The 56846-nt window shown below is 62.5% G+C and carries 51 protein-coding genes and 2 pseudogenes (1 of these 53 running past the window's edge); 35 read left to right on the plus strand and 18 right to left on the minus strand.

Features of this window, described 5'->3' with window-relative positions; genetic code table 11:
• Nucleotides 1-417: 417 nt before the first annotated feature.
• From DCO48_RS03380 to DCO48_RS03395, 4 genes are all read right to left on the minus strand, one after another.
• The gene (locus DCO48_RS03380) at nucleotides 418-2622 is read right to left on the minus strand and encodes an OsmC domain/YcaO domain-containing protein (RefSeq protein WP_116549209.1); all 2205 of its coding nucleotides are present in this window, start codon (nucleotides 2620-2622) and stop codon (nucleotides 418-420) included.
• Between the two features lie 78 nt (nucleotides 2623-2700).
• Nucleotides 2701-4542 (minus strand): potassium transporter Kup, encoded by a 1842-nt coding sequence (locus DCO48_RS03385; protein WP_256583967.1) that lies wholly within the window; start codon nucleotides 4540-4542, stop codon nucleotides 2701-2703.
• Nucleotides 4543-4965: 423 nt separating this feature from the next.
• Nucleotides 4966-5898 carry a magnesium transporter CorA family protein gene (locus DCO48_RS03390; protein WP_116549211.1) on the minus strand — a complete coding sequence of 311 codons (933 nt, stop codon included), beginning with the start codon at nucleotides 5896-5898 and terminating at the stop codon, nucleotides 4966-4968.
• Nucleotides 5899-5909: 11 nt separating this feature from the next.
• Nucleotides 5910-7496, minus strand: a complete 1587-nt coding sequence (locus DCO48_RS03395) for a RimK family protein (RefSeq protein WP_116549212.1) — start codon at nucleotides 7494-7496, stop codon at nucleotides 5910-5912.
• Nucleotides 7497-7588: 92 nt separating this feature from the next.
• On the opposite strand from DCO48_RS03395, the gene DCO48_RS03400 reads away from it, so the two are divergent.
• Nucleotides 7589-8683: a GNAT family N-acetyltransferase/peptidase C39 family protein gene (locus tag DCO48_RS03400; RefSeq protein ID WP_116549213.1), complete on the plus strand. Its 1095-nt coding sequence runs from the start codon at nucleotides 7589-7591 to the stop codon at nucleotides 8681-8683.
• A 48-nt stretch (nucleotides 8684-8731) separates the two neighbouring features.
• A complete protein-coding gene (locus DCO48_RS03405; RefSeq protein WP_116549214.1) occupies nucleotides 8732-9256 on the plus strand; it encodes a GNAT family N-acetyltransferase in 525 nt (174 codons plus the stop codon).
• On the opposite strand, the gene DCO48_RS03410 is transcribed toward DCO48_RS03405, so the two are convergent.
• The 3 genes from DCO48_RS03410 to DCO48_RS03420 form a co-directional block, all read right to left on the minus strand.
• Complete coding sequence (locus tag DCO48_RS03410) at nucleotides 9234-10229, minus strand: DNA-binding protein (RefSeq protein ID WP_116549215.1); 996 nt, start codon at nucleotides 10227-10229, stop codon at nucleotides 9234-9236. The genes DCO48_RS03405 and DCO48_RS03410 overlap by 23 nt on opposite strands.
• Before the next feature lie 351 nt (nucleotides 10230-10580).
• The gene (locus tag DCO48_RS03415) at nucleotides 10581-11423 is read right to left on the minus strand and encodes a TIGR03915 family putative DNA repair protein (protein ID WP_116549216.1); all 843 of its coding nucleotides are present in this window, start codon (nucleotides 11421-11423) and stop codon (nucleotides 10581-10583) included.
• Nucleotides 11420-12640 carry a putative DNA modification/repair radical SAM protein gene (locus DCO48_RS03420; protein WP_116549217.1) on the minus strand — a complete coding sequence of 407 codons (1221 nt, stop codon included), beginning with the start codon at nucleotides 12638-12640 and terminating at the stop codon, nucleotides 11420-11422. Before DCO48_RS03420 ends, DCO48_RS03415 begins: the two co-directional genes overlap by 4 nt.
• A 173-nt stretch (nucleotides 12641-12813) precedes the next feature.
• Here DCO48_RS03420 and DCO48_RS03425 point away from each other — a divergent pair, with 173 nt between their 5' ends.
• Nucleotides 12814-13767, plus strand: a complete 954-nt coding sequence (locus DCO48_RS03425) for a site-specific integrase (protein WP_116549218.1) — start codon at nucleotides 12814-12816, stop codon at nucleotides 13765-13767.
• Here the strand turns inward: DCO48_RS03425 and DCO48_RS03430 are convergent.
• Nucleotides 13754-14788, minus strand: a complete 1035-nt coding sequence (locus tag DCO48_RS03430) for an RHS repeat-associated core domain-containing protein (protein ID WP_256583959.1) — start codon at nucleotides 14786-14788, stop codon at nucleotides 13754-13756. The two genes, DCO48_RS03425 and DCO48_RS03430, sit on opposite strands and share 14 nt — an antisense overlap.
• A gap of 654 nt (nucleotides 14789-15442) precedes the next feature.
• On the opposite strand from DCO48_RS03430, the gene DCO48_RS03435 reads away from it, so the two are divergent.
• The 12 genes and pseudogenes from DCO48_RS03435 to DCO48_RS03490 all read left to right on the plus strand — a co-directional run bounded on the left by DCO48_RS03435 (nucleotide 15443) and on the right by DCO48_RS03490 (nucleotide 28409).
• Nucleotides 15443-16543, plus strand: coding sequence for a 3-deoxy-7-phosphoheptulonate synthase (locus tag DCO48_RS03435; protein ID WP_116549219.1), 1101 nt, complete (start codon nucleotides 15443-15445; stop codon nucleotides 16541-16543).
• A gap of 33 nt (nucleotides 16544-16576) precedes the next feature.
• Nucleotides 16577-16858, plus strand: a complete 282-nt coding sequence (locus DCO48_RS03440) for a peptidylprolyl isomerase (RefSeq protein ID WP_116549220.1) — start codon at nucleotides 16577-16579, stop codon at nucleotides 16856-16858.
• 112 nt (nucleotides 16859-16970) lie between these two features.
• Nucleotides 16971-18785 carry an extracellular solute-binding protein gene (locus DCO48_RS03445; RefSeq protein WP_256583960.1) on the plus strand — a complete coding sequence of 605 codons (1815 nt, stop codon included), beginning with the start codon at nucleotides 16971-16973 and terminating at the stop codon, nucleotides 18783-18785.
• Nucleotides 18782-19840 carry a microcin C ABC transporter permease YejB gene (locus DCO48_RS03450; protein WP_116549222.1) on the plus strand — a complete coding sequence of 353 codons (1059 nt, stop codon included), beginning with the start codon at nucleotides 18782-18784 and terminating at the stop codon, nucleotides 19838-19840. Before DCO48_RS03445 ends, DCO48_RS03450 begins: the two co-directional genes overlap by 4 nt.
• Entirely contained in the window at nucleotides 19840-20862 is a 1023-nt protein-coding gene (locus tag DCO48_RS03455; RefSeq protein WP_116549223.1) for an ABC transporter permease, read from the plus strand. Before DCO48_RS03450 ends, DCO48_RS03455 begins: the two co-directional genes overlap by 1 nt.
• Nucleotides 20863-20902: 40 nt before the next feature.
• Complete coding sequence (locus DCO48_RS03460) at nucleotides 20903-22297, plus strand: sigma-54-dependent Fis family transcriptional regulator (protein WP_116549224.1); 1395 nt, start codon at nucleotides 20903-20905, stop codon at nucleotides 22295-22297.
• Between the two features lie 276 nt (nucleotides 22298-22573).
• Nucleotides 22574-23965, plus strand: a complete 1392-nt coding sequence (locus DCO48_RS03465; protein ID WP_116549225.1) for a GntP family permease — start codon at nucleotides 22574-22576, stop codon at nucleotides 23963-23965.
• Between the two features lie 10 nt (nucleotides 23966-23975).
• Nucleotides 23976-24746 (plus strand): 3-hydroxybutyrate dehydrogenase, encoded by a 771-nt coding sequence (gene hbdH / locus DCO48_RS03470; protein ID WP_116549226.1) that lies wholly within the window; start codon nucleotides 23976-23978, stop codon nucleotides 24744-24746.
• A 67-nt stretch (nucleotides 24747-24813) separates the two neighbouring features.
• Complete coding sequence (eco, locus tag DCO48_RS03475; protein ID WP_116549227.1) at nucleotides 24814-25293, plus strand: serine protease inhibitor ecotin; 480 nt, start codon at nucleotides 24814-24816, stop codon at nucleotides 25291-25293.
• Nucleotides 25294-25485 (plus strand): annotated as a pseudogene (locus DCO48_RS03480) (hypothetical protein); the annotation flags it as partial.
• 37 nt (nucleotides 25486-25522) lie between these two features.
• Entirely contained in the window at nucleotides 25523-25798 is a 276-nt protein-coding gene (locus tag DCO48_RS03485) for a peptidylprolyl isomerase (RefSeq protein ID WP_007932676.1), read from the plus strand.
• A 145-nt stretch (nucleotides 25799-25943) separates the two neighbouring features.
• Nucleotides 25944-28409, plus strand: a complete 2466-nt coding sequence (locus DCO48_RS03490) for an autotransporter outer membrane beta-barrel domain-containing protein (protein WP_256583961.1) — start codon at nucleotides 25944-25946, stop codon at nucleotides 28407-28409.
• Between the two features lie 140 nt (nucleotides 28410-28549).
• On the opposite strand, the gene DCO48_RS03495 is transcribed toward DCO48_RS03490, so the two are convergent.
• Nucleotides 28550-29227 (minus strand): metallophosphoesterase, encoded by a 678-nt coding sequence (locus DCO48_RS03495; protein WP_116549228.1) that lies wholly within the window; start codon nucleotides 29225-29227, stop codon nucleotides 28550-28552.
• Nucleotides 29228-29296: 69 nt separating this feature from the next.
• Between DCO48_RS03495 and DCO48_RS03500 the strand changes: the two genes are divergently transcribed.
• The 3 genes from DCO48_RS03500 (at nucleotide 29297) to DCO48_RS03510 (ending at nucleotide 30120) form a co-directional block, all read left to right on the plus strand.
• The gene (locus tag DCO48_RS03500) at nucleotides 29297-29569 is read left to right on the plus strand and encodes a hypothetical protein (protein WP_116549229.1); all 273 of its coding nucleotides are present in this window, start codon (nucleotides 29297-29299) and stop codon (nucleotides 29567-29569) included.
• Between the two features lie 33 nt (nucleotides 29570-29602).
• Nucleotides 29603-29830, plus strand: coding sequence for a hypothetical protein (locus tag DCO48_RS03505; protein ID WP_116549230.1), 228 nt, complete (start codon nucleotides 29603-29605; stop codon nucleotides 29828-29830).
• 65 nt (nucleotides 29831-29895) lie between these two features.
• Nucleotides 29896-30120 (plus strand): hypothetical protein, encoded by a 225-nt coding sequence (locus tag DCO48_RS03510; RefSeq protein WP_116549231.1) that lies wholly within the window; start codon nucleotides 29896-29898, stop codon nucleotides 30118-30120.
• A 41-nt stretch (nucleotides 30121-30161) separates the two neighbouring features.
• Here the strand turns inward: DCO48_RS03510 and DCO48_RS22685 are convergent, their stop codons facing one another.
• Nucleotides 30162-30338 (minus strand): hypothetical protein, encoded by a 177-nt coding sequence (locus DCO48_RS22685; RefSeq protein WP_165840722.1) that lies wholly within the window; start codon nucleotides 30336-30338, stop codon nucleotides 30162-30164.
• Between the two features lie 399 nt (nucleotides 30339-30737).
• Here DCO48_RS22685 and DCO48_RS03515 point away from each other — a divergent pair, with 399 nt between their 5' ends.
• The 6 genes and pseudogenes from DCO48_RS03515 to DCO48_RS03540 all read left to right on the plus strand — a co-directional run bounded on the left by DCO48_RS03515 (nucleotide 30738) and on the right by DCO48_RS03540 (nucleotide 37751).
• On the plus strand, nucleotides 30738-31823 hold the full coding sequence (locus DCO48_RS03515; RefSeq protein WP_165840723.1) for a glycosyltransferase: 1086 nt from the start codon (nucleotides 30738-30740) through the stop codon (nucleotides 31821-31823).
• A gap of 110 nt (nucleotides 31824-31933) precedes the next feature.
• Complete coding sequence (locus tag DCO48_RS03520; RefSeq protein ID WP_133247582.1) at nucleotides 31934-32611, plus strand: hypothetical protein; 678 nt, start codon at nucleotides 31934-31936, stop codon at nucleotides 32609-32611.
• Nucleotides 32608-34413 carry a hypothetical protein gene (locus DCO48_RS03525; RefSeq protein WP_116549234.1) on the plus strand — a complete coding sequence of 602 codons (1806 nt, stop codon included), beginning with the start codon at nucleotides 32608-32610 and terminating at the stop codon, nucleotides 34411-34413. Before DCO48_RS03520 ends, DCO48_RS03525 begins: the two co-directional genes overlap by 4 nt.
• Nucleotides 34414-34582: 169 nt before the next feature.
• A pseudogene (locus tag DCO48_RS22880) lies at nucleotides 34583-34790 on the plus strand (hypothetical protein); the annotation flags it as partial.
• Between the two features lie 20 nt (nucleotides 34791-34810).
• Nucleotides 34811-36397 (plus strand): ABC-F family ATPase, encoded by a 1587-nt coding sequence (locus DCO48_RS03535; protein WP_116549235.1) that lies wholly within the window; start codon nucleotides 34811-34813, stop codon nucleotides 36395-36397.
• 163 nt (nucleotides 36398-36560) lie between these two features.
• Nucleotides 36561-37751, plus strand: coding sequence for an MFS transporter (locus DCO48_RS03540; protein ID WP_116549236.1), 1191 nt, complete (start codon nucleotides 36561-36563; stop codon nucleotides 37749-37751).
• On the opposite strand, the gene DCO48_RS03545 is transcribed toward DCO48_RS03540, so the two are convergent.
• The gene (locus tag DCO48_RS03545; protein ID WP_116549237.1) at nucleotides 37745-38776 is read right to left on the minus strand and encodes a dienelactone hydrolase; all 1032 of its coding nucleotides are present in this window, start codon (nucleotides 38774-38776) and stop codon (nucleotides 37745-37747) included. The two genes, DCO48_RS03540 and DCO48_RS03545, sit on opposite strands and share 7 nt — an antisense overlap.
• A 142-nt stretch (nucleotides 38777-38918) precedes the next feature.
• Nucleotides 38919-39530, minus strand: coding sequence for an FMN-dependent NADH-azoreductase (locus DCO48_RS03550; protein WP_116549238.1), 612 nt, complete (start codon nucleotides 39528-39530; stop codon nucleotides 38919-38921).
• Between the two features lie 128 nt (nucleotides 39531-39658).
• Between DCO48_RS03550 and DCO48_RS03555 the strand changes: the two genes are divergently transcribed.
• Both DCO48_RS03555 and DCO48_RS03560 read left to right on the plus strand, forming a co-directional pair.
• Nucleotides 39659-40567, plus strand: a complete 909-nt coding sequence (locus DCO48_RS03555; protein WP_116549360.1) for a LysR substrate-binding domain-containing protein — start codon at nucleotides 39659-39661, stop codon at nucleotides 40565-40567.
• A complete protein-coding gene (locus DCO48_RS03560) occupies nucleotides 40560-40919 on the plus strand; it encodes an MmcQ/YjbR family DNA-binding protein (RefSeq protein ID WP_116549239.1) in 360 nt (119 codons plus the stop codon). Before DCO48_RS03555 ends, DCO48_RS03560 begins: the two co-directional genes overlap by 8 nt.
• A gap of 266 nt (nucleotides 40920-41185) precedes the next feature.
• Here the strand turns inward: DCO48_RS03560 and DCO48_RS03565 are convergent, their stop codons facing one another.
• Nucleotides 41186-42136 (minus strand): Dyp-type peroxidase, encoded by a 951-nt coding sequence (locus DCO48_RS03565; protein WP_116549240.1) that lies wholly within the window; start codon nucleotides 42134-42136, stop codon nucleotides 41186-41188.
• Here DCO48_RS03565 and DCO48_RS22535 point away from each other — a divergent pair.
• Both DCO48_RS22535 and DCO48_RS03570 read left to right on the plus strand, forming a co-directional pair.
• Complete coding sequence (locus DCO48_RS22535; RefSeq protein ID WP_133247583.1) at nucleotides 42136-42591, plus strand: hypothetical protein; 456 nt, start codon at nucleotides 42136-42138, stop codon at nucleotides 42589-42591. The two genes, DCO48_RS03565 and DCO48_RS22535, sit on opposite strands and share 1 nt — an antisense overlap.
• A gap of 95 nt (nucleotides 42592-42686) precedes the next feature.
• Nucleotides 42687-43466, plus strand: a complete 780-nt coding sequence (locus DCO48_RS03570) for a TSUP family transporter (protein WP_116549241.1) — start codon at nucleotides 42687-42689, stop codon at nucleotides 43464-43466.
• Here DCO48_RS03570 and nudC read toward each other — a convergent pair.
• Together nudC and DCO48_RS03580 are read right to left on the minus strand one after the other, a co-directional pair.
• On the minus strand, nucleotides 43434-44264 hold the full coding sequence (gene nudC, locus DCO48_RS03575; RefSeq protein ID WP_116549242.1) for an NAD(+) diphosphatase: 831 nt from the start codon (nucleotides 44262-44264) through the stop codon (nucleotides 43434-43436). The two genes, DCO48_RS03570 and nudC, sit on opposite strands and share 33 nt — an antisense overlap.
• 34 nt (nucleotides 44265-44298) lie before the next feature.
• The gene (locus tag DCO48_RS03580; RefSeq protein WP_116549243.1) at nucleotides 44299-45111 is read right to left on the minus strand and encodes a crotonase/enoyl-CoA hydratase family protein; all 813 of its coding nucleotides are present in this window, start codon (nucleotides 45109-45111) and stop codon (nucleotides 44299-44301) included.
• Between the two features lie 152 nt (nucleotides 45112-45263).
• Between DCO48_RS03580 and nhaB the strand changes: the two genes are divergently transcribed.
• Nucleotides 45264-46766, plus strand: coding sequence for a sodium/proton antiporter NhaB (gene nhaB / locus DCO48_RS03585; protein WP_116549244.1), 1503 nt, complete (start codon nucleotides 45264-45266; stop codon nucleotides 46764-46766).
• A 37-nt stretch (nucleotides 46767-46803) separates the two neighbouring features.
• On the opposite strand, the gene zwf is transcribed toward nhaB, so the two are convergent.
• From zwf to DCO48_RS03600, 3 genes are all read right to left on the minus strand, one after another.
• Nucleotides 46804-48315, minus strand: coding sequence for a glucose-6-phosphate dehydrogenase (gene zwf / locus DCO48_RS03590; protein WP_116549245.1), 1512 nt, complete (start codon nucleotides 48313-48315; stop codon nucleotides 46804-46806).
• Nucleotides 48312-49298 carry a phosphogluconate dehydrogenase (NAD(+)-dependent, decarboxylating) gene (gene gnd, locus DCO48_RS03595; RefSeq protein WP_116549246.1) on the minus strand — a complete coding sequence of 329 codons (987 nt, stop codon included), beginning with the start codon at nucleotides 49296-49298 and terminating at the stop codon, nucleotides 48312-48314. The genes zwf and gnd overlap by 4 nt, the downstream gene beginning before the upstream one ends.
• Nucleotides 49299-49450: 152 nt before the next feature.
• Nucleotides 49451-50059 (minus strand): LysE family translocator, encoded by a 609-nt coding sequence (locus DCO48_RS03600; protein WP_256583962.1) that lies wholly within the window; start codon nucleotides 50057-50059, stop codon nucleotides 49451-49453.
• Nucleotides 50060-50168: 109 nt separating this feature from the next.
• On the opposite strand from DCO48_RS03600, the gene DCO48_RS03605 reads away from it, so the two are divergent.
• The 6 genes from DCO48_RS03605 to DCO48_RS03630 all read left to right on the plus strand — a co-directional run.
• Nucleotides 50169-51080, plus strand: a complete 912-nt coding sequence (locus DCO48_RS03605; protein WP_116549247.1) for a LysR substrate-binding domain-containing protein — start codon at nucleotides 50169-50171, stop codon at nucleotides 51078-51080.
• A 74-nt stretch (nucleotides 51081-51154) separates the two neighbouring features.
• A complete protein-coding gene (locus tag DCO48_RS03610; protein WP_116549248.1) occupies nucleotides 51155-52288 on the plus strand; it encodes an RHS repeat-associated core domain-containing protein in 1134 nt (377 codons plus the stop codon).
• Nucleotides 52289-52462: 174 nt separating this feature from the next.
• A complete protein-coding gene (locus DCO48_RS03615; protein ID WP_116549249.1) occupies nucleotides 52463-52843 on the plus strand; it encodes a RidA family protein in 381 nt (126 codons plus the stop codon).
• Nucleotides 52844-52967: 124 nt separating this feature from the next.
• Complete coding sequence (locus DCO48_RS03620; RefSeq protein WP_116549250.1) at nucleotides 52968-54968, plus strand: U32 family peptidase; 2001 nt, start codon at nucleotides 52968-52970, stop codon at nucleotides 54966-54968.
• 111 nt (nucleotides 54969-55079) lie between these two features.
• Complete coding sequence (gene nspC, locus DCO48_RS03625; protein WP_116549251.1) at nucleotides 55080-56177, plus strand: carboxynorspermidine decarboxylase; 1098 nt, start codon at nucleotides 55080-55082, stop codon at nucleotides 56175-56177.
• A gap of 28 nt (nucleotides 56178-56205) precedes the next feature.
• Nucleotides 56206-56846, plus strand: partial view of a saccharopine dehydrogenase family protein gene (locus DCO48_RS03630; RefSeq protein WP_116549252.1) — the 5' portion only. It continues 595 nt past the right edge of the window; the window shows 641 of its 1236 coding nt (coding positions 1-641); the start codon lies at nucleotides 56206-56208; the stop codon falls past the right edge of the window.

Raw genomic sequence — 56846 nt, forward strand, 5'->3', positions numbered from 1 at the left:
CACTGGCATCAACGCCAGCCCGGCACCGCAGGTGACGGTGGCAAACGCCACCGCGCCGACCAGCGCAATGCCCAGCGCCGCGCCAGCGAGAAACCCGCCGAGGGCACAAGTGTGGGCAATTTCGTCATGCAACCGTGCCGCTTCGTACATCCGCACGCCTCCCTGTGCTCGAACCGCAGAAAGACGGCGAGGCATCCGTGCGAACCGTCTGAAGTAGGCGCAGGGTAGGCGAGAAAAGTGCGTAGAAACGGTGGGTTTTGGTGATTCGGAAGCATCCCTCAGCAGGTAGAGAAACGTCCTACTTAAAGCGGCGGCTCAGGCGCCAAACAGCATTGAGTGGAGGCAATGTCCAGGCGAAAAAAAACCGGTCATGCGCAAGGCATCGACCGGTTCTTTCAAGCTAGCGGCTGGATACCGTCAGCTGGCCTTGGCCACTGCTTTGGCGCGCGCGGCATGCAGCTTTTTATAGCTGTCGATCAAGCGCAGGTGCCGGTCGAGGCCTTCCAGCTTCATGCTGGTCGGGGTCAGGCCGTAGAAACGCACGCTGCCGTCCACCGAGCCCAGTACCGCGTCCATGCGCTGGTCGCCGAACATGCGGCGGAAGTTAGCTTCGTAGTCGGCCATGTCCAGCTCATCGTCCAACTCGACTTCCAGGGCCACGTTCAAGGCCTGGTAGAACAAGCCGCGCTCGACGGTGTTGTCGTTGAACTGGAGGAACATCTCCACCAGCTCCTTGGCTTCGTCGAACTGCTGCAAGGCCACATGAATCAGCAGTTTCAGCTCGAGAATGGTCAGTTGCCCCCAGGCGGTGTTGTCGTCGAACTCGACGCCGATCAGGGTGGCAATGTCGGTGTAGTCGTCCAGCTCGCTCTCGGTCAGGCGCTCGACCAGCGCCTGCAAGCCCTCCTCGTCCAGGCGGTGCAGGTTGAGGATATCTTCGCGGAAGAACAGCGCCTTGTTGGTGTTGTCCCAAATCAGGTCGTCAATCGGGTAGATTTCGGAGTAGTCCGGCACCAGGATGCGGCAGGCCGTGGCGCCCAGGTGCTCGTACACCGCCATGTACACTTCCTTGCCCATGCCTTCGAGAATACCGAACAGCGTCGCGGCTTCGTCGCTGTTGGAGTTTTCGCCGTGGCCGGAGAAGTCCCACTCGACAAACTCGACATCGGACCGGGCACTGAAGAAACGCCACGACACCACCCCGCTGGAGTCGATGAAGTGCTCGACGAAGTTGTTCGGCTCGGTCAGCGCATGGCTTTCGAAAGTGGGCTGCGGCAGATCGTTCAGGCCTTCGAAGCTGCGGCCCTGGAGCAATTCGGTGAGGCTGCGCTCCAGCGCTACTTCCAGGCTTGGGTGCGCGCCGAACGAGGCAAATACGCCGCCTGTGCGGGGGTTCATCAGGGTCACGCACATCACCGGGTACTTGCCGCCCAGCGATGCGTCCTTGACCAGCACCGGGAAGCCCTGCTCTTCCAGGCCCTGAATGCCGGCGAGAATGCTCGGGTATTTCGCCAGCACTTCCTGCGGGACGTCCGGCAAGGCCAGTTCGCCTTCGAGGATTTCACGCTTGACCGCCCGCTCGAAGATCTCCGACAGGCACTGCACTTGGGCTTCGGCCAGGGTGTTGCCGGCGCTCATGCCGTTGCTGAGGTAGAGGTTTTCGATCAGATTGGAGGGGAAGTACACCACTTCCCCATCCGACTGACGTACAAACGGTAGCGAGCAGATACCGCGCTCGATATTGCCCGAGTTGGTGTCGTACAGGTGCGAACCGCGTAGCTCGCCGTCCGGGTTGTAGATCGCCAGGCAGTAATCGTCGAGGATTTCCTTGGGCAGAGCATCCTTACGCCCAGGTTGGAACCAGCGCTCGTCCGGGTAGTGGACAAACGCGGCGTTGGCGATGTCTTCGCCCCAGAACTGGTCGTTGTAGAAGAAGTTGCAGTTCAGCCGCTCGATGAACTCGCCGAGGGCCGAGGCCAGGGCACTTTCCTTGGTCGAGCCCTTGCCGTTGGTGAAGCACATCGGCGACTGCGCATCGCGGATATGCAGCGACCAGACGTTCGGCACGATGTTGCGCCACGAGGCGATTTCGATCTTCATGCCCAGGCCGGCGAGAATCTCCGACATGTTGGCAATGGTCTGCTCCAGCGGCAGGTCCTTGCCGGCGATGTAGGTGCTGGCATCGGCCGAGGTGTTGAGCATCAACAGGGCCTGGGCGTCGGCGTCGAGGTTGTCGACCTCCTCGATGATGAACTCGGGGCCGGTCTGCACCACCTTCTTGACGGTGCAACGGTCGATCGAGCGGAGAATGCCCTGGCGGTCCTTGGCGCTGATGTCCGCCGGCAGTTCGACCTGGATCTTGAAGATCTGGTTGTAACGGTTTTCCGGGTCGACGATGTTGTTCTGCGACAGACGAATATTCTCGGTGGGAATATCACGGGTCTGGCAGTACAGCTTCACAAAGTACGCCGCACAGAGAGCGGACGACGCCAGGAAGTAATCGAACGGCCCCGGTGCCGAACCATCGCCTTTATAGCGAATCGGTTGGTCGGCGATCACCGTGAAGTCGTCAAACTTGGCTTCGAGCCTCAGGTTGTCGAGAAAGTTAACCTTGATTTCCATGCGGGAATACCATCTAAAAGCGAGAAAAACGAGCTGGCCGCCATTATCCGGTTTTTCCGCAGGAAGTCTTCTGCTGCGTTACATCTCCACCTGGGTACCCAGCTCGATCACCCGGTTCAGCGGCAGCTGGAAGTATTTGAGGTTGCTGTTGGCATTCTTCAGCAGGAAGGCGAACAGGTGCTCGCGCCAGCGCGCCATACCGATGCGTTTGGTCGGAATCACGGTTTCCCGGCTGAGGAAGTAGGTCGTACGCATCGGGCTGAAGTCCAGATCGGGCCGCTGGCATTGGCTCAATGCCAGCGGCACATCCGGTTCTTCGATAAAGCCGAAATGCAGGCTGACGCGGAAGAAACCGTTACCGAACGCTTCGACTTCCATACGCCTGGCCGGGCTGACCCGTGGGCTGTCCTCGGACACCACGGTCAACAGCACCACCTGTTCGTGCAGCACCTGGTTGTGCAGCAGGTTGTGCAGCAGCGCGTGCGGTACGGCATCGGTCCTGGCAGTGAGGAACACGGCAGTGCCTTGCACCCGATGCGGCGGCTGGGCCTGGATACTGCCGATAAACAGCGGCAACGGCAGTGCGCTTTCGTCCAGCCGCTCGACGATGATCTTGCGTCCGCGTTTCCAGGTGGTCATCAGGATGAACAGCATGACCCCGGCAATCACCGGGAAGGCGCCACCCTGGAAGATCTTCGGCGCATTGGCTGCGAAGTACAGGCTATCGACCAGCAGGAAGCCCAGCAGCAACGGGATGGCCAGCCAGCGTGGGGTCTTCCACAGCAACAGCACCACCGCCGAGGACAGCAGCGTGGTGATCAGCATGGTCCCGGTGACCGCCACGCCATACGCGGCGGCCAGGGCGCTGGACGACTCGAAACCGATTACCAGCAGCACCACGCCGACCATCAGCGCCCAGTTCACTGTGCCGATATAGATCTGCCCCTGTTCCTGGCTGGAGGTGTGCTGGATGAACATGCGTGGCACGTAGCCCAGTTGGATCGCCTGCCGGGTCAGGGAGAAGGCCCCGGAAATCACCGCCTGCGAGGCAATGATGGTCGCCAGGGTGGCCAGCGCCACCATCGGCAACAGCGCCCAGCTCGGCGCCAGCAGGTAGAACGGGTTGCGGACCGCCTCCGGGTTGCCGAGAATCAGCGCGCCCTGGCCGAAGTAGTTGAGCACCAGCCCCGGCAACACCAGCATGAACCAGGCGCGGGCAATCGGCTTGCGGCCAAAATGGCCCATGTCGGCGTACAGCGCTTCGGCACCGGTCAGGGCCAGCACCACGGCGCCGAGAATGGCCACGCCAATCCCCGGATGCACCACGAAAAAATTCACTGCCCACACCGGGTTCAGCGCCTGCAACACTTCCGGGCGCTGCACGATGCCATAGATGCCCAGCGCGCCGAGCACGATGAACCAGGCGACCATGACCGGGCCGAACAGGATGCCGATGCGCGCCGTGCCATGTTTCTGGATGAGAAACAGCGCCACCAGCACGATCACCGACAGCGGCACCACCCAGTGCTCGATGCCGTCGAACGCCAGCTGCAACCCTTCCACCGCCGACAGCACCGAGATCGCCGGGGTGATCATGCTATCGCCGTAGAACAGCGCCGCGCCGAACAACCCGAGCAACACCAGCACCCGGCTCATGCGTGGATAGGGTGCCGCGGCTCGCCGCGCCAGGGCAGTCAATGCCATGATCCCGCCTTCGCCCTGGTTATCGGCGCGCAGGATAAACAGCACGTATTTGATCGACACCACCCAGATCAGCGACCAGAACACCAGCGACAGCACCCCGAGCACCCCGTCGTGGTTGGCCTGCACGCCGTAGTGCCCGGCGAACACTTCCTTGAGCGTGTACAGCGGGCTGGTGCCGATATCGCCATACACGACGCCGGCGGCGGCAATGAGCATGCCGAGGCCGGACGAAGTGCCGGTATGGGGGGGCTGATCTGCAACGGTCGTGGTCTGGCTCACGGAGGGCGTCTCTGGCGTGCGGGTAAAAAACGCGGCCAGTATCGTTTTCGGCGCAAAACTGCACCGTAAAGAAAGCGTAAAAACTGCTGTAACGGTGCGCCGGCTCCAGCGTCGGCCGACCTGGTCTATCGCCGGCAAAGCAGACTCCCACAGGGTTTACGGGTGGCTCGATCTTTGTGGGAGCTGGCCTTGCCAGCGATGCACTTCTGCGGTTTGAGCCGGTTTCTGCCAGGGGCCGGCTAGGGGGCTTTGTCTTTTTTGCGGATGCAGTCCAGATAAAAACTGACCACACCCAATACCACAATCAGCGAAACCACCAGCAATCCAATCGCTGTGTTGTCCATAGACATCTCCGTTGCGTCAGGAAAATACCCGGGCCAGGCGTTTGAGGAAGATCAGGATCACCCCGCCCAACAGCAGCATCGCCAGCAGCAGTGCCGGATAGGCGACCCACCACGGCACCGCGCTGGTCATCATGCTGAACTCGGACATGCCGCCAATGCTGGCAATCAGGTTCAGCGGCAGAAACACTACGTTGATCAAGGTCAGCTTGCGCAGTGTGTCGTTCATGCTGTTGTTGGCCAGGTTGCCGCGCGCGTCCATCAACCCGGCAAACACCGTGGAATAGATCTCGGCCTGCTTGTAGCACTGGGTGTTTTCGATGATCAGGTCGTCGATCAGCTCGATCAACCGGGCATCGAAGTGGTTTTTCTGCGCGTGGTTGCGCAGCCGCGACAGCACCGTGCCGTTGCTGTGAATAGCGTTGATGTAATAGATCAGGCTTTCGCTGAGGTTGAACATCTGGATCAGGTGGTGGTTGTGCATCGAACGGTTGAAGCGCTGCTGCAACTCGCGGGCAACCAGCTTGATCACCTTGAGGTGGCCCAGGTAGTGGTGAATGTTGCCGAACAGGATGTCGAGCAGCACATCCAGCGGGGTTTTCAGCCCGTGACGAGTACCCAGGCCGTGCATCTGCGAGTCGTCCGGGGCAATCAGTACCAGCCGTTCGGCCTGCAGCAACAACCCGAACGACGACACTTCGAAGGCGAACCGCTCGCCGCCGGAATAGTTCTGCGGGCGCTTCCAGATCAGGAACAGGCTGTCTGGGTGGAATTCGATCCGCGACACCTCGTCCGGGTCGAGCGCCGAGGCCAGGGCGTGCTCGTCGATGTGGAAACGACGCTTGAGCAGTTCGCGCTCGGCGGCGTCCGGGCTGACGAACAGCAATACTTGGCTCTCGGGATTTTCGCTGGGGTGCAGGGCGCCCTGGGCCAGCTGGTAACGCTTGATCATCGCGCAGCCCCCTACCAGGCCTGACCGCGGCGCTTGAGTTCCAGCCGGCGAACAAACTCCTCCAGCACCAGGGTGTAAAGGTCGTCCTGCAGGTAGGCGTCTTCGATGCCGGCGTCGAGGTTGGGGTTGTCGTTCACCTCGATCACCACCACCTTGTCGCCAGCCTGCTTGAGGTCGACACCATACAGGCCGTCACCGATCAGGTTGGCGGTTTTCACCGCCAGTTCGACCACGGCGCGCGGCGCTTCATGCACCGGCAGCGTGCGGCATTCGCCGTTGACGTCGGCGCCCTTGGCCTTGTGATTGAAAATCTGCCAGTGGCCTTTGGACATGAAGTACTGGCAGGCAAAGATCGGCTTGCGGTTGAGAATGCCAATGCGCCAGTCGTAATCGGTGTAAAGGTACTCCTGGGCGAGCAACAGCACCGAATGCTCAAACAGCTCGGCGGTGGCCTTGAGCAGTTGCTCATGGTTCTCCACCTTGATGACTCCGCGGGAAAAGCAGCCATCGGGAATCTTCACCACCAGTGGGAAGCCCAGCCGCTCACCGACCTGCTGCAGTTCCTGGAGGTTGTCCTTGTAAAGGATCTCGCTGGCTGGCATCGCCAGTTTGTTGCTGCGCAGCAGGTCGGTGAGATAGACCTTGTTGGTGCAGCGCAGGATCGACATCGGGTCGTCCATCACCACCAACCCTTCGCTCTCGGCCTTCTTCGCAAAGCGGTAGGTGTGATCGTCGACGCTGGTGGTTTCACGGATCAGCAGCGCATCGTATTCGGCCAGCCGCGCGTAGTCCTTCTTCTCGATCATCTCGACATCGATGCCCATGCCCCGCCCTACCCTGACGAAGCTCTCCAGGGCCTTGGCATTCGAAGGCGGCAGCGCTTCGTCGGGGTCGTGGAGGATAGCCAGGTCGTAACGGGCGATACGCTTGGAGCGGGGCACCCGCCAGATCTTTCGGCTGAAGCCGTCGAGGGCGCTGGCGAACTGGTCTTCCTGATCTTCGCGCAACTTGTGCATGGCTCCGGCTTTGACCCCGGCAATCTGCCAGCCATTGGCCTTGCGAAACTCCACCAGCAATATCGGGCAGGGAAACGCTTCAAATATCTGTCGGGCGATGGACTGCAGCGGCTCCAAGTGTGTTCGGCCGAAGTAGAGGCTCAGGGTAAAACCTTCGGCACCGGCATAGATATTATTGCTGAGGGTTTTTTCCAGGGTCTTTTCCAAGTCGTCCAGGGCCAGGCCATATAATGACTTGCGCGCCAGTTCGCTGATGGTTTTAACCGAAGGTATTACCGTGTGCCCCCAGGCTTCGGCAAGCAACGAACAGTAATAGCCATGGCCGAGATATTTATAACTTCGGCATAGGTTGATTACCTGTACGCGCTTGCTCGTAGCGCCCTCGCGCGGGCGTTCCAGGTATTCCTTGGCGGTGACCAGGTCTTCACTGGGAAAGTAACTGGCCCAGTCTTCCTTGCGTTCGACGATGATAACCAGCTGGCTGGAGTATTTATTCTCGGCCGGCGGATATAACGACCTGACGGTTGCCGTTTCTGCGGTATTACCTAATACTTCGTTCAACCCAAACTGTGCCATTGTCATCTCATCTACCCAACGAAGAACAAGTGCTTATCCATTAAACACGAAGCGCTGAGAAAGTCTTGCTTCATTACGGAAGTTTTACGGTGCCTTGTATGGAATTTATATTTCGCAACGCCACCCCAGCCGACCTCGATGCGTTACTGTCGCTGGAAAATCAATGTTTCGAGCATGATCGGTTAACCGCGCGAAGTTTCCACTGGATGGTCAATCGGGCTCACGCCAGCCTGATCGTTGCCCAGCGCGACAGCCAACTGATGGGTTACGCCCTGTTGCTGTTCCATCGCGGCACGTCGTTGGCGCGGCTGTACTCCATCGCCATTTCGCCGCAAGCGCGCGGCCAGGGCTTGGGCAAGCGGCTGCTGAGCGAAGCCGAAGCCAGCGCGTGCGCCCATGACTGCGCCTACCTGCGTCTCGAAGTGCGCCAGGACAACCACACCGCCATCAGCCTGTACGAGGGCGGCGGCTATCGGCGTTTTGCGCAGATCAACGATTACTACCAGGACCATACCCACGCGCTGCGTTACGAGAAACGCATCCTGGCCCGGCCAGCCGGTAGCGCGCGTCGGGTGCCCTACTACCCGCAAACCACCGACTTCACCTGTGGTCCGGCATGCTTGCTGATGGCCATGGCCGCGCTCCAGCCTGGGCGTGCGCTGGCCAGGCGCGAAGAGGTGCAGTTGTGGCGCGAGGCAACCACGGTATTCATGACCTCTGGCCATGGCGGCTGCAGCCCGCAGGGGCTCGCCCTGGCCGCCTGGCGTCGGGGCTTTCGGGTGCTGTTGCAGTTGAGTGTTCAGGGCCCGCTGTTCCTCGATGGTGTGCGCAGCGAAGACAAGAAAGACGTCATGCGTCTGGTGCATGAAGAACTCTGCATGGAACTGGTGAACACTGACGTTGTGCAGCTGTACAGCAAGCAGATCGACATCGCCCGGCTGTTGGCCGAAGGTGGGCAACCGCTGGTACTGATCAGCTGTTTCCGCCTCACCCGCAGCAAGGCGCCACACTGGGTGCTGGTTACCGGTTGCGATGACGACTTTGTCTATCTGCATGACCCGGACATCGATCACAGCCGCCACCGCCATGCACTGGATTGCCAGCATGTGCCGGTATCCCATGCCGAGTTTCAGCGCATGAGCCTGTTTGGCGGCAGCAGGCTGCGTGCGGTGGTGGTGCTTTACAGGCGTTAATCGAGTTGCGCAGACTGCGCGCTTATTTACTGTTCGGAGTCCGCCCGCATGGCCGCCGTTTTTCGTCTCGCCCGCCCTGAAGAGGCCGCGCAGTTGCCACCCATCGAACAATCGGCGGCGCAGGCATTTCTGGCGATCCGGCAACTGGCCTGGCTTGCCGGACATGGCGTGCTGAGCGCGGCGGATCACCTGCAGTTCATCGCTGCCGGGCTGGATTGGCTGGTGGTCGACGTGGAGGACAAGCCGCTGGGCTTTCTCTGTGCCAGCGTGCAAGGCGCAGCACTGCACATCGAGGAACTGGCAATTTCTCATGAGCATCAGGGCCACGGCTTGGGCCGGCAGTTGATCGGCCATGTGCAGGCGTGGGCGCAGGCGCAAGGCTTTACGGCGTTGACCCTGACCACCTTTGCCGAGGTGCCATGGAACGCGCCGTTTTATGCGCGGCTGGGGTTTGAGGCCGTCGAGGGGCCCGCGCTCGGCGACTTCCTCCAGCGGCAGTTGGCCTATGAAGCATCACGCGGGTTGCAGGGGCGCTGCGCAATGCGCTTGCTCATAAGTCCGGTGGTTCGCTGAAATCGATGGGGCTTAGGCTGGGTTGCACCGGCTCGGCTTGCTCCTGCAATTGCGCCAGCGCCAGCCGCAACGCCTGCTGTGTTTCCTCCAGTACCAGCGTCACCCCCGCCACATGCTCCGCCAGCCCCTGATTCTGCCGCAGCAATTCCTCGCGCGCGCCCAGCGATTGCGCCAGGTTGGCACTGAGCGTACGCACTTCCAGTGCCTGCTGCTCGCGCACGTCCTGCAAGCCCTGGCGCTCACGCTGCGCCTGCCGCGCTTCAACCAGCAAGCGTTCGTTGTCGCGGTTCAGCCGGGTCAGCTCGTCCTGCTTGACGATCAGTGTCTGCTGCAACTGCCGCACTTCCATCTGCACCTGCTGCACCTGTGCCTCATGCCGGCGCTGATCCTGTTCACGCTGCTCACGGCTGGCCGCGCGGTAATGCTCCAGGGCATCGCGGGCGTGCTGGTGCTTGTCTTCCAGCGAACGGATCTGCTCGTCCCGATCGGCCAGGCGCAGGTTCAGCTCGCCGACTGACTGATTCAACGACGCATTGCGGCTCTGTTCGGTCTGCAAGGCACTGCGGCAGGTCGCCAAGGCTTCCGACTCGCTGGCCAAGGCCGCCGCCTGAATCTGCTGTTGCTGCTGCAGTGCCGCCAGTGCCTGCTGGCTGATCTGTAACTGCGCCTGCAGTGTTTCGCGCGCCTGCTCGAACTGCACGCGCGCCGTCTCTATCTGCTCGGCACCCTCCTCTTGCAAGCGCTCGGCAAGCTGCGCGACCAGCTGGCTCAGCGACTCGCTCAGGGCCGGCACGCTCAGTGTCGCTGTAGGTTGCAGGCTCTCCAGCTCCTTGAGGTAGCGGTGAATGGTGGTTTTCGAGCCCGTGTTGCCCATTTCGATACGTACCGCATCGATGCTTGGGTGCTCGCCGCGAGCCAGCAGCGCTTGCCGCGCCTTCTGCACGACTGCCTTGTTGATTCCGCCTCGGGCCATGACTTCTCCTACGATTTCGTAATGTGGTACGTACTACGTAAATACATACTAAACGCTTGGGGAAATCTTTGCCTGTGAAACTCAATATAAGATCACATAATCACGACTTATTTGATGATATGGGCAAAAATGGCTTGGTTTCAGTCGTCCGGCAGTACGCCAGATACGACAAGGCCGACGCCTCCGGAAGGAAACGTCGGCCCTGTAAAACAGGCTCATTCATCGTGCGGGTGGACTTGCCATAGGCGCAGATACCGCAAGCGACGGCGCGCTTTGGCTTGCAAAGCCCCACCGTGCGGGTGAGCGGTGAAGTGGTCGCGCAGGCTATGGCGAGTGGGCTGCCGCTCGCGGTCAAGGCCGGCGCGCGGGATCGTTGATACGCTTGCCGCCCTGCTGACCGACTTCCAGCGCCTGCCCGTCGCGCTGCTTGCCCTGACGAGCCTGGCCAACCAGCTGGGGAATCAGCAGACCTTCGGGCAAGTGCCGCCAGAACCGTCCGGGCATGTGCTGGCGCATCGCCTCGGGGTTGAGTCGCGCTGGGTTGAAGATATGCCGGTAATAGGTGCGCCACAGTTCGGCACCGGGGTCGTCGGCATGCCGTGCCCATTGCTGCCAGGTGTCGGGGCAGTGCTTGCGGTAGTCCAGCGTGTGGCCGTCGAAGCGAATACCGTCATGCGGCGTTGCAATCAACCAGCGTTGACGGCCCAGGCGCTCGGCAAAATGGCCGCTGGCACTTTCCAGAATGTCGTGGGCCGGTTCATGAAAGGCCACCAGGTCCAGTTGCAACTGTTCGGCGAGCGTGGCGGGCAACGGCACAAAACGCACGAACGCATGCAGGTGGTGCGCTTCGCGACCGACCAGCTTGATCCGCCGTTGCAGTTCGCTGCCCAGCCGCTCGCCGGCGAGCATTGCCGTGCGGTCGCCGTGCACCACCCGCCAGAGCACTTCGTAGAGCAGGTTCCAGCGCTGCTCGCCGCGATAGCGGCCGGCCTGTTCAAGCTGGCCGAGCAGCGCCGCCGGCACCCGCGGCCGGAAAGGCCCTGGGCCTGTCGGTAACGGCGTCGGCACAGCAAGCAGATCGGCCATCGGGCCTTGGGCCCAGGTGACGTCGACCGGGTCGATGCCATGCCCGAGCAGCACCCGCGCCTGGTCGCGCCAGGTGGCGAAATCGTCGTTGCAGTCGAGGCCGATCATCCCCACAAGCCCATCTGCAGCGGCGCTTGCGGCTCGCTCAGGCGTGCCCGCAGCAGGCCACTGCGCATCTGCCCCTGGGCCGGCCGGTAGTCGCTGGTGATAATGAACGGCTTGGCTTTCTCCAGCACGCAACGCAATTGCACCAGGTCGTCGTAGCGCACCCGCCGCTCGCGGCGCAACGCCACCAGGCGCTGCACGCTGCGCAGGCCGATACCGGGTATGCGCGCCAGGAGCGCCGGCTCAGCGCGGTTGACGTCAAGCGGAAACACCTCACGATTGGCCAGCGCCCAGGCCAGCTTGGGGTCGATATCCAGCGCCAGGTTGCTGGTTTCGCTCAGCAGTTCGCCGGCTTTGTAGCCATAACCGCGCATGAGGAAATCGGCCTGGTACAGGCGATGCTCGCGCAACAGTGGCGGCGCCGCCAGGGGCACGCTGCTGGGGCTGTCGGGGATCGGGCTGAACGCCGAGTAATAGACCCGGCGCATACCGAAGCCGGAATACAGCGACTCGGCATTGTGCAGGATGGTGCGGTCGTCGGTGTCGTCGGCGCCGACGATCATCTGGGTACTCTGCCCCGCCGGGGTAAAACGCGGCGCCCGTGGCTCGTCGGCTACAGCCTGCTGGCCAAGGTAGATGCTGCCCATGGCCTGGCGAATGCTGCTGACCTGTTTTTCCGGGGCCAGGCGCTGGAGGCTGGCTTCGGTAGGCAGCTCGATGTTGACGCTGAGCCGGTCGGCCAGGCGCCCGGCTTCGGCGATCAATAGCGGATCGGCATCGGGGATGGTCTTGAGGTGGATGTAGCCACGGAACGCGTGCTCTTCGCGCAGCAGCTGCGCCACGCGGATCAGTTGTTCCATGGTGTAGTCGGCGGAACGGATGATCCCGGAACTGAGGAACAGCCCGCTGATGCAGTTGCGCCGGTAGAAATCCAAGGTCAGGCGTACCACTTCCTCGGGCGTGAAGCGCGCCCGCGGCACGTTGCTGGAGCGGCGGTTGACGCAGTATTGGCAGTCGTACAGGCAGAAATTGGTCAGCAGCACCTTGAGCAGCGACACGCAGCGCCCGTCCGGGGTAAAGCTGTGGCAGATGCCCGTGCCGTTGGTGGCGCCCAGGCCATCCTTGCCCCGCGAACTGCGTTTGGGCGCACCACTGCTGGCGCAGGAGGCGTCGTACTTGGCGGCGTCGGCGAGAATCCCGAGCTTGGCGATGAGTTGCATGGCGCACCTTTTTATACTGGCTGCATATACAGTATTCTGCATCTAGTGTTTGCGCAAGTGCAGGTCATCGCCCGAAGTCGGGCTATCATTCGCCTCGATCAGCTGGCATCCCGTATTTAAGAAGTTATCGAGGTTTTTGTCGCAATGCCTTGCTGCAAAAGGAAATTAATGCCGTGAACAAGGTTGACCAATACCTTGAAGCCGCCGTCCGGGACAATACCCGGCGCAGCTACCGTTCGGCCGTCGAACACTTCGAAGTGACCTGGGGCGGGTTTCTCCCGGCCACCGCGGACAGCATTGCCCGCTACCTGGCCGACTATGCCGGCGAGCACTCGCTGAACACCCTGCGGCAGCGCCTGGCCGCGCTCGGCCAATGGCATGTCAGCCAGGGCTTTCCCGACCCGACCAAGGCGCCGCTGGTCCGGCAGATGCTCAAGGGCATCCGCGCCTTGCACCCGGTGCAGGAACGCCAGGCCGCGCCATTGACCCTGGAGCACCTGCAACACACGGTCGAACGCCTCGAAGCCCTGGCCGAGGCAGCACAACGTGAGCAGCGCCTGCCCGCGCTGCTGCGCGCACGGCGCGACGCAGCATTGCTGCTGATCGGCTTCTGGCGTGGCTTTCGGGGCGACGAACTGGCGCGCCTGCGCGTCGAGCATATCCAGGCCCAGGCCGGGGTCGGCATGCAGCTGTACCTGCCGCAGAGCAAGGGCGACCGCCATGGCCGTGGCGTGCAGCACCGCACGCCGGCGCTCAAGCGCCTGTGTCCGGTGCAGGCCTACCTGGCCTGGATCAGCGTGGCCGGGATTGCCCATGGCCCGGTGTTTCGCAAGCTCGACCGCTGGGGCAACCTGAGCGAGCAGCCGCTCAACAGCGGCAGCCTGATCGCCCTGTTACGCCGGGTGTTCGCCGACGCCGGGCTCCCCGCCGCCACCTACAGCAGCCACTCGCTGCGCCGCGGCTTTGCCACCTGGGCGACTGCCAATGGCTGGGATCTGAAGGCCTTGATGACGCATGTCGGTTGGCGCGACGTGAAGTCGGCACTCAAGTATGTGGATGCGTCGGCGTCGTTTGGCGAACTGGCGCTGAGCCTGCCGACGCCGGCTCGCGGCATCAGTGCACAATAAAGTCGTTTCTCACCGTGGCAACTTCGATGCCCAGCTTCTTCAGGCGCTTCTGTACAGGCTTCATCCGTTCGAATTCAGGCCGGTAGTGCCCTGAGTAGTTCTTGATCTTGATGATGCCGTCTTCCTTGAAGAAGTAGCCGGCACTCACGACCTCATCGGCGGCACCGTATTCCTGCACCGCATACTTGGCGAAACTGGCGTGCGAAGGATATTTCGCCTTTGGCAGATTCACATAAGCGTGGTTCAACGGCCGGGGAAAGCTGCCCATGATGATTTGCTTGTCGCGGGTATAGACAAACTTGTGCAGGAGACCCGGTTGGTCGAGCATCGCCAGCGAGCTGTGCGTATCTACCCGGGTTACCCAGGTCCTGTTGCTTTTGATGAGGTCACGCGTGGTCTGCATTTCCTCGGCGATATTGCCGACTTCACGGTTGACCAGCGTAGAGAGCCGACGCGGCGGTTTCGCTACCGACTTGACGCGCGAGATCGCGCGGAGCCCCTTGAGTGCCAGCGAAACAGGCACATGCCCCGTCGGATCGACATGATTGACCGGGTCGCCCAGGCAATAAGCGTAGGCATTCATTCCGCCCAGGCCAAACGGGCTCTGAGTATCCGGGCTGTGAAAGCGCCGCAGTTGCGTATTGAAGGCGCGCTGGCCTTTGCCCAACAGGTACGCGGCGGTCAGCGGGTCGGCGCGCTCGCCATTGAACCCGCACAGCTGGGGTGCATGCCCGGCACCGTAGACGCTGTAGGCAGTACTGAGTGTCGAGCGCTTCGTGTCGGTCGCCAGCAGTTGGGTCGCGACGTCCTCGGCGCTGTCCTGCTGGGCAATCAGTTGCTGGCCATGCTGAAACAGTGTGCGCCGGCGCGCGCCCTGCACTTCGCTTACCAGTTGATCCTGCCGGTAGAAGCGCTGGGTTGGCACGGCGGCCAACGGCGAGCACAGATTCAAACCATCCAGCGCATCATAGCCATATCGGCACATCACGCGCGGGGTCCCTGCTGACTGGTTCATACGCATCGAATCTCCCTAAGTTGTCTGGTCGTCACTCACCTGCTGAGCGGCTTGCGCCCATGCTACAAAGTCGACTCGACCGCGACACCTCGTCGATCTACCAGTGACAACACAGGGCACGATAGCGAGGCGCGATGGGCGCAATGCAAATTAACCATTGATAGCGTCCACCGCCGTGCAGTAAGCTCGGACGCATTCAACTGGAGCAATCCCATGTCGCACACCACCCTCACTCACGCTCGTCACACCGGTCGCACCGCGCGTCCTGTGCTGGCTGCCGAGTGCGCGACTGGCGCCGCTTCCGGCTTCTATTTTGGGTATTGGTTTAGCCAAAGGCGCCGCTGATACCTGCAACGGCGCCCACTCTCAAGGGGCCGCCGAACGCGAGAATACTCGAACCCCCGGTCGGCTCACCCCACCGGGGGTTTTGTTTTTCGGCGCTGTACACACCCACACGTATTGAGGATTCGACCATGAACTACACCACTTCCTACCGTTACCAAACCTTTACCTGGCGATTTAGCCATTGCCGTTCGGGCCAGCCAGCCGCCTCCGATCGGTCCGTAGCAGGTGGCGCCCTCACACAGACAGACAGTCGAACACCTCGATAGGGCCGAAGCCGCGGGCCAGAACCCGCCTTCCGCCCCAGGAATCCCGAACATGAACGCGTCCACCCAAGCTCTGCCCCTGACCCAGCAACACAGCGCGCCGGCCAACACTGCACTCAGCCTGCGTCTGCCCAGCCCGCTGCAACTCAAGCAGCAACTGCCGCTTTCCTCTGCCCTGGCCAACCAGGTCAACCAGCACCGTCAGGCCATCAAGGCCATCCTCGAAGGTCGCGACCCGCGCCTGCTGGTGATCGTCGGCCCGTGCTCGCTGCACGACCCGCGCGCCGCCCTCGACTACGCCGAACGCCTGGCCCAGCTCTCCCGTGAGGTCGATGAGCAGATGCTGCTGGTCATGCGCGCCTATGTCGAAAAGCCGCGCACCACGGTGGGCTGGAAAGGCCTGGCCTACGATCCGTTTCTCGACGGTAGCGACGACATGCAGACCGGCCTGGCGCTATCGCGCGAGTTGATGCTGAACATGCTCAAGCTTGGCCTGCCGGTGGCCACCGAACTGCTGCAACCGATGGCCGCCGGCTACTTCGACGATGTGCTGAGCTGGGCGGCGATTGGCGCGCGCACCACCGAATCGCAGATTCACCGGGAAATGGTCAGTGGCCTCGGCCTGCCGGTCGGTTTCAAGAACGGCACCGATGGCGGCGTCGGCATCGCCTGCGATGCAATCCGCAGCGCCGCCCACCCGCACCGGCATTTCGGCCTGGACACACAAGGCCACCCGGCAGTGATCGAAACCCTCGGCAACCCGGATACCCACCTGGTGCTGCGCGGCGGGCACAAGGGCCCGAACTACGATGCGGCGAGCATCGAGCAGGCGCGTCAGGGGCTGGCCAAGGCCGGGATTGCCGCGCGGATCATGATCGATTGCAGCCACGCCAACAGCGGCAAAGACCCGCTGCGCCAACCGGCGGTGTTCGATGCGGTGCTGCAACAGCGGGTTGCCGGCGACCGCTCGATTGTCGGCATGATGCTCGAAAGCCATCTGTTCGACGGCTGCCAGGCGCTGGGCAAAGGGCCGCTGGAGTACGGTGTGTCGATCACCGACGGCTGCCTCGGCTGGGACGCCACCGAGCGCTTGTTGCGTGACGCGGCAGCGCGCTGCGAGGTTTCAGGAGAAATCGCCGCGCGATTGCGCTAGGCTCTGCGTTTTACCCTGTACAGGAGCCTTCCCATGGCCAAAGCAACTGCCCGTCACATCCTCGTCGCCACTGAAGACAAGTGCAACGAACTGAAGGCCCAGATCGAAGCCGGTGCCGACTTCGCCGACGTCGCCAAAGCCAACTCCACCTGCCCGTCCAGCCGTCAGGGCGGCGATCTGGGTTCGTTCGGCCCGGGCCAGATGGTCAAGGAGTTCGACACCGTGGTCTTCAGCGCGCCGGTCAACACCGTGCAAGGTCCGGTGAAAACCCAGTTCGGTTACCACCTGCTGGAAGTGACCAGCCGTCAGGACTGACAGACGCTAGATGCGTGGTGAACCTATCGCGGGACGAGCCCGCTCCCACAGGGTACGCGGTACCTTTGTGGGAGCGGGCTCGTCCCGCGATGCTTTATCCGCCGTAGTACTTTTGCTAATACTGCTCCTGCCCAAATCCCTGTTCGCCGCCCCCTCCCACGCGCTCACCGTCTACGGCGAACCACCCCGCTACCCCGCCAACTTCAAACACTTTGCCTATACCAACCCCGACGCCCCGAAAGGTGGCAGCCTGCGCCGCTCGGCGATCGAGATCGGCAACTTCGACCATGTGCTGCCCTACATCGACAAAGGCATTGGCGTTGCCGAAATCGACGGCTGGGTCTATGCGCCACTGGCCGTACGCTCGCTGGACGAGCCCTACACCGTTTATGGCCTGATCGCTGAAAAAATCGAACGCAGCGCCGACGGCCTGTCGCTGCGCTTCTATCTCGATCCACGTGCGCGTTTCGCCGATGGTCGACCGATCCGTGCCGAAGACGTGCGCTTCACCTATGACCTGCTGCTACGCGAAGGCAACCTGAAATACCGCACGCAATTCGCCGACGTCGCCCAGGTGCTGGTGGAGTCGCCCCGCCAGGTGCGCTTCGACTTCAAGAACAACCTCAACCGCACCCTGGCGCTGGACCTCGCCAGCCTGCCGGTGCTGCCCGAGCACTGGTGGCGCACGCGCGATTTCGCCAATGGCGGAGGCTTCGAGGCGCCGCTGGGCAGCGGCCCGTACCGGGTGGCACGGATCGACAACGGCCGCAGCATTACCTTCGAGCGCAACCGCGACTGGTGGGCCAAAGACCTGCCGGTCAACCGCGGCCGCTACAACTTCGACCAGCTGCGTCTGGAATACTTCGGCGACACCGACGTTGCCCGCCAGGTGCTGCGCGGCGGCGGCTATGACTACAACCGCGAATTTTCCGCTACCGGCTATACCATCGGCTACAACGGCCCGGCGCTGGACGATGGCCGCCTGCAACGCGCACACCTGGCCCGTGAGGCGCCGCAGCCGGCACAAGGCTATGTGTTCAACCTGCAACGCCCGCTGTTCAAGGACCGTCGCGTGCGCCAGGCGCTGGGCCTGCTGTGGGACTTCGAATGGAGCAACCGGCAGATGATGCGCGATATGTACATCCGCCAGCAGAGCTTCTTCTCCAATAGCGCGCTGGCCGCCCGCGCACTGCCGGACGCGGCCGAGCTGGCGATTCTCGAACCGCTGCGCGGCCAGGTGCCCGAGGAAGTCTTCAGCCAGGTGTTCGAGGCACCGCGCAGCGACGGCTCCGGGCTGATCCGCGACAAGCAATTGCAAGCCCTGGCCCTGCTCGAAGCCGCCGGCTGGCGGCCGCAGGGTGACCAGTTGGTGAACGCTGCCGGCGAGCCGCTGAGTTTCACCTTCCTCAATGGCCAGAGCGGCCTGGAACGCCTGCTGCTGCCATGGAAGCGCAGCCTCGCGCAGATCGGCATCACCCTGGAGATCCGCAAGGTCGACGCGGCGCAGTACGTCAACCGGCTGATGGCACGCGATTACGACCTGATCGTCACCGGCTACCCGGTGAGCGAGTCGCCGGGGCTGGAGCTGTACAGCTACTTCGGCTCGGCGGCGGCTGACGATCCGGGCTCGAACAACTACATGGTGCTGCGCGACCCGGCCGTCGACCGCCTGCTCGATGGCCTGATCAAGGCCGCGAGCCAGGCCGACATGCTCCGCTACGCCCATGCGCTGGACCGGGTGCTGCAGTGGAACTACCTGTGGGTCCCCAACTACTATCCACCGGGTACCTCCAGCGTCTGGTGGAACCGCTTCGGCCTGCCCAAGGTGCCGGCGGCCAACGATCCGGCGCTTGACACCTGGTGGGAAGTCAGCCCCACCGCGCTGAGCAACGCCGAGATGGCCAAGCGTCTGGGGCAAACGCCATGACTGCCTATATCCTGCGCCGCCTGCTGCTGATCCTGCCGACCCTGCTGATCATCCTGCTGGTCAACTTCGTCATCGTGCAGGCCGCGCCGGGCGGGCCAGTGGAACAGGCCGTGGCGCGCTTGCAGGGCATCGGCGGCGGTGCGCCGGGGACCCGTGCGGAAACCCTGCACGGCGGTTCGCGAGCCAGCCGTGGCCTGGACCCGCAGCTGCTGGAAACCATCAAGCGCCAGTACGGTTTCGACAAGTCGGCGCCCGAGCGACTCTGGTTGATGCTCACCCGCTACGCCCGGCTCGACTTCGGTACCAGCTTCTTTCGCGGTGCCAAGGTCACCGACCTGATTCTGGAAAAACTCCCGGTGACCTTCTCACTGGGCCTCTGGGCCACGCTGATCACCTACCTGGTGTCGATCCCGCTGGGCATCCGCAAGGCCGTGCGCCACGGCAGCCTATTCGACGCCTGGAGCAGCACGCTGATCGTCATCGGCTACGCGCTGCCGGCCTTCCTGTTTGCCCTGCTGCTGATTGTGCTGTTCGCCGGCGGCACCTCGTTGCACTGGTTCCCGGTGCGCGGGCTGGTCTCGGAGAATTTTGCCGAGCTGAGCCTGCCGGGCAAGATCGCCGACTATTTCTGGCACCTGGTGCTGCCGGTTGGCGCACTGGTGATCGGCGGCTTTGCCACCCTGACCCTGCTGACCAAAAACGCCTTCCTCAACGAAATCAGCCGCCAGTACGTAGTCACCGCCCGCGCCAAGGGCCTGAGCGAACGCCGCGTGCTGTATGGCCATGTGTTCCGCAACGCCATGTTGCTGGTGGTGGCGGGCATTCCACAGGCACTGATCACCGTGTTCTTCGCCGGCTCGCTACTGATCGAAGTGATCTTCTCCCTCGATGGCCTGGGGCGCATGAGTTATGAGGCGGCGGTGTCGCGCGACTACCCGGTGGTGTTCGGCTCACTGTTCATTTTCACGCTGTTCGGCCTGCTGATCCGGTTGATCGGCGACCTCTGCTACACGCTGCTCGACCCGCGTATCGATTTCGTCTCGAGGGCGCACTGATGCTGCGCCTGTCGCCCTTGGCGCAGCGTCGCCTGAGCCGTTTTCGCCAGAACCGCCGGGGCTGGTATTCGCTGTGGGCGTTCGCTGCGCTGATGCTGTTGAGCCTGGGCGCGGAACTGATCGCCAACGACAAGCCACTGCTGCTCGGCTACCAGCAGCAGCTGTACTTCCCCGCCTTCAAGCGCTACACCGAGCAGGAATTCGGCGGCCAGTTGCCGTTCCAGCCGGACTACCGCAGCGACTACGTGCGCAAGCTGATTGCCGACCAGGGCGGCTGGATGCTCTTTGCGCCGATCCCGTTCAGTGCCGACACGCCGAACTACGACCTGCGCGGGCCCACCCCGAGCCCACCCAGCGCGAGCAACTGGCTGGGCACCGACGACCAGGGCCGCGACGTGCTGGCGCGGGTACTCTATGGTACGCGGGTGTCGATCCTGTTTGCCCTGGCGCTGACCTTCATCAGCACGCTGATCGGCATTGCCGCCGGCGCCCTGCAGGGCTATCACGGTGGCTGGGTCGACCTGATCGGCCAGCGCCTGCTGGAGGTCTGGTCGGGCCTGCCGGTGCTCTATCTGCTGATCATCCTCAGCGGCTTCGTCGAACCGAACTTCTGGTGGCTGCTGGGCATCATGGCACTGTTTTCCTGGCTGGCCCTGGTCGATGTGGTGCGCGCCGAGTTTCTTCGCGGGCGCAACCTGGAGTACGTGCAGGCCGCGCGGGCGCTGGGGCTGCCGGACCGCCTAGTGATCCTGCGGCATATCCTGCCGAACGCGATGAACGCCACCCTCACCTACCTGCCGTTCATTCTCACCGGGGCCATCTCGACCCTTACCGCACTGGATTTTCTTGGCTTCGGCATGCCTGCCGGCAGCGCTTCGCTGGGCGAGCTGGTCAATCAGGGCAAGCAGAACCTGCAAGCGCCATGGTTGGGCTTTACTGCGTTTTTCGCCCTGGCGCTGATCCTCTCGCTGCTGGTATTCATTGGCGATGCGTTGCGCGAGGCCTTCGATCCACGCGCCTGATGCGGGCATAATCGTCGGCCTGACCCCGGCGGAGTGGCCCATGCACGACAGCGACAGCCTCAAGGATTATCAACGGGTACGCCTGCTGGCGATTCGTTCGCTGTTCGAGATCATCGAGCAGTCCAGCGAAGGCACGGTGATTGTCGATCGCGACGCGCGTATCGTCTGGATGAACGAGCGTTACGCCCGCCGCTTTGGCCTGGCCGACGCCAGCGCGGCCATTGGCCAGCCGTGCGAAAGCGTCATCCCCGGGAGCCTGATGCGCGAAGTGGTGACCCAGGGCCAGCCGATCCTGCTGGACATGCTCGACACCCCGAAAGACCCATTGGTGGTGATGCGCCTGCCGATTCACGACGATGCCGGCAGCCTGATCGGTGCCATCGGCTTTGCCTTGTTCGACGAGCTGCGCAGCCTGTCGCCACTGCTCAAGCGCTATTCGAGCATGCAGCAGGAACTGGCTTCGACCCGTTCGCTGTTGCGCGCACGGCAGGCCAAATACAGCTTTACCCAGTTCATCGGCACCAGTGCCGCCAGCCTGGAAGTCAAGCGCCGCGCCCGGCGCGGCGCGAGTAGCGACTCACCGGTGTTGCTGCTAGGCGAGACCGGTACCGGCAAGGAACTGTTGGCGCACGCCATTCATGCCGCCTCACCACGGGCGCACAAGGCGTTTGTCAGCATCAACAGTGCGGCGATCCCGGAAACCCTGCTGGAGGCCGAGTTCTTCGGTACCGCACCGGGCGCTTTCACCGGTGCCGACCGCAAGGGCCGCGCCGGCAAGCTGCAGATTGCCGAGGGCGGCACGCTGTTTCTCGATGAAATCGGCGACATGCCGCTGCCGTTGCAGAGCAAGCTGCTGCGGGTGTTGCAGGAGAAGGAATACGAGCCGGTGGGCTCGAATCAGATGCTGCGCAGCGATGTGCGGGTAATCGCCGCGACGTCGCGTGACCTGGCGGCGGCGATGGCCCGTGGCGAATTTCGCGCCGACCTGTATTACCGGCTGAACGTGCTGCCGATCCAGGTGCCGCCGCTGCGCGAGCGGCTGGATGACCTGCCGGCGTTGAGCGAGGCGATTCTCGAGGAGCTCGGCAGCCGCCATGAACTGGACGACGACGCCCAGGCGTTGCTCGGCCGGCATGCCTGGCCCGGTAACATTCGCGAGCTGCGCAATGTGCTGGAGCGGGCGACGCTGCTGGCCGAACAGACCCGTTTGAATGCGCTGGATGTACAGGCCGCGCTGGGCACGCTGAGCCCGCTGGCGGTTGCGTCGCCGCCGCCGCAGCGTTACAAGCAGGCATGCGAGGCGTTCGAGCGGCAGTTGCTGGAAAACACCTTGGCGCGGTGTGCCGGGAATGTGCCGCAGGCGGCGCAGGAGCTGGGGCTGGGACGCTCGACGCTTTACAAGAAGCTGGTTGCGCTGGGAATCAAGTCTCAATAAAGAGACTTGCATCTATATTTAGAGACTAACCCCTGTGGGAGCCGCCTTACCGGCGAAAATCCCAAGATCACTGCGCTGTGTCAGGAGTTTCTGAGGTGTGGCTATCGCCGGTCAGGCCGGCTCCCACAGGTTTTTGTCTCTGATTTGAGACTATTTTTATTCAGAGCGGCACAGATCAAAATAAAAACGTTATATATCAATTAGTTACAGACATGGCACGATTCCCGCTATCTCCTGCGCACCAACAAAAACAAGATGCACCCAAGGAGACACTCGATGAGTGTGATCATTGCCCTGGCAGCCCTCGCGCTGCTGATGCTGGCTGCCTACCGTGGTTACAGCGTTATCCTCTTCGCCCCGATCGCCGCCCTCGGTGCGGTACTGCTCACCGACCCTGCCGCCGTCGCCCCCGCCTTCACCGGGGTGTTCATGGAAAAGATGGTCGGCTTCATCAAACTCTATTTCCCGGTATTCCTGCTCGGTGCCGTGTTCGGCAAACTGATCGAGCTGTCCGGCTTCTCGCGCTCGATTGTCGCCGCCGCCATCCGCTTGCTCGGCACCCGCCAGGCCATGCTGGTGATCGTGCTGGTCTGCGCCCTGCTCACCTACGGCGGCGTGTCGCTGTTCGTGGTGGTGTTCGCGGTGTACCCGTTTGCCGCGGAAATGTTCCGCCAGAGCAATATCCCCAAGCGGCTGATCCCGGCCACCATTGCCCTCGGTGCGTTCTCCTTCACCATGGACGCCCTGCCGGGCACTCCGCAGATCCAGAACATCATCCCCAGCACCTTCTTCAATACCACCGCCTGGGCGGCGCCGTGGCTGGGCCTGATCGGCACGCTGTTCGTGTTCTGCACCGGCATGCTTTACCTGCAACGCCAGCGCAACAAAGCCCAGCGCGCCGGCGAAGGCTACGGCAGCGAGCTGCGTAACGAGCCGGAAACCGCCGCCGACCTGACCCTGCCCAACCCCTGGCTGGCGCTGTCGCCATTGCTGTTGGTGGGGGCGATGAACCTGCTGTTCACCCACTGGATTCCCCAGTGGTACGGCAAGACCCATAGCCTCAGCCTGCCCGGCATGAGCGTTCCGGTACAAACCGACATCGCCAAGCTCACTGCAATCTGGGCGGTCGAGGCCGCCTTGCTGCTGGGCATTCTGCTGGTGCTGGTCAGTGCGTTCGGGGCCATCCGCAGTCGCCTTGCCGAAGGCAGCAAAAGTGCGGTCAGCGGCGCCTTGCTGGCGGCGATGAACACTGCCTCGGAATACGGCTTCGGGGCCGTGATTGCCTCGCTGCCAGGCTTCCTGGTGCTGGCCGACGCACTGCGCAACATCCCCAACCCGCTGGTCAACGAAGCCATCACGGTTACCCTGCTGGCGGGCATTACCGGCTCGGCCTCGGGCGGTATGAGCATTGCCCTGGCCGCGATGTCCGACAGCTTCATCGCCGCGGCCAACGCGGCGAACATCCCGCTGGAGGTCCTGCACCGGGTGGCCGCCATGGCCAGCGGCGGTATGGACACCCTGCCGCACAACGGTGCAGTGATTACCCTGCTGGCGGTTACCGGGCTGACCCACCGTGAGGCCTACAAGGATATTTTCGGGATCACCCTGATCAAAACCCTGGCGGTGTTCGTCGTGATCGCCACGTTCTATGCCACCGGCATCGTTTAAGGAACTGCTTATGAGCCTCAACGGAAAAGTCGCCCTGGTTACCGGGTCTACCAGCGGCATCGGCCTGGGTATCGCCCAAGCCCTGGCGCAGGCCGGCGCCGACGTCATTCTCAACGGTTTCGGCGACGCCAGTGCGGCGCTGGCCGAGGTCGGCCGGCACGGCACCCGGGTTGGTCATCACCCGGCGGACCTGGCCAGCGTCGAGCAGCTCGGCGAGCTGTTTGCCTATGCCGAACGCGACTTCGGCGGCATCGACATTCTCGTCAACAATGCCGGCATCCAGCATGTGGCGCCCGTCGAGGCGTTTCCCGTCGAGCGCTGGGACGCGATCATCGCCCTCAACCTCTCGGCCGTATTCCACAGCACCCGCCTGGCCCTGCCGGGCATGCGCCAGCGCAACTGGGGGCGGATCATCAACATCGCCTCGGTGCACGGCCAGGTCGGCTCTGTGGGCAAGGTCGCCTATGTGGCCGCCAAACACGGCGTGATCGGCATGACCAAGGTGGTCGGCCTGGAAACTGCCACCAGCAACATTACCTGCAACGCCCTCTGTCCGGGCTGGGTGTTGACCCCACTGGTGCAGAAACAGATCGACGATCGCGCGGCTGGCGGGGTCGACCCACAGCAGGCACAGCACGATCTGCTGGCAGAAAAGCAGCCGTCTTTGGCCTTTGTCACCCCGCAACATCTGGGTGAGCTGGTATTGTTCCTCTGTAGCGAAGCCGGTAGCCAGGTTCGCGGCGCTGCCTGGAACATCGACGGCGGCTGGCTCGCCCAGTAACCGCAAGGCAACGGGCGCCTGAACCCTGGCTGGCTTCGAGGTTCAATTTTCACAGCAAGGAGCATTCATGCGCCCTACTTCTCTTACTGCCCTGTTCACCCTGTCGCTGGCCGTTGCCGCACAGAGCCAGGCAGCCAGCCTCAAGGATGTCGCGCCGTATCCGGAAGCAGAAAAAGGCTTCAGTCGCCAGGTGATCCACCTGCCGGCACAAACCGACGAATATGCCTTCAAAGTGGAAATCCTTGCCGGCAAACAGCTTGAGGTCGACTGCAACAAGCAGCGCCTGGGCGGTACCCTGGAAGAAAAAACCCTCGAAGGCTGGGGTTACAACTATTACACCCTGGCCAAGGTCGAGGGCCCGATGAGCACCCTGATGGCCTGCCCGGATGGCAAGAAAACCAAGGAATTCGTGCCGGTAGTCGGCGATGGTTTCCTGCTGCGCTACAACAGCAAGTTGCCGATCGTGGTGTACGTGCCCAAGGATGTCGAAGTGCGCTATCGGGTCTGGTCGGCCTCCACCGAGGTCAAGACCGCCAGCGAGGAGTAAACCCGCCCTCGGCATGTGCCAGCGATGACTGTTCAGGTGGCCGACATCCCCCGCACCATCAGCGCCAAGCTCGTCGAACTGGCGGTGCGCAACGTGGTGTACGGCCTGCCGGTGAAGAATACCGACGCATTGGCCAATCCCGAGGCCCTGACTTATTTTCAGGACCGCATCGAGCTGCGCGATCAGGCATAATCCGCAGCTTTTTAGCGCACGCAGAGGCACCCGCCCAATGAAAGCACAGGCCCGTCACATTCTGGTCAAGACCGCCGAAGAGGCCGAACAACTCAAGCAACGGATCGCCAAGGGTGAAGCGTTCGACGTGCTGGCGAAGAAGTATTCCACCTGCCCTTCGGGCAAACGCGGCGGCGACCTGGGTGAAGTGCGCCCAGGGCAAATGGTTGGCGCCATCGACCAAGTGATCTTCAAGAAACCGCTGCGCACCGTGCACGGTCCGATCAAAAGCAAGTTCGGCTACCACCTGGTGCAGGTGTTTTACCGGGATTGAGCCTTGCTGAAGTGCTTCACCTGATATTTTTGCCAGTTGTCGGTCCCCCCCTTCGTTTGTATCACTGTGGCATCACTCATCCGGCCTGAAGCAAAGGCAGCCGGATGCGCCGTGGTGTACGCCTTTGGCAAAAGGGAAGACCGGCATGATGCATCCTTCGAAACTGGTTTCACTCTGTGCGTTGCCGTTGCTTGGCCTGGGCCTGTCGAACGCCCAGGCAGCTTGCGTTACCGGGCCCGACAGTGGCGGCAATGACCACTACCTGTGTGACAGCGGCACAGCGCCATCCCTCACCGACCTTACCGGCAACAACACCCTGACCCTGCCGGCAGGTGGCACCGGCACCCTTGGCAGCGTCTCCTTTGGCGACGGCAGCGACCTGGTTACTGTGCATGCCGGCACCATTACCGGCGCAGTCAGCCAGGGTGGCGGCATCGACGGTTTCCTCATGACCGCTGGCAGCATCGGCTCACTGGCCCAAGGCAACGGCCGCGACACCTTTACCATGACCGGCGGGACCATCGTCGGCGCCTTTGAAGACGGCGATGTCGGCAAGATGACCGGCGGCAGCATCGGCCGCGTCGACATGAAGCTGGACAACAACAGCTGGGATCAGTCCGGCGGGCGGATTATCGGCAGCCTGGTCACCGGCCTTGGTCAGGACACCATCACCGTCAGTGGCAACGCCTTCATCGGCGGCAACATCAGCACTAGCGCCGGGGTCGATATCGTGACCATCAGTGGCGGCGAAGTCGCTGGCAACCTCCTGCTCAGCACCGGCAACGACCAGTTCACTTGGCGAGATGGCGGGCTGATCCGCGGCGAAGTCCAGATGGACACCGGCGACGATACCGTCACCCTGAGTAACCTCAGCGAAACCCAACTGGGCTTGCCAGCCGTGATCAATGGCAACACGGGCAACGACCGCCTGACTTTCGACCACACCAGCAGCAGCCGCGGCGCGCGCTATACCAACTGGGAGAGCGTGTTCCTCAACAACGGTTCGGTGCTTACTTTGAACGACACGCTTCTGCTCGGCGATGCTGGCAGCGGTACCGGCAGCCTGAGCGTTGATGGCAGCAGCCAGATCGTCTCCCGTGGTGGCAGCCTTTCGGCAGCGGTTGCCGGGCAGAACGTCAATGTCGGCAACACCGGCCTGATCGACCTGAGCACTGGCGGCGATGCCCTCGGTCGGCTGATCATCAACGGCAACTACACCGGCAACAATGGCACCCTGAAGCTCAACAGCGTGCTGGCCGGCGACGGTGCCGCCTCGGATCGGCTGGTGGTAAACCAGGGGGCTATCACCGGCACCACCCATCTGCAGGTCAATAATCTCGGCGGCGCCGGGGCAGCAACCAGCCAGAACGGCATCCAGGTAGTGGAAGCCGCCAATGGCGCCACCAGCAGCAACGGCGCTTTTGTGCAGACCCAGGTGTTGCGTGCCGGGGCCTTCGACTACCGGCTGTTCAAGGGGGGCGTCACGGCGGGCAGCGAACAGAGCTGGTTCCTCCGCTCCACGGTGCTCGCCCCGCCGCCGCTGCCGGCGCCGGGCGAGCCACAACCGGTCGAGCCACCGGCGACCAGTGTGCCGCTGGCCGCACCAGCGCCGGGCCAGTCGGCGTTACCGCAGGCCGTGGCCGGGCAAAGCATTCCGCTGTACAGCCCGGAAGTCGCCACTTACGCCGCGGCCCCACGAGCTGCGGCACTGGTTGTGCGTAGCGCGCTGAGCACCTTCCACCAGCGTCAGGGCGACCAGCAGTTGCTGAATGAGACTGGCGCCGTCTCGGCCAGCTGGGGCCAGGCGTATGGCAGCAGTGTCCGCCAGCGCTGGTCAGGCACCGTCGAGCCCAGCCTGGATGGCAGCCTGTACGGCTTCAAGGTTGGCCAGGACCTGTTTGCCTGGCTCAGCGACAGCGGTGCACGGCAGCATGTCGGGGTGTATCTTGGCTCAAGCCATATCGACGGCGACGTGAAAGGCTTCGCCGTGGGCACTCACGACACCGCAGTGGGCGACCTGAAACTCGACAGCGAGCATGTCGGCGTGTACTGGACGCTGATCGGTCGGCAGCGCTGGTACCTCGATGCCGTGTTGCAGCATTCCAGCCTGGACGGCCGGGCCCGTTCCGATCGCGGCGACAAGCTCGATCTCGATGGGCATGCCTGGGCGGCATCGCTGGAGGCGGGATATCCGTTCACCCTGTCGCCGCGCTGGCGCCTGGAGCCGCAGGTGCAACTGATCGCCAGCAAGGTCTCGCTGGACAGCGCCAACGACAGTGCCGCGCGCGTCAGCTTCGATGCCCAGACCGAACTGACCGGCCGGCTTGGCTTGCGTCTGGAGGGCGACTTCAAGGCCGGGGACGTGCCGCTGCAGCCTTTCGTGCAGGTGAACGCCTGGCACGGCGACGGTGGCCGCGACACGCTGACCTTCGATGCTGTCGACAAGGTCAAGACCGATTACCGCAGCGCGTCGATGGAGGTCGGTGCCGGGGTGGTGGCGCAGATCAACCCGAGTGTCAGCGTGCACCTGGGCGTGGATTACGGGACCCATCTGGATGCCCGTCAGCAAGAGCGCGTCGGGGCCAACCTAGGGCTTCGCCTGAGCTATTAGGCCCCGACGCGCCGCGCTGCCAGCAAGCCGAGTTCGGCGCAGTTGAGCAGCGCGGCACTGATACGGTTGAACACCCGCCGTGGTCGGTAGGCTGAACCCGCGTTGCAGGCGGCACTCCACCAGCGATGCGGCTCCCCCGCCTAGAGGACAGTCAACGTCTTCAGGTCGAGCAAACTGAACTGCCCGCTGGCCCAGCCACCGGTATCGATATGCCAGACATTCCCCAGCACCTTCACCCGGCGCAATGGCGTATGCCCAACCACCAGCGCCCGCAGCCCATTGACCACCTCGCTGTTGCCTTGCTGCAGCCTTAGCCGCGACCACTGGCAGACATCCTGCACCTGTTTTTCCAGTGGCGCCTGCAACAAGTCGCGTAACCGATTCCAGTCGGCAAACGGACAATCGGCATGCAGCAACCCTACCGGGCCCTGCGCTGTCTCCAGCTCGATCGCCAGCGGCAACCGCTCGAAACGCTCGGCAAACGGCAGTTGCTGGGCCCTCGGCATATCGATAAACCAGCCGCCGCCAGCCGCTCGGTACTGGCCCAGGTCCAGCCACTGCCCGCGCACCAGCGCCACTGCCAGCCCCTCATGGTTACCCTGCACCGCATACAGCCAGGGCTGTGCCAGCCACTCCAGCACCTGGGCGCATTCCGGACCGCGGTCGACCAGGTCGCCGACGCTGAACAGCCGGTCGACCGCCGGATCGAAACCGACCGCATCCAGCGCCTGCTGCAAACGGCTGAAATGCCCGTGCACATCGCCCACCGCCAGATCGCGCCCGCGTGTATTAGCCGCCACCTGCAGCATGCTGTTCATTGCCGTCTCCTTTCGCTACTGCCGCGCCTCGGGCGTAAACTAGAGCCACCCCGCCCCTGGAGGTGAATCATGCGCCCTGCCCTGCTTCTTGCCCTGACCTTGCTGGCGGCGAACAGCATGGCACAGCCGGCCGCCGAAGCGCCCGTGACGGTCGACTATATCCATCCAGAAAAATTTCGCGACGCCCGCCTCGACAGCAGCGGCTACAACCGTGGCGCCGACGCCTATGTAATGAAGCAGTTGGCCGCCGAACTGCAGAAGCTCGGCGGCCGCTACTTGAATGGTTCCGCAAGACCTTCAAAGGTTGACACAGGTCGGCCCCGGCGGCGGCCAGCCTGCTAGAATGGCCGCCTAAACGTATTGGCAGGATCCAGCATGGGCATCAAGAAAACCTCCCTCGAACTCAAGCGCGACCTGAAAGCCGTGGCCGGCAATCTGGAGCGCACCGCCGGGGAGATCAGCAAGCTGGCCGAGCGGATCAAGGACGTCGACGTGGTCGCCGTGTTGCACCTGATGAACCGCCTGTACAAGGACTCGGACAAACTCAAAGCCTACGCCGACGAGATCAAGGACGGCCGCATCGTGCGCGGCAAGGCCGACTGACCCACGCCACAGGCTGTTGCAGCGGGCCCTGCTACACTTTATTACGCCTACGGGAGGAATGTGCCATGTCGGACAAAGAGATCACCACCCTGCTCAGCCTGATCAACCAACGCCAGGATCGACTGGCCTTCGCCTGCAAGGAAATCGCCGACTGGATCGACAGCCAGGGCGACCGCCCGGTCGCCGGCAAGATCCGCGACAGCCTCAAGGCCGTCGAAGCCGATGAAGTGCTGGTGAAAAAGACCCTGACCACACTGAGCCTGGATCGCCCGCTACCGCGCTTCCGCTGATCCGAGAGGCTCTTTGAAGCCGCTGCAACGGCTGGCCAGTGTCAGTCGACGTGGTCGTCGTGGTCTTCTTCATCGAGCACATCCAACCCGTATTCCTCGTCGTCGCTGTCGTCGAACAGCGGGTTGACCTCGGCCTCGGCCGGCTCATGGCCTTCGTCGAACTCATGGTCGAGCAAGTGATCGTGCTCGGGTTCGTGGATATCGTTTTCGTCGTTCATGCACGGCTCCTGGCTGCGGCTGTTTTCAGGGCGCCTATATAAAGCTGCCAGCGGCTGCGGTCAATGCCGCAAAGCTTCGACCGCGCAGGCGACCTGAGCCAGGTGCAGCGGGCCGTACTAGTGAGCATGAACTGAGATCGAGGTGAACTCCATCTCCGTATGCGTGAGATATCCGTACAGTTTCGGAAGTTTGGATCCAGTTTCGTGTCCAGTGCTGTCGCCGACCAGACGGCAGTCCATGCAATTTTGTTGGCTAGTTAGTTCGCTTACCATCTTTTGCGCGACGGGTGCCGATGAACAAGGCGCGGTGTCGGCAGCGGTGGTGGGGCCATCTAGATTGACGGCCCAACAGTTCGGATATAAAGTCCGCGGTCCTCGCCCCATAAGATGGAACTTATCGTGATTTTAATCCCCGCCTACGAACCGGATGAAACGCTGGTCAAGCTTGTGGATGAGCTGCTAGCACTGATGCAGGGGGCCGAGAAGAGCGTGCCCTTACTCATCATCAACGATGGTTCCCGGCGAGAAGTAGCGCTTCAGGTATTTGCCGATCTGGAGGCTCGGGGTATTGAAGTTATCACGCATGCAGTAAACAAAGGCAAAGGTGGCGCACTTAAAACCGGCCTTGCTATCGCCCGTGATAGAGGCATGCCTTACGTGCTCACTGCCGATGCCGATGGTCAGCACTTACCTGAGGATATTCTCCGCGTGCTGGCGGCCGGTAACCAAGCCCACGATTCGGTAATCCTTGGTCGCCGAGTGTTCGACGAATCCACGCCTTTGCGCTCGAAGTTCGGCAACGAATTGACTATCCGGGTTTTTCATCTGGTCCATGGCAAGCGGGTCAACGACACACAAACCGGACTCCGTTACATCCCGGCCGGATTTTATGAAGATCTGCTGGCCATTACCAAGGACAAATACGACTTTGAGCTTGCAGCGCTGATCATCTTCGCGCGTCGCAACAAGCTCCAGGAAGTCGTCATTCAAACTGTCTATGAGCCGGGCAACCCCTCTTCCCATTTCCGCAAACTACAGGACTCGGCGAAGATCTACGCGGTATTGCTGCGTGGCGGAATAGTTTCTCTGTTTCTCGCCTTGATGGACTTCTTGACGTTCCACCTGGCGGACGTGCTCACCGGCTCCACCACCGCGTCCGTGGTACTGGCGAGGACCGTCGGCACGATAGGCTACTTCTATCTGGCACGCAGTTTCATCTATAAAGTGGGTGGCGATACCGTTAGCACATTCACGAAGTACCTCCTCCTGGTGCTCCTGAATATTTCCATGCTTGTGCCGCTGATCGACCTGGCCAAAGAGCAGTTCGACATGCCGAAAGTACTGACTTACATTCTTGGCACCCTCGCATTGTTCTTCTTCAACTTCTTCGTGCAAAAGGCCTTTATCTTCAAAGAAGCCGGTGCGGCTCCGACGCTGGCATCCACCGCCATCCCCGCTGCAACGATCGCGGAAAGAGCTGAGTAACCCCTTCCTGCTCCGCGCCGGCCAATCGTGGTCGGCGCGGATGCCTTTGTACCTCCAGATTGGCCCAATCCACTCGGTAAAAATCGCCAGCCTGCCTTTGTGAATCAGACATGAATACGACCACTCAAACGCCTTCCTCTTATGTGGGCAACGATGTAGAACTGCGTACACGTACTTTCCGTTGGATAGCGGCATTGCTACTGCTGTGGCTTATTATCGGCACTGCCTTCCTGTATCGACAGGAACTGTCGATACGGCTCGGGCTTTGGGATCACTTCGACATCAGTGCGGTGAACTATTCCCGCTATGTAGATGCCCGGGATTCCCAGCAGGTTTTCCAAGACCAGCTGGCGCTGGTGCAGGAGGGCCGCCGTAGCGGTGCCTTGTTTGTCGGCCCGAGCAACCTTTACAGCCGTCAACTGCTGCCCATCAACAGCAACGAACACTATCGGATGAGCATAGAGTTGTTGGCCATCGCTGACGGTAGCGACGACAAGGGTTCGGCCACGTACGCGGGCCTGGTATTTTTCGATGAGAATAAAAACATCATCATCGCCCCACAATCGCACATGTTCGGCGTCGCCTCGAACAACGTGATCAACCGCGCTACTGGGCGGACCGTACTGAGCGGCCTGTTCTCTCCTGCCGAGCCAGGTCAAAACCGAATTCCGTCGAATGCCCGCTATATGAAGATCGCCATCAACCTCAATTACGGTGACCCTAAAGCGGCGGTGGTGCTGTCGAACGTCAAGTTCGCGCCTTATGTGCCTGTTGAGGACAACAAATGACGCTTTTTTTCGGGTTCCTGGCGGTTTCGCTGTTTGTACTGTTGATTGGTTTTATCTGGCCGATCAGAGGCCGCATCGACGTACTCTCTCTCACTACATTGACTGTCGCCAAGTCGCTGTGGCTGAGCTGGCTGGTAGTCTTCGTGTCCTACTGGTTGAACCTGGGCGACCTGCTGCTGCCGATTCTTCTGGTGGTGGGTGTGGTCACCGTGCGCCGGTTCCTCAAGGGCAACGATGCCGTCGTCACCTTCGATTTCGGCGCCGTAATCCTCGTAGTGGTGCTATTGCTTCTCGGTCTGCTATTGAGTCCGCTGGCGGCACTCAAGCCAATCTTTGAAGGAGAAATCGTACTCTCCGGCTGGGACGTCAATGCGTCCTGGAACAACTGGGCAATGCAGCTCTACGAGAATACCTATGCGCCTTACAGCGCAGCCTACCCGCTGTTCTTACCGGGGCTGTGGTCGCTGGTGTACAAGGCCCAGGCCAACCCAATGGTCTGGGTCATGACGCGGCTATTGCTGTGTGTGTTCCCGCTGCTGCTGGTTGTTCAGATCGGCTCGCTCTCCATCGCCCGCCGACCTATAGCAGCACTGCTGGTGTTCCTTTCGGTATGGGGCATATTCCTGCTGAACCCGCACCTGCTGGCCGGCATCACAGACCCTATCGTGATGATGATTACCCTGATCGCAGGCGTGGCGCTGTACCTTGCGACCTGTTGCGAACGCCAGGACGAGAGGATTGATCAGTACACCTTGTGTGCAGCGCTGTTTGCAGGCATCGGCGCGATTACCAAGCAGCCAGGTGCCCTCGGCGCTGTCGTGATCGCGCTGGGACTGATCCTGATCGGGCTGCGTACCTCGAAAGGGTTTGGCTGGTATCTGACGCGCCTGATTGCCATGGTCATCCCACCTGCGACCTTTATGATTATCTTCTCGTCCGCGCCGTCGATGCCGGCTGCGCTGGGCAACCTCACTTTTCTCATGAGCCTGACGTCAAAGGCATCCGCCGGCGGTGGCATCTATGAGAATGGCTGGAATCTGGTTGTCAGCATGTTTGGACGGTTCCCGTTGCTGCTGATGCTTACCTTGGCCGCGTTCAACCTGCTTACGCCGAAACGCCTGGCGAGTCAGATTGGTCTGATTTATCTGGTTTTCTCCGGTATTGCATTTACCGCCTATGCGAACTGCTGCGCCTATGATGAGCGCAACGGCTGGTTCCTGATTGCTTTGCTGGGGATGTCGGCGATCTGCGGCGCGTCGATTCTCGAACGTCCACTCATGCGCGAGCTGGCACCACTGGGCGCGCGCTTCGGTTCGATTAATAGCGTCATACGGCGACAACGCAGCAGTGGTAGCGCGACACTTCAGCTCATCGGCATAGCACTCGCCATTGCCATCGCCGGCGCGCTGCAATTGGGTATTGGCGAATCACGCTACCTTGAGGCCGCCAAAGAGGCCCGCCGCGGAATAGTTTGGCCAACCGTCAATAGCCTGGTTTATACAGACATCGACAGCTTGGGCGATGGCCTGATCATCTCCAACTATCAGTTCGTCGCACTGCTACCTGACATGGAGAAGCGCCATCGCAGCTGCGCCAACATCGAATGCGTCGTCGACGCTATCAAACAGCATCCGGGCAGCCGTGTCCTGATGGGGCCGGAATCGTTCAGCTATCCAGCACTGCGCGCATCCCTGGGCGCTACGGATTATCTGGCCAGCGAGGACAAGTACGGATTCGTAATCACGCGAAGCCTGAAGGCTGAGGATTTGCCCGCTGCGGTATTGGCCACATCTACTCACTGAGCATCCAGGGGCAGAGAAGCGATCTATTGAGGGCGCCCTGGCCCCAGGTATACCTGCCTGTAGCGTACAAACGCGGAATGGAGGGGCTGGCCCCTCCTACGCAATTGGGTTAATGCGCAGCGTCCAGCGTTGATCGAGCCTGGTCGTGTACGAGCGGCGCTCATGTACGCCCCCATACAACTGTCGCCATACCTATGCGACAATACGCGCAATGTCTGGCCTCAACCCCGCCTTTATCGCCCCAACAACTCGGTCACAGCGTGCAGATGCTTCTGTCGACATCGGCACGATAGATCAATTCGGCTTCCGATTGGAACGAGCTTGAGAAGTTGAAGATTGGTCCCAAATTGCTCCCAGGCGAAACAAGCACACCATAAGCTATTGATAGGTAAGCCCTTTGATCTCCACCGCTAACATCACCATGCAGTTCGGTGCCAAGCCCTTGTTCGAGAACGTCTCGGTCAAGTTCAACAACGGCAACCGCTACGGTCTCATCGGCGCCAATGGCTGCGGCAAGTCGACCTTCATGAAGATCCTCGGCGGCGACCTCGAGCCGTCCGGCGGCCAGGTCATGCTCGAGCCGAACGTCCGTCTGGGTAAACTGCGCCAGGACCAGTTCGCCTACGAAGAATTCACCGTGATCGACACCGTGATCATGGGCCATGAAGAACTCTACCGGGTCAAGGCCGAGCGCGATCGCATCTACTCGCTGCCGGAAATGACCGAAGAAGACGGCATGGCCGTCGCCGAACTGGAAACCGAGTTCGCCGAGATGGACGGCTACACCGCCGAATCCCGTGCCGGCGAGCTGCTGCTGGGCCTGGGTATTCCGCTGGAACAACATTTCGGCCCGATGACCGAAGTCGCCCCCGGCTGGAAACTGCGTGTGCTGCTGGCCCAGGCGCTGTTCTCCGACCCGGAAGTGCTGCTGCTCGACGAGCCAACCAACCACCTGGACATCAACACCATCCGCTGGCTGGAAACCATTCTCACGGCGCGTAACAGCACCATGATCATCATTTCCCACGACCGGCACTTCCTGAACAGCGTCTGCACGCACATGGCCGACCTCGATTACGGCGAGCTGCGTCTGTTCCCGGGCAACTACGACGAGTACATGACCGCTGCCACGCAATCGCGCGAGCAACTGCTGTCGGACAACGCCAAGAAGAAAGCCCAGATCGCCGAACTGCAGACCTTCGTCAGCCGCTTCTCGGCCAACGCCTCGAAAGCCAAGCAGGCCACCTCCCGCGCCAAGCAGATCGACAAGATCCAGCTGGCCGAAGTCAAGCCGTCGAGCCGGGTCAGCCCGTTCATCCGCTTCGAACAGAACAAAAAGCTGCACCGCCAGGCCGTGACCATCGAGAAGATGTCCAAGGGCTTCGACGGCAAGACCCTGTTCGAAAACTTCAGCTTCACCGTCGAAGCCGGCGAGCGCGTTGCGATCATCGGTCCGAACGGTATCGGCAAAACCACCCTGCTGCGCACCCTGGTCGGTGAAATGACCCCGGACGCCGGCTCGGTAAAATGGACCGAAAGCGCCGAGCTGGGCTACTACGCCCAGGACCACGCCCACGACTTCGAAGACGATGTCAGCCTGTTCGACTGGATGGGCCAGTGGACCCAAGGCGAGCAGATGATTCGCGGCACCTTGGGCCGGATGCTGTTCTCCAACGACGAGATCCTCAAGTCGGTGAAGGTGATTTCCGGTGGTGAACAAGGCCGCATGCTGTTCGGCAAACTGATCCTGCAAAAGCCGAACGTGCTGGTGATGGACGAACCGACCAACCACCTGGACATGGAATCGATCGAGGCGCTCAACCTGGCGCTGGAAAACTACCCAGGCACGCTGATCTTCGTCAGCCACGACCGCGAGTTCGTGTCCTCGCTGGCCACCCGCATCATCGAACTGAGCCCAAGCGGCGTGACCGACTTCAGCGGCACCTACGATGACTACCTGCGGAGCCAGGGCGTGGTGATCTAAAGCGTAGTAAACGCCTGTTTGTGGGAGCCCGCCTCGCGGGCTCCCACAGCACGGTTCAAGGCAGTAGAACGCGCACCTGTAAAAACTCATTAGCCTGCTTTCTTTTATTCCCTTCCCCGGCCATCATGAGCGCTCTCCTCCCGCCGACCCGCGAACGAGCCCCATGACTGCCCCGGCACCTGCTGCACCGCCTAGCGCCAGCGTCACCCTGCAGATCCTCTCGATCGTCTTCTACACCTTCATCGCCTTCCTCTGCATTGGCCTGCCGATTGCCGTGCTGCCTGGGCATGTCCACGACCAGCTGGGTTTCAGCGCCGTCATTGCCGGCCTGACCATCGGCCTGCAGTACCTCAGCACCTTGCTCAGCCGGCCCATGGCCGGGCGCCTGGCCGATAGCCTTGGGACCAAGCGGGTGATCGTCTACGGCCTGCTCGGGATTGCCGCCGCAGGTGCGCTGACCTGGGCCTCGGCGCTGCTGGTCAGCCTGCCGGCGATCAGCCTACTGGTGCTGCTGGTCGGCCGTGTGCTACTGGGCATCGCCCAGGGTCTGATCGGCGTCGGCACGCTCAGTTGGGGCATCGGCGAGGTTGGCGCCGAACACACCGCGCGAGTGATTTCCTGGAACGGCATCGCCTCGTACGGCGCCATCGCCATCGGTGCGCCGCTGGGCGTACTGCTGACCAGCACGCTGAGCTTCGCCAGCCTGGGCATCGGCCTGCTGCTGCTCGCCGGCATGGCCCTGGTCATCGTGCGCAACAAACCCTCGCTGCCGCTGATGCGCGGCGAGCGCCTGCCGTTCTGGGCCGCCTTCGCCCGGGTCGCACCCTGTGGCGCCAGCCTGACGCTGGCCTCAATCGGCTACGGTAGCCTGACCACCTTCGTCACCCTGTTCTATCTGGAGCGCGGCTGGAGTGGCGCCGCCTGGTGCCTCAGCGCCTTCGGCATCTGTTTCATCCTGTCGCGCCTGCTGTTCGTCAACGCGGTCAATCAATACGGTGGCTACCGGGTGGCCATTGTCTGCATGGCCGTCGAGGCGCTGGGCCTGAGCCTGCTCTGGTTGGCGCCATCTCCCGCGCTGGCCCTGCTCGGTGCCGGGCTGACCGGCTTTGGCCTGTCGCTGGTGTACCCGGCACTGGGCGTCGAAGCGATCAAACAGGTACCCAGCAGCAGCCGCGGCGCCGGCCTGGGGGCCTATGCAGTGTTCTTCGACCTGGCCCTGGCGATTGCCGGACCGTTGATGGGCATGGTTGCCGCGCAGCTCGGCTACGCCTGGATCTTCTGCGTTGCCGCCCTGCTCTCGCTGGCCGGCGTCGGCCTGAGCACAGTACTGCTCAAACGCAGCCAGGCTCACTGATCGGCCGTGTGCAAGCCGGCCCGGTTCGGTTTGCCCAGGGCGCGGTTGAAAAAGCGCGTGGCTTCGGCCTGCAGGCTCAGGTGAATGCCAGCGCGGTCGACACCGTCCGGGTCGTTGCACAGCGCGGCCATGCGCGCGCGCTGTTCGTCGTCGCAGGGCGCCATGAACACAAAATGCCCGGCACCGGCCAGCCGCTTGTAGTCCGGCGAGATCGGCAGCTTGCGCGCCAGGGCCTCGGCGTTCTTGTCGATGGCCAGTAACTGGTCGCGGTCACCGCTGTAGATCAGCGTCGGCACTTGCACATCGGCCAGGCTCTGACGGCCGAACATCAGGCTTAACGGTGCCATCAGCAGCAAGGCGCGTACGCGGGGATCGGCCTCGGGCAGCAGATCGTCGCGATCGGCGATCAGTTCACCGCGCATCTTGCAGGCGTCGCCGTCCAGCGGACGCTCCTGGCAGTAACGGCGCAAGCGTTTCAGATCGGGCCGCGCGCCGGACAGGATCAAGGCCGTCTCGCCACCTGCCGAATAGCCGATCATGCCGACCTGCTCGACGCTCACATAGGGGGATAGCAGCGCGTCCGCCAACGTTGCGCTGATCGCCGCACTGATCTGCAGCGGCCGGCCATAGAGGTTGCTCAGGGTGCCCAGGCGGCTGTGGTCGTGGGCGTTGTCACCGGGGTGGATGACCGCCACCACCACGAAACCGCGCCGTGCCAGCGCGGTGGCCAGGTCGTGCAACGCCAGCGGGGTGCCGGTGTTGCCGTGAGACAGCATCAGCAGCGGGAAGCGCCCAATCGCCACCGGCGAGCCTTCGACAGCGTCGATGCGATAGCCGTCAATCGTGCTCCGGTGATCGGCGCCGGTGGACGGGTAGAACGCCAGGGCCTGCATCGGCTGGTTATCCAGTGGGTCGGCAAACGTCATGCGGTGCAGGCCCACGCTCCAGTGCTGGGCGGGTTCGGCGTGCACCGAAACACAGCCGCCGATCAGCAATAGCATCAAAACCGCGCGTACCCGCCACATGCTCTTTCACCTTGAACGGCCGGCCATGCTGCCAAACCAAGTTGAAGCATAGATCGGGCCATGCTGGCGAAGATGAAATCCAGATGAAAAAACCGACTGCCGGGCAAGCCGGCAGTCGGTTTCGGGTGTAACGCAGTCAACCTCAGGCGGCGACGAACAACTCGCTGTCGATCTGCGCCTGGGCCGCCTGCAAGGCTTGCTTGCGCGGCTCTTCACCGTAGGCCAGGCCGTGGGCACGGACGAACTCGACGTTGGTGATGCCGATGAAGCCGAGGAACACTTTCAGGAAGTCTTCATGGCCAACGCCGGTTGGCTGCCCCTGGTGCAGGCCGCCGGCGGTCGATACCACGATCACCTTCTTGTTACCGCACAACCCTTCCGGGCCGGCTTCGCTGTAACGGAAGGTCTTGCCGGCCACGGCGACACGGTCGATCCAGGCCTTGAGCTGGGTTGGAATGGAGAAGTTGTACATCGGCGCAGCAATCACCACCGCGTCGGCGTCGAGAAACTCCTGCAAGGTCTCGCTGCTCAGCTTGGCTTCGTGCTGCTGGGCGGCATCACGCATTGCTTCCGGAGTGCCGGCAGCCACCAGGGTGGCGGCGGAAAAGTGGCTGATCGCGTCGGCGGCCAGGTCACGGTAGATCACCTCGGCAGTTGGCTCGGCAGCGGTCCAGGCCTCGACCACGCTGCGGCTGAGCTGACGGGAAGCGGAATTGTCGCCGAGGATGCTCGAGTCGATGTGCAACAGTTTCATGGGGCTCTCCTGAATGGGGACCGCGGTGCGGCGATCACGATGGAGGTAATCCTACCGATGCCACGAATAGCTGATAAGCTGGCAAAAATGTATCAGTTCGTTCCACTGATAGAACAATGGGTCATTTCATGCAGGATCTGAACGATCTTTTCTACTTCGCCCGGGTGGTCGAGGCCGGTGGTTTTGCCGCCGCCGGACGCTTGCTGGGGATTCCCAAGTCGCGCTTGTCGCGGCGTATTGCCGAGCTGGAAGAGCGCCTCGGTACCCGCCTGTTACAGCGCACCACACGTAAACTGAAGCTGACCGCAGTTGGCGAGCGCTACCTGCGCCATTGCCAAGCGATGTTGCTGGAGGCGGAGATGGCCGACGAGGCGGTCGCCAGCATGACCAGCGAACCGCGCGGGCGCTTGCGGGTTTCGTGCCCGGTGGGCCTGGCGCATGAGTTCCTGCCGGCGGTGATCAGCCGGTTTCTCGCCCAGTATCCGCAGGTGCAGTTGGACATGGTCCTGCTCAACCGGCGGGTCGACCTGATCAGTGAAGGTATCGACGTTGCTCTGCGCGTACGCGACCTGGGCGACGAAGACCCGAGTCTGGTCACCCGTCGGCTGCGCCAGGCCAAGTTGATGCTGGTGGCCACTCCGGCGTTCGTTGCCGAGCAGCAGATCAGTACCCCCGCCGACCTGAACAACGCGCCCGTGCTTGGCGCGGTGGAGTCCGACCGGCTAGTGCACCTGCGCCTGCTCGATGCGCAGGGCAACAAGCACGACCTGACGCTGGAAGCGCGACTGGCGGTGGACGATTTTGTCGTGCGTAAGGCGGCAACGCTGGCCGGACTGGGCTTTACCGCACTGCCGATCATGCACTGCGAGGCCGAGCTGGCCAGCGGCGAACTGGTGCAGTTGCTGCCAGACTGGTCGATGCCCAGCGGTTATCTGCAAGCGGTGTACCCGCATCGGCGTGGCGTGCTGCCGGCGCTGCGGGCCTGGATCGACCATCTGGTGGCAAGTTTCGAGGAATGTGGAGAACGCTATGTCTGAACGGCCAATGAACGAAGATGAGGTGGTAGCGCTGTGCCTGAGTTTGCCGGGGGCGCGAGAAGACTACAAATGGGGCGGCGTGCGCGTGTTTTCGGTGGCGGGCAACAAGATGTTCGCCGTGCTGGACCTGGCCGCTGCCGGGTTGTCGTTCAAAGTCGATAGCACGCTGTTTCTCGGCTATGTCGATCGCCCCGGTGTGCGCCCGGCACCGTATCTGGCACGGGCCCATTGGATCAGCGTGGCGCCGCCCTACGCGCTGGGGCGCGCGGAGCTGGAGGAACTGCTTCGGCGCTCTCATCGACTGGTGGTGAGCCGGCTACCCAAACGGGTGCAAGTCGGGTTGTTGCAGTAGTCCGGGGTTGATCTGCTTCAACGACATAATTGCCACGTTCAACTGCGCATCGGCTCTTGTTCTGAGCGTGCTTCGCGCCATCTGAACGCAACGATGCCAACCTGGCAGCCACCGACTCACACGCTGGCTGCCGGGTTGGACGTTAACCACCGGCTTGCAGATCACCCCCCGTAAGCCCGGTATTACGGGGGGAGGAATCAATCCACCCACTCTGCGCCTTACCGGCCTGGCGCGACACCGGCGCCCACGCGCGGGCAGCCCACAGGTTAGCCTGGCTCGCGCTCTGCCAGTTCTTCGAGCAAATCGGCCGATGGCACGAAGAACAGGCCGCCGGTCACCGCCGTGCTGAAGTCCAGCAGGCGGTCGTAGTTACCCACCGGCTTGCCGACGAACATGTTCTCCAGCATCTGCTCGATCGGCTGCGGCGAGCGCGCGTAACCGATGAAGTAGGTGCCGAACTCGCCGACGCCAGGGCGACCGAACGGCATGTTGTCGCGCAGGATCTTCACTTCTTCGCCGTTTTCTTCGATCACCGTCAGGCTGCTGTGCGAGCAGCTTGGCTTGACGTCGTCGGCCAGTTCGATGTCGGACAGTTTGGTCCGGCCGATGACCCGCTCCTGGGCCTCGACCGACAGCGCGTTCCATTCGCCCATCTTGTGCAGGTACTTCTGCACCAGCACGTAGCTGCCCTGGACGAACTCGGGGTCTTCATCACCGACCAGGGTGAAGCGCTCGATCTTGCGCCCGGTCGGGTTCTCCGTACCGTCGACGAAGCCGATGATGCTGCGCATGTCGAAGTAGCGGAAGCCCTGCACTTCATCGACCACCGCAACGGCGTCGCCCAGCGCAGCCATCAACTGGGTGGCCAGTTCGAAGCACAGGTCCATCTGCTCGGCACGGATGTGCAGGAGGATATCGCCCGGCGTCGCTACGGCACGGCGGCCGTCTACGCCGAACTCGCGGAACGGGTGCAGGTTGGCGGGGCGTGGGCCGCCGAACAGGCGATCCCAGGCATCCGAGCCAAAGCCGCAGACACAGGACAGGTTGCCATCCGGCACGCGCTTGCCGACCGAGCGGGTGAGCCCGGCGACATCGGCGCACCAGCCGCGTACAGTCTCGGCGGCTTCGGCGCCGGGCGCCAGGGTGGCGACGATGAAGATCGCGCTGCGGGTGATAGGGCTGCAAACGGATTGTGCTTCGATAAGGTCGTTGGCCATTGCTGCGTGCTTTTACTGTGGTAGCGGAGAAAGCGTGGACTGTAGCAGAGACACCCAGCGTTGACAGTGTCTGTGTGCCACCTGTGGCCGCCGGCGTTCATGAACAGCGAAGCGGCATCACCTGGCAAGTCCATGCAGACAGAGCAGAACCGCTGGTAAACCTGCCGTCCAGCCGACCGATGGCCTGGCGCACAATCAACGCTGGTGAATGCCGTGGTATCCAAGGCGATCGACCAATCTTCAGCCTCACTGTTACGGCTGAACTTCAGTTGGTGGGTAATACCGCTGCGAGCGCCAATGGCAGCGTTGAGAATATGAATCACGTAATACAGGTCTTGCTGACCGAGCCAGAAAGAACCGCCACAAGCTTTCCGCCGGCGTTGCCGGAGGATCCGACGAGCGGTTCAAATGAAATTGAACATTTCCCTGCCTCAAGCGCTCTGGGCCGGCACTGATAGTCTGCGCAAGGTCCCCGCCAGCGGCGTTCTCCTTTACACTATCGCCCCTTCGGCGCAGCCCCTTCTGCGCCCAATCGATTAAGCCCAAGCCCATGCCTTTCGAACTCAGCGTAGACCTCACCACCCTCGCCATTCTCGCCGCAGTCGCTTTCGTCGCCGGTTTCATTGACGCCATTGCCGGCGGCGGTGGCCTGCTCACCACGCCGGCGCTGCTTACCGCCGGTATGCCGCCGCACCTGGTGCTCGGCACCAACAAACTCAGCTCGACCTTCGGCTCGGCCACCGCCAGTTTCACCTACTACCGACGCAAGCTGTTTCACCCGGCACAATGGCGTCATGCGCTGGTTGGCACCCTGATTGGCGCCCTGCTCGGCGCGGTGATCGCCCATTATCTGCCCGCCGAATGGCTGAACAAGATGCTGCCGGTGATCGTCTTTGCCTGTGGCGTGTACCTGCTGTTCGGCGGCACGCCAAAAGCACCGCTGGACGCCGATGTGCCGGTGAAAAAGAAATGGCAGTTGCCGCAGGGCTTTACCCTGGGCTTCTACGATGGCGTCGCCGGCCCCGGCACCGGCGCGTTCTGGACGGTCAGTTCGCTGCTGCTGTACCCCATCGACCTGGTCAAGGCCAGCGGTGTGGCACGCAGCATGAACTTCGTCAGCAATGCCGCCGCGCTCTCGGTGTTCATCTTCTCCGGTCAGGTGGACTGGCTGGTCGGCCTTTCGATGGGCTCGGCGCTGATGGTCGGTGCGTTCTTCGGTGCACGTACCGCCATCAGCGGCGGTAGCAAGTTCATCCGCCCGGTGTTCATCACCGTGGTGCTGGCGCTGACCGTGCGCCTAGCGTGGCAGCACTGGTTCGGCCAGGCCTAAACGCCGCGCCACGTACAGGTCGATCAGGTAGCGGGCAATCGAGCGCCCCGCCGGCAATGGCGGCAGCGCATCGACCCGGAACCACTGGGCGTCCTCGATTTCGTCCGGCTGCATGACGATCTCGCCAGCGGCATATTCGGCATGGAAGCCAAGCATCATCGAATGCGGGAACGGCCAGCACTGGCTGCCGACGTACTGGATGTTCTGCACCTCGAGCGCCACTTCCTCGCGCACTTCGCGCACCAGGCAATCCTCAGCCGACTCGCCCGGCTCGGCAAAACCGGCCAGGGTGCTGTACACCCCGCTGACGAAGCGCGGCGAGCGCGCCAGAAGGATTTCATCGCCACGGGTAATCAGCACGATCATGCTCGGCGAAATGCGCGGGTAGCTGCGCAGCTCGCAGGGCTGGCAGTACATCGCCCGCTCCCAGTGGATCTGCTGCATCGGCTGACCACAACTGCCGCAGAAGCGATGCTCACGGGCCCAGGTGCCGATCTGCGCGGCGTAGCCGAGAATGGTGTAAGTGTCGAAGTCGCCTTCGAGCATGAACTGACGCAGGCCGCGCCAGCTGCAGCCGGCCACCGGCTGCACGGCGCGCAGTTCGAGCAGGAACACCGGCTGGCCATCGTAATGGCCGATGCCGTGTTCGCAAAGGATGTCGAGGTCCTGGCGCTTGAGCCAGTCGCGCGGGAACAGTGCGCCGTTGTCGTCCACCAGGAAGCCTTCGGCACTGCGGGCAACCGCCCAGCCGCCGGTGATCGTCGTATCCAGTACCGCAGTGCTCCAGCGCGCTGACATGTTGCCGTTCCTTAATGACTCGGCGACTGGAGGGTCAGTCGTCGAAAGTCGGTTTCTGTTTGCTCATACCGGCGGCCACGGCCACCCGCAGATCGGTGGATTGCAGCATGGCGGCGTTCCAGGTAGCGATATAGTCCAGACCGTCGTCGATCCGGTGGTCGCGCATGTAGCTGAGCATTTCCTTGGTGCCGGCCACGGCAAGCGGAGATTTTGCGGCAATTTCGCTGGCGATGGCAAAGACTCCGTCGAGCAGGCTGGCCTGATCGGCATACACCCGGTTCACCAGGCCGATCTGCCGCGCTTCTTCGGCGTCGATATGCCGCCCGGTATAGGCCAGCTCACGCAGGATGCCGTCGCCGATGATGCGTGGCAGGCGTTGCAGGGTCCCGACATCGGCGGCCATGCCCATGTCGATTTCCTTGATCGAAAACTGCGCGTCGCCAGCGGCGTAGCGCATGTCGCAGGCGGCGATCAGGTCGATCGCGCCGCCCAGGCAGTAGCCCTGAATGGCCGCCAGGACCGGTTTGCGGCAATTGTCGACGGCAGTGAACGAGGCCTGCATCTGCAGGATCTTGCGCCGCAGCAGGCGCGCGTTGCGGCCAACGTCCTTGCCCAGTTCGTTGGCCACCGAGGCCAGCAGCATCAGGTCGATACCCGAAGAGAAGTGCTTGCCGGCGCCGCTGATCACCACCACGCGCACGGCGTCGGTGTCGTCGATCCATTTGAAGATCTCGACGATCTCGCTCCAGAACGCCGCGTTCATCGCATTGATCTTTTCCGGACGGTTGATCTGCACGTGGGCGATGTTGTTCGTCAGTTCGACCTTGAACGCGCTGTAGTCGGTCACGGGGGCTCTCCTTGGGCTGAGGTCAGTGGGGTCGCCGGACTATATCGCACTCGTGAGACCGCACTTGTGCCAAAACCGGGACTTTGCGTCCTTGATCTTGGCCCGCGCTTGGGGCAAGTTGCGCAGCTGTTGAATTATAAGGAAACATTTTCATGCCCCGTTCCCTGGCCGGCGCCCTGGCCCACAATTTCCTCGGGCATTCGCCACGCTGGTACAAGGCCACCCTGTGCCTGTTCCTGCTGCTCAACCCGTTGCTGCTGTTCACCCTTGGTCCGGTGGTCACCGGCTGGGTGCTGGTGGTGCAGTTCATTTTTACCCTGGGCATGGCGCTCAAGTGCTACCCGCTGATGCCGGGTGGCTTGCTGATGGTCGAGGCGCTGCTGCTCGGCATGACCACGCCACAGGCACTGTACGAAGAGCTGCAGCACAACTTCCCGGTGATCCTGCTGCTGATGTTCATGGTGGCCGGCATCTACTTCATGAAGGACCTGCTGTTGTTCCTGTTCTCGCGGATCCTGCTGGGGGTGCGCTCGAAGAGCGTGCTGGCCTTGCTGTTCTGCTTCCTCTCGGCATTTCTGTCGGCGTTTCTCGATGCCTTGACAGTGACCGCGGTGATCATCAGTGCCGCTGTAGGGTTCTATTCGGTGTATCACCGGGTTGCTTCCGGGACCAACCCGCGCAGCGAGGCGCAGATCGATAGCGATCAGCAGATCGGCGAGCTGGATCGTGATGACCTCGAACAGTTCCGCGCATTCCTGCGCAGCCTGCTGATGCAGGGTGCGGTGGGCACGGCGCTGGGCGGCGTGTGCACGCTGGTGGGCGAGCCGCAGAACCTGCTGATCGGCCATGAAATGGGCTGGCACTTTGCCGAATTCTTCAGCCAGGTCGCGCCGGTGTCGTTGCCAGTGCTGGGCGCCGGTTTGCTGACCTGTGTGCTGTTGGAGAAGCTCGGCTGGTTTGGCTACGGCACCTTGCTGCCGGACCGGGTGCGCCAGGTGCTGGCCGCCTACGCTGCCGAAGACGATGCCCAGCGCACGCCGCAGCAGCGTGCGGCGTTGCTGGTGCAAGGGCTGGCGGCGTTGATCCTGATTGTTGGCCTGGGCCTGCACGTGGCCGAGGTGGGGCTGATCGGCTTGCTGGTGATCGTGTTGATCACGGCGTTTACCGGGATTACCGACGAGCACCGGCTGGGCCGGGCATTTCAGGATGCGATGCCGTTTACCGCGTTGCTGGTGGTGTTCTTCGCGGTGGTGGCGGTGATTCATCAGCAGCAACTGTTCAGCCCGTTGATCCAGGCGGTCCTGGCGTTGCCGCTGGAGCAGCAGCCGGGGATGCTGTTCATTGCCAATGGCCTGCTGTCGGCGATCAGCGACAACGTGTTTGTCGCGACGATCTATATCACCGAGGTGAAACAGGCGTTTCTCAATGGCAGCATAAGCCGCGAGCATTTCGAGACGCTGGCGGTGGCGATCAATACCGGGACCAACTTGCCAAGCGTGGCAACGCCGAATGGGCAGGCGGCGTTCCTGTTCCTGCTGACCTCGGCGATTGCCCCGCTGATTCGGCTCTCGTATGGGCGGATGGTGTGGATGGCGTTGCCGTATACGCTGGTGATGGGGGGCCTGGGCTGGTGGGCGGTGACGTACTGGCTGTAGCGTAACGCCGCTGGGAGTGGGGCCAGGCCCACTCCCGTCAACCGATACTGTGCCACACTCGCCGGTCGCGGCTCAGCAGCTCGTCTGCCGCCGCCGGGCCGTCCTCGCCCGCCGCATACGGCTGCACCTCGCCATGCTCCCGCCAGGCATCGAGGAATGGCTGCACGGCGCGCCAACCGTTCTCGATGTTGTCGGCACGCTGGAACAGCGTCTGGTCGCCCGTCAGGCAGTCGTAAATCAGCGTCTCGTAACCGGTCGACGGCTGCATCTTGAAGAAGTCCTTGTAGGCAAAGCCCAGTTCGACGTTCTCCATGGCCAGCGCCGGCCCCGGCCGCTTGGCCTGCAGGTCGAACCACATGCCTTCGTTGGGCTGGATCTGGATTTTCAGGTAGTTGGGCTTGAGCCGCTCCACCTCGGTATCGCGAAACTGCGCATACGGCGCCGGCTTGAAGCAGATGGCAATTTCGGTGTCGCGCACGCTCATGCGCTTGCCGGTGCGCAGGTAGAACGGCACGCCGACCCAGCGCCAGTTGTCGATCATGACCTTCAGCGCCACATAGGTTTCGGTGTTGCTCTGCGGGTCGACGCGCGGCTCCTGGCGGTAGCCCGCAAGCTTCTTGCGGCCCTGCCTGCCCTCGGTGTACTGGCCGCGCACCGAGTGCTTCAGGGCCATGGCTTTCGACCAGGGCCGGATCGCGCCGATCACCTTGGCCTTTTCGGTGCGCACCGCATCGGCGCCAAACGCCGCCGGCGGTTCCATTGCCACCATCGCCAGCAGCTGGAACAGGTGGTTGGGCACCATGTCGCGCAATGCCCCGGTGCTGTCGTAGAACGCGCCACGGGTTTCCACGCCGACGGTTTCTGCGGCCGTGATCTGCACATGATCGATGTAATGATTATTCCAGAACGCCTCGAACAGACCGTTGGAGAATCGGCTGACCAGGATGTTCTGTACGGTCTCCTTGCCCAGGTAGTGGTCGATGCGAAAGATCTGCTTCTCGCTCATCACCTTGAGCAAACTGGCGTTCAGCGCTTCGGCGCTGGCCAGGTCATGACCGAACGGCTTTTCCACCACCACCCGGCGAAACCCATTGCGCTCGTCGAGCAGGCCGGCGGCGCCGAGCTGCGCGACCACGCCGCTGAAGAAACGCGGCGAAGTGGCCAGGTAAAAGATCGCGTTGCCGTTGCGGTTTTTTGCGATGCGCTCGGCAATCGCCTGGTAGGTCGCAGGTTCGACAAAGTCGCCGGTCAGGTAGCCAATGCGCTTGGCCAGGCGTGCCCAGCGTTTGTCGTCCAGACACTTCACCGCGCCCGCGCCCGCGCCGGCCGCCTGGTCGCGCTCGCGCATGAACGCCTCCAGGCGCGCGGCGAACTCGCCAGCGGTGGCCGGGTTATGGTCGACGCCGACGATGCGCAGGTTCTTGTCCAGCAGGCCATCGCGACTGAGGTTGTACAGTGCCGGCATCAACAGGCGTTTGACCAGGTCGCCGTTGGCGCCGAAGAGGAACAGGGTGCAGGGTGGCGCCGCTTCGATCTCATGTTTACTCATTCGCCGGTCTTCTTCTCGACATGCCCACCAAAGCCGAAGCGCATCGCGCCGAGGATCTTGTCGCCATAGGTGCCCTGGGTTTGCCGCGAGCGGAAACGGGCAAACAAGGCACTGGACAATACCGGCACCGGCACGGCCTGCTCGACGGCGGCATCGACGGTCCAGCGGCCCTCGCCGCTGTCCGACACCGAACCGCTGTAGGCGCGCAGTTGCGGGTCTGCGACCAGCGCGTCGGCGGTCAGGTCGAGCAACCAGGAGGTCACCACGCTGCCGCGCCGCCACACCTCGGCGATCTCCGGCAGGTTGAGGTCAAAGCGCTGCTCCGCGGGCAGGCTTTCGCTGGCCTTGGTCTTGAGGATGTCGAAACCTTCGGCATAGGCCTGCATCAGACCGTACTCGATGCCGTTGTGGATCATCTTGACGAAATGCCCGGCACCAGCCGGCCCGGCATGGATGTAGCCCTGCTCGGCACGCGCGGTCGGGCCGCTGCGGCCACGGGTGCGGGGGATCTCGCCCACACCGGGGGCGAGGGTCTTGAACAGCGGTTCGAGGCGCTCGAACACCGCGTGCTCGGCCCCGATCATCATGCAGTAGCCGCGCTCCAGGCCCCAGACGCCGCCGGAGGTGCCGACGTCGACATAGTGCAGTTGACGCGCGTCCAGCGCCTGCGCCCGACGGATGTCGTCCTTATAGAAGGTATTGCCGCCGTCGATGATCACATCGTCCGGCGCCAGCAGGTCGGCCAACTGGGCGATGGTCTGTTCGGTCGGCTCGCCGGCCGGCAACATCACCCAGATCGCCCGTGGTGCTTGCATCTGTTTGACCAGCGCGGCCAGGTCAGCCGCGCCTGTGGCGCCCTCGCCGACCAGGCTGGCCACCACCGTGACATCGCGGTCGTGCACCACCGTGGTGTGCCCGTCGCGCATCAGCCGTCTTGCAATATTGCCGCCCATGCGGCCCAGCCCCACGATTCCCAATTGCATGTGCCGATGCTCCCCGTCGATTGGAAAATACCTTGTCAGACCCACAAGGTTAGTCCACACCAACGGCCGATGATTGCGCCTGCAGGTCGCCCAGTTGAACCAACTGCTGCAACAAGCGCTGGTCGACGGCCCCCCCCCCGACGCGATAACCCTTATCCCGCGAGCAGGGCGTTGAGCGAATACGGCACCCCGCACGCAGCAATCAGCAACAGCACCGTGCCCGACAGGCGTGCCACCCATGTACGGTGGCGCTGGGTCAGCGCGTGGCGCATCAGCATGATGTAGGCCACCAGCACGCACAGGTCGACAATCAGCCACAGCGCTGCCAGCACGCCGATGCTGGCACCGAACGAGCTGGTGATGTGGATGAACTGCGGAAACAGTGCGACGAAGAACAGAATGTCCTTCGGGTTGGTCAGCCCTACCAGAAAACCCTGCCACCAGCCGCCGCGCCGTTTGACCCTGCCCTCCTCTGCCGCCGCCTCACGCCAGGCGCTGATCCCCAGCCAGCCCATGTACAGGCACCCCAGCAGCGCCACGCTGTTGAGTACCTGTGTGCTCAGCGCCAGGCTACCGGCGAGCACTGCTGCGGCGGCAGCGATCAGTAACATCGAGGCCGCGTTAGCCCCCAGCGCCGTGCCGATCCCAGCCATCGCTCCGGCGCGACTGCTGGTGCCAACCACCAGGGCGACCACCGGGCCGGGGGTGGCGATAAGCATGAGCACAGTGCCGAGGTAGGCAAACAACAGTTGAAAGTTCACACGCCTGCTCCTTGAAATGAGTGCGCATGATGGCCGCCGACAGGGCGCTTGAAAAACGCAAAAAGCTCTGCCCTACTACGATTCAAACTCATGATGGAACTGCCGCCCAATGGCCGACCGTTTGCCTCCTTTATATGCCCTGCGTGCGTTCGAAGTGGCCGCCCGCAGTTGCTCGTTTACCCGCGCGGGCGAAGAACTGGCGCTGACCCAGAGCGCAATCAGCCGACACATTCGCACCCTTGAGGCGCAGTTCGACTGCAAATTGTTCGAACGCAACGGCCCGCGCCTGCGCCTGACCGACGCCGGGCGGCAACTCGCCGGGCAGCTCGGCGCCGGCTTCAGCCTGATCGAGCAGGCCTGCCAGCCGTTTCGCGCCGGGCCCCGGCAACTGCGCCTGAAAGCCCCATCGACCCTGACCCTGCGCTGGCTGCTGGGTTGCCTGGCGCAGTTCAAGGCCGAGCACCCGGAACGCGCGATCCAGCTGTCAAGCGTATGGATGGACCTCGACAGCGTCGACTTCGCCAGCGAGCCCTACGACTGCGCAATCCTGCTCGGCAATGGCTACTTCGGCAGCCAGGTACAGAGCTGCAAGCTGTTCGACGAATGGCTGATCCCGATCTGCGCGCCGGCGCTGCTCGGCGATCAACCCTGGGATGCCCAGCGCCTGGCGCAGGCAGCGTTGATCCACCCGTCCAGCGACCGCCGCGACTGGCAGCGCTGGCTGCGTGGCACCGGCATGCTCGGGCAGGTGCCGTTCGACCGCGGCATGCTCTTCGACACGCTCGATCAAGGGATGGCGGCAGCCATCGCTGGCCATGGCGTGACCATCGGCGACGCGGCCCTGGTAAGCGCAGAACTGCAGGCGCAACGTCTGGTGTTGCCGTTCACACAGGCTGTACCGACCGGCGATGGCTATTACTTGGTATGGCCGGCCGGCAGCGCCTGGCAAGCGCCGATCGAGGCGCTGCGCAGTTGCCTGCTACAACGGCGTCCTGTACCGATGGCGGTCTGTTCGACCTAGTACTTTTGTCAGTATCGCGGTCGGCCTGACTCACTCTATCGTAGGCAACCCTTCCGGTTCCTTGGAGCAGAACGATGTCGACGCCTGTTGCCCACGATGCGCGGCATTGCCGCTATCGCTACGACGCACTGGACGTCGTCACCCACTGCACAGCATCGACCCTGCCCATCGTGCAGCGCTTCTATCAGAAACAACTGCTTTCGCTCGAACTGCATAACGCGCAGCAGCAGCGCGTCATGCATCGGGGCAGCACTGCGATGGCGCAGCAGCAGCTCACATCGCTGGGCGTCAAGACAACCTTGCTCGGTACCGACCAACAGGACTCGGTACTGCATGCCCAGCAGGGTAGCGTGTCCCAGCGCAGGGCCTATGGCCCCTTTGGCCAGCATCCGGTACTAAGCGACCTTGGCAGCCTGTCGGGATTCGCCGGCGGGCGGACCGAACCGCTCACCGGCCATTACCTGTTGGGCAATGGCTATCGGGCCTTTAACCCTTGCCTGGCACGCTTCAACAGTCCGGACAACGCCAGCCCGTTCGGCAAAGGCGGAGTGAATGCCTATGCCTATTGCGCAAACGACCCGATCAACCGCCGCGATCCCAACGGCCACAGCTGGCTAGATTCTTTCAACCTTTTCACCACCGCTGCTGGCTTCTTTGGCGCAGGTGCAGCGTTCAATGCGTCGAACGGATACAGGTCGGCGATGAGAACGTTCAGAGTCAAAGCCACCCTTGAGAACACCGCACGGTTGGCCGCAACACCGTTGGCGGCTACTGGCGCCCTGTTTAACCTGGCACGGGCCAGCTCCATTGCAATCAGTGGCCCCTCGGCGGGCGCTGACACGCTGGGGGTGATGGCCGGTATCTTCTCAAGCTCTGCGGCGATCGCAGGTGCATTGGCCACGGTGGGCCATAAATTGAACAAGGTCGCACTCAAGCGCCTGAGCAGTACGCTGAAGGCTACCGAACATGCGGCCGAGCCAATGCAAGCGCCAGCGCTTCGCCGCTCGATGTCGGTTGGCTCGTTGGACTCAAACGCTACCTACGTCAACTTCGATGGCTTTGTTACGCCTCCACGTCCCTTTGCGACGCCCCCGGAGGAACTGTCGAAAATGCTGGCCGGGATGTCTCTCAAGGAGCGCGAGAAGGTTATCCTGGACGCCTATGAAATCCGTCAGGAGTATGACCTGCCTCTGTACAGGGTCGTTTAACGTTTTCCCTAGGCAGGTTCCAATCAACTTGCCACATGCCTGGCGCTCATGATCGTAGTGTCTTCGGGGATCGCTGCGCCGGGGGCGGTGTCCAGCCAGCATTCGCGTGCAAAGCTCGCAAACCGCCTGAGCGCCGCTTAAACTGCCGGCTTTTCCCAAACCCGGAGCCCGCCCATGGCCAACCAAGACATCACCTTCATCGCCGACCCGGACCCGGAGTCGATCTCCTCCGACGTCACCGGCTTCGCTGGCGTGCTGGTCTCCACACAGATTCCTACCCGCGCCGATGGCAGCCTGGAACTGGGCGGCATCGTCGAGCAGAGCGAATGCACCCTGCAGGCACTCAAGGTTGCCCTTGAGCGCGCAGGCAGCTCCATGGACCGCGTCCTGCACCTGACCATCTACCTCACCGACATGGCCGACCGCCCGGCCTTCAACGAGGTTTACCAGCGCTTCTTCAGCAAACCGTGGCCGGTCCGCGCCGCTGTCGGCGTGGCCGCCCTGGCCGTGGAAGGCATGCGCGTCGAGGTTACCGCGATGGCCGCCAAAGGCTAAGCCTGCGGCGGATCGCGCGGCCCGGCGCCATGCCGGGCCGCCACCGGGCAGCACACGGGTGCCGAGCAGGCGTTTCGCCGCTACAATGCGCGCCTCGACCGTGACAAGCCTGACTAAAAAAACTATGTCCCTGCCCAAACATCAGCTGGAACTGCTCAGCCCCGCCCGCGACGTGGCGATTGCCCGCGAGGCCATCCTGCATGGCGCCGACGCGGTGTATATCGGTGGCCCGAGCTTCGGCGCACGCCACAACGCCTGTAACGAGGTGAGCGATATCGCCGAACTGGTGGAGTTCGCCCGGCGCTATCACGCGCGGATCTTCACCACCCTCAACACCATCCTGCACGACAACGAACTGGAACCGGCGCGCAAGCTGATCCATCAGTTGTACGACGCCGGCGTCGATGCGCTGATCGTCCAGGACCTGGGGGTGATGGAGCTGGACATTCCGCCGATCGAACTGCACGCCAGTACCCAGACCGATATCCGCACCCTGGAGCGGGCAAAGTTCCTCGACCAGGCCGGGTTCTCGCAACTGGTACTGGCCCGCGAACTGAACCTCCAGGAAATCCGCGCGATTGCCGCCGAGACCGATGCTGCCATCGAGTTCTTCATCCACGGCGCGCTGTGCGTGGCCTTCTCCGGCCAGTGCAATATTTCCCATGCGCAGACCGGGCGCAGCGCCAACCGTGGCGACTGCTCGCAGGCCTGCCGCCTGCCCTACACCCTCAAGGACGACCAGGGCCGTGTGGTCGCCTTCGAGAAACACCTGCTGTCGATGAAAGACAACAATCAGAGCGCCAACCTGCGTGCCCTGGTCGAGGCTGGGGTACGTTCGTTCAAGATCGAAGGCCGCTACAAGGACATGGGCTATGTGAAGAACATCACCGCCTACTACCGCCAGCGCCTTGACGAGATCCTCGAAGGCCGCCCGGACCTCGAGCGCGCCTCCAGCGGGCGTACCGCGCACTTCTTCGTCCCGGACCCGGAAAAAACCTTCCACCGTGGCAGCACCGACTATTTCGTCAGCGACCGCAAGATCGACATCGGCGCCTTTGACTCGCCAACCTTCACCGGCCTGCCGGTGGGCACCGTGGAAAAGGTCGGCAAGCACGATCTGCAGGTGATCACCCAGGAGCCGCTGTCCAACGGTGATGGACTCAACGTGCTGGTCAAGCGTGAAGTGATAGGGTTCCGCGCCAACATCGCCGAAGCCAAGGGCGAGTTCGAGGAAGATGGCAAGCGGCACTACCGCTACCGCGTCGAGCCCAACGAGATGCCCAAGGGCCTGCACCAGTTGCGCCCGCACCACCCGCTCAACCGCAACCTCGACCACAACTGGCAACAGGCCCTGCAGAAGGTCTCGGCGGAGCGCCGTATCGGCCTGTCGTGGGTCGCGCAGTTGCGTGAAGAGCGCCTGCAACTGACCGCCACCAGCGAAGAAGGCATCAGTGCCAGCGTTGCCCTGGATGGCCCGTTCGGTGTGGCCAACAAGCCAGAACAGGCGCTGGAGCAAGTACACGACCTGCTCGGCCAACTGGGCACCACCCAGTACCACGCCACGCGTATCCAGCTCGACGCGCCGCAGGCGTTCTTCATCCCCAACTCGCAGCTCAAGGCGTTGCGCCGCGACGTGATCGAAGCGCTGACCGCTGCCCGCGTCGCTGCCCACCCGCGCGGCGGACGCAAGGCTGAAAGCACGCCACCGCCGGTGTATCCGGAAGCGCACCTGTCGTTCCTGGCCAACGTCTACAACCAGAAGGCCCGCGACTTCTACCACCGCCATGGGGTCAAGCTGATCGATGCGGCCTACGAGGCCCACGAAGAAACCGGCGAGGTGCCGGTGATGATCACCAAGCACTGCCTGCGCTTCTCCTTCAACCTGTGCCCGAAACAGGCCAAGGGTGTCACTGGCGTGCGCACCAAGGTGGCGCCGATGCAATTGATTCAGGGCGACGAAGTGCTGACCCTGAAATTCGACTGCAAACCGTGCGAGATGCACGTCATCGGCAAGATGAAGGGGCATATCCTCGATCTGCCGCAACCGGGTAGCGTGGTGCAGCAGGTAGTTGGGCATATCAGCCCGGAAGACCTGCTGAAAACCATCCCGCGCGCGCCCCACTGAGTTGACGCCAAGCGCGGCCCGAGTGCCGCGCTTGCCCTCGCCCTTCCCCATCGCTGCAAGTGAAGGCACAATGCGCATCCTTTTTTGGCTGGCCGTGCCGGAGGCCTCGAAATGATCAATACGCCGTACTACCTGATCGACAAACAGAAACTGCTGAAGAACATGGAGAAGATCGCCTACGTGCGCGAGCAATCGGGCGCCAAGGCCCTGCTCGCGCTCAAGTGCTTCGCCACCTGGTCGGTGTTCGACCTGATGCAGCAGTACATGGACGGCACCACCTCGTCGTCGCTCTACGAGCTCAAGCTCGGCCGCCAGAAGTTTGCCGGTGAAACCCACGCCTACAGCGTGGCCTGGGCCGACGACGAAATCGGCGAGATGGTCGAGAACTGCGACAAGATCATCTTCAACTCCATCGGCCAACTGCAGCGTTTTGCCGAGCAGACCGAAGGCACCGTGCGCGGCCTGCGCGTGAACCCGCAGGTGAGCAGCTCGGACTACCTGCTGGCCGACCCGGCGCGCCCGTTCAGCCGTCTCGGTGAGTGGGACCCGGTGAAGATCGAGGCAGTAATCGAGCAGATCTCCGGCTTCATGTTCCACAACAACTGCGAGAACGGCGATTTCGGCCTGTTCGACCAGATGCTCAATACCATCGAAGAGCGTTTCGGCCACCTGCTGCACAAGGTCGAGTGGGTCAGCCTGGGCGGCGGTATCCACTTCACCGGCGAAGGCTATGCGCTGGACGAATTCTGCGCCCGCCTGAAGGCGTTCGCGCAGAAGTACGGCGTGCAGGTTTACCTGGAGCCGGGTGAAGCGGCGATCACCCAGAGCGCCTCGCTGGAAGTCACCGTGCTCGACACCCTGTACAACGGCAAGCACCTGGCCGTGGTCGACAGCTCGATCGAAGCACACATGCTCGACCTGCTGATCTACCGCCTGAACGCCAAGCTGGCACCCAGCAGCGGTGAGCACACCTACATGGTCTGCGGCAAATCGTGCCTGGCCGGCGACATCTTCGGCGAGTATCAATTCGAGCGTCCGCTGGCTATCGGCGACCGCCTGTCGTTCGTCGACGCCGCGGGTTACACCATGGTCAAGAAAAACTGGTTCAACGGCCTGAAAATGCCGTCAATCGTAGTGAAACAACTCGATGGTAGCGTCGAGCTGGTTCGTGAGTTTGGCTTCGAAGACTACCTGTCCAGCCTTTCCTGAGCTGGCAGTTAAAGGAGAGATAGAGAAATTGAAGAAGAACGTTCTTATCATTGGTGCAGGAGGTGTCGCCAAGGTGGTGGCCCACAAGTGCGCACAGCACAACGACGAACTCGGTCGTATTGCTATCGCGTCGCGCAACATCTCCAAATGCCAGGCCATCATCGACAGCGTCAAGGCCAAGGGCAGCCTCAAACAGCCCGCTGAAATCGGCGCCTATGCACTCAACGCACTGGATGTCGAAGCGACCAAGGCACTGATCCGCGAGACCGAATCGCAGATCGTGATCAACGTCGGCTCCGCCTTCCTCAACATGTCGGTACTGCGTGCCTGTATCGATACCGGTGTGGCGTACCTGGACACCGCAATTCACGAAGAACCCGGCAAGATCTGCGAGACCCCACCGTGGTACGGCAACTACGAGTGGAAGCATCTCGAAGAGTGCCAACAGAAGAACGTAACCGCCATTCTTGGCGTGGGCTTCGATCCGGGCGTGGTCAACGCCTATGCAGCCCTGGCAAAACAACAGTATTTCGACAGCATTGATTCGATCGACATTCTCGATGTCAATGCCGGTTCCCATGGCAAATATTTCGCCACCAATTTCGACCCGGAAATCAATTTCCGTGAGTTCACCGGGCAGGTGTGGAGCTGGCAGAACAGCCAGTGGAC

The organism is Pseudomonas sp. SDI (assembly GCF_003105155.1).
GTDB lineage: Bacteria > Pseudomonadota > Gammaproteobacteria > Pseudomonadales > Pseudomonadaceae > Aquipseudomonas.

Coding starts and splice junctions, on each gene's coding strand:
- DCO48_RS03460 (WP_116549224.1), top strand. CDS start 20,903: ATGCACGACAGCGACAGCCTCAAGGATTATCAACGGGTACGCCTGCTG.
- DCO48_RS03415 (WP_116549216.1), bottom strand. CDS start 11,423: ATGATCGGCCTCGACTGCAACGACGATTTCGCCACCTGGCGCGACCAG.
- DCO48_RS03390 (WP_116549211.1), bottom strand. CDS start 5,898: ATGATCAAGCGTTACCAGCTGGCCCAGGGCGCCCTGCACCCCAGCGAA.
- nudC (WP_116549242.1), bottom strand. CDS start 44,264: ATGTCAGCGCGCTGGAGCACTGCGGTACTGGATACGACGATCACCGGC.
- DCO48_RS03410 (WP_116549215.1), bottom strand. CDS start 10,229: ATGGCCCGAGGCGGAATCAACAAGGCAGTCGTGCAGAAGGCGCGGCAA.
- DCO48_RS03570 (WP_116549241.1), top strand. CDS start 42,687: ATGCCTTTCGAACTCAGCGTAGACCTCACCACCCTCGCCATTCTCGCC.
- DCO48_RS03610 (WP_116549248.1), top strand. CDS start 51,155: ATGTCGACGCCTGTTGCCCACGATGCGCGGCATTGCCGCTATCGCTAC.
- DCO48_RS03490 (WP_256583961.1), top strand. CDS start 25,944: ATGATGCATCCTTCGAAACTGGTTTCACTCTGTGCGTTGCCGTTGCTT.
- DCO48_RS03525 (WP_116549234.1), top strand. CDS start 32,608: ATGACGCTTTTTTTCGGGTTCCTGGCGGTTTCGCTGTTTGTACTGTTG.
- DCO48_RS03420 (WP_116549217.1), bottom strand. CDS start 12,640: ATGCAACTCATCGCCAAGCTCGGGATTCTCGCCGACGCCGCCAAGTAC.
- nspC (WP_116549251.1), top strand. CDS start 55,080: ATGATCAATACGCCGTACTACCTGATCGACAAACAGAAACTGCTGAAG.
- DCO48_RS03495 (WP_116549228.1), bottom strand. CDS start 29,227: ATGAACAGCATGCTGCAGGTGGCGGCTAATACACGCGGGCGCGATCTG.
- DCO48_RS03605 (WP_116549247.1), top strand. CDS start 50,169: ATGGCCGACCGTTTGCCTCCTTTATATGCCCTGCGTGCGTTCGAAGTG.
- DCO48_RS03405 (WP_116549214.1), top strand. CDS start 8,732: ATGGCCGCCGTTTTTCGTCTCGCCCGCCCTGAAGAGGCCGCGCAGTTG.
- DCO48_RS03435 (WP_116549219.1), top strand. CDS start 15,443: ATGAACGCGTCCACCCAAGCTCTGCCCCTGACCCAGCAACACAGCGCG.
- DCO48_RS03485 (WP_007932676.1), top strand. CDS start 25,523: ATGAAAGCACAGGCCCGTCACATTCTGGTCAAGACCGCCGAAGAGGCC.
- DCO48_RS03615 (WP_116549249.1), top strand. CDS start 52,463: ATGGCCAACCAAGACATCACCTTCATCGCCGACCCGGACCCGGAGTCG.
- DCO48_RS03450 (WP_116549222.1), top strand. CDS start 18,782: ATGACTGCCTATATCCTGCGCCGCCTGCTGCTGATCCTGCCGACCCTG.
- DCO48_RS03400 (WP_116549213.1), top strand. CDS start 7,589: ATGGAATTTATATTTCGCAACGCCACCCCAGCCGACCTCGATGCGTTA.
- DCO48_RS03505 (WP_116549230.1), top strand. CDS start 29,603: ATGGGCATCAAGAAAACCTCCCTCGAACTCAAGCGCGACCTGAAAGCC.
- DCO48_RS03560 (WP_116549239.1), top strand. CDS start 40,560: ATGTCTGAACGGCCAATGAACGAAGATGAGGTGGTAGCGCTGTGCCTG.
- DCO48_RS03555 (WP_116549360.1), top strand. CDS start 39,659: ATGCAGGATCTGAACGATCTTTTCTACTTCGCCCGGGTGGTCGAGGCC.
- zwf (WP_116549245.1), bottom strand. CDS start 48,315: ATGAGTAAACATGAGATCGAAGCGGCGCCACCCTGCACCCTGTTCCTC.
- DCO48_RS03440 (WP_116549220.1), top strand. CDS start 16,577: ATGGCCAAAGCAACTGCCCGTCACATCCTCGTCGCCACTGAAGACAAG.
- DCO48_RS03620 (WP_116549250.1), top strand. CDS start 52,968: ATGTCCCTGCCCAAACATCAGCTGGAACTGCTCAGCCCCGCCCGCGAC.
- DCO48_RS03520 (WP_133247582.1), top strand. CDS start 31,934: ATGAATACGACCACTCAAACGCCTTCCTCTTATGTGGGCAACGATGTA.
- DCO48_RS03550 (WP_116549238.1), bottom strand. CDS start 39,530: ATGAAACTGTTGCACATCGACTCGAGCATCCTCGGCGACAATTCCGCT.
- DCO48_RS03465 (WP_116549225.1), top strand. CDS start 22,574: ATGAGTGTGATCATTGCCCTGGCAGCCCTCGCGCTGCTGATGCTGGCT.
- DCO48_RS03510 (WP_116549231.1), top strand. CDS start 29,896: ATGTCGGACAAAGAGATCACCACCCTGCTCAGCCTGATCAACCAACGC.
- DCO48_RS03430 (WP_256583959.1), bottom strand. CDS start 14,788: ATGCGTATGAACCAGTCAGCAGGGACCCCGCGCGTGATGTGCCGATAT.
- DCO48_RS03395 (WP_116549212.1), bottom strand. CDS start 7,496: ATGACAATGGCACAGTTTGGGTTGAACGAAGTATTAGGTAATACCGCA.
- DCO48_RS03385 (WP_256583967.1), bottom strand. CDS start 4,542: ATGCTCATTGCCGCCGCCGGCGTCGTGTATGGCGATATCGGCACCAGC.
- DCO48_RS03455 (WP_116549223.1), top strand. CDS start 19,840: ATGCTGCGCCTGTCGCCCTTGGCGCAGCGTCGCCTGAGCCGTTTTCGC.
- DCO48_RS03380 (WP_116549209.1), bottom strand. CDS start 2,622: ATGGAAATCAAGGTTAACTTTCTCGACAACCTGAGGCTCGAAGCCAAG.
- DCO48_RS03565 (WP_116549240.1), bottom strand. CDS start 42,136: ATGGCCAACGACCTTATCGAAGCACAATCCGTTTGCAGCCCTATCACC.
- hbdH (WP_116549226.1), top strand. CDS start 23,976: ATGAGCCTCAACGGAAAAGTCGCCCTGGTTACCGGGTCTACCAGCGGC.
- DCO48_RS03540 (WP_116549236.1), top strand. CDS start 36,561: ATGACTGCCCCGGCACCTGCTGCACCGCCTAGCGCCAGCGTCACCCTG.
- gnd (WP_116549246.1), bottom strand. CDS start 49,298: ATGCAATTGGGAATCGTGGGGCTGGGCCGCATGGGCGGCAATATTGCA.
- DCO48_RS03500 (WP_116549229.1), top strand. CDS start 29,297: ATGCGCCCTGCCCTGCTTCTTGCCCTGACCTTGCTGGCGGCGAACAGC.
- nhaB (WP_116549244.1), top strand. CDS start 45,264: ATGCCCCGTTCCCTGGCCGGCGCCCTGGCCCACAATTTCCTCGGGCAT.
- eco (WP_116549227.1), top strand. CDS start 24,814: ATGCGCCCTACTTCTCTTACTGCCCTGTTCACCCTGTCGCTGGCCGTT.
- DCO48_RS22685 (WP_165840722.1), bottom strand. CDS start 30,338: ATGAACGACGAAAACGATATCCACGAACCCGAGCACGATCACTTGCTC.
- DCO48_RS03545 (WP_116549237.1), bottom strand. CDS start 38,776: ATGTGGCGGGTACGCGCGGTTTTGATGCTATTGCTGATCGGCGGCTGT.